Origin of the sequence: Pseudomonas sp. IT-P176, assembly GCF_949767245.1 — a bacterium.
In the GTDB taxonomy this organism is placed as follows: Bacteria; Pseudomonadota; Gammaproteobacteria; order Pseudomonadales; family Pseudomonadaceae; genus Aquipseudomonas.
Genome location: NZ_CATKPN010000043.1, coordinates 1 through 57015, shown reverse-complemented (window position 1 = coordinate 57015; position 57015 = coordinate 1). Strand labels below are relative to the sequence as shown.

At 63.1% G+C, this 57015-nt stretch carries 50 protein-coding genes and 1 tRNA gene (1 of these 51 only partly in view); 19 read left to right on the top strand and 32 right to left on the bottom strand.

From position 1 onward, the window contains the following. From ACM6IP_RS11990 to ACM6IP_RS11935, 12 genes are all read right to left on the bottom strand, one after another. On the bottom strand, positions 1-200 hold the 5' portion of the coding sequence (locus ACM6IP_RS11990) for a PAS domain-containing protein (RefSeq protein WP_414861553.1). The gene continues 2347 nt to the left of window position 1, outside the view; only the first 200 of its 2547 coding nucleotides appear in the window; it begins with the start codon at positions 198-200; its stop codon lies beyond the left edge, outside the window. A gap of 96 nt (positions 201-296) precedes the next feature. After that, entirely contained in the window at positions 297-2252 is a 1956-nt protein-coding gene (locus ACM6IP_RS11985; protein WP_095170378.1) for an acetoacetate--CoA ligase, read from the bottom strand. 46 nt (positions 2253-2298) lie between these two features. Next, on the bottom strand, positions 2299-3072 hold the full coding sequence (locus ACM6IP_RS11980; protein WP_095170379.1) for a 3-hydroxybutyrate dehydrogenase: 774 nt from the start codon (positions 3070-3072) through the stop codon (positions 2299-2301). Positions 3073-3079: 7 nt separating this feature from the next. Further along, on the bottom strand, positions 3080-4471 hold the full coding sequence (locus tag ACM6IP_RS11975; RefSeq protein ID WP_095170380.1) for a GntP family permease: 1392 nt from the start codon (positions 4469-4471) through the stop codon (positions 3080-3082). A gap of 276 nt (positions 4472-4747) precedes the next feature. Further along, entirely contained in the window at positions 4748-6166 is a 1419-nt protein-coding gene (locus ACM6IP_RS11970) for a sigma-54 interaction domain-containing protein (RefSeq protein WP_414861552.1), read from the bottom strand. 139 nt (positions 6167-6305) lie between these two features. Further along, complete coding sequence (locus ACM6IP_RS11965) at positions 6306-7886, bottom strand: ABC transporter ATP-binding protein (protein ID WP_414861551.1); 1581 nt, start codon at positions 7884-7886, stop codon at positions 6306-6308. Between the two features lie 53 nt (positions 7887-7939). After that, a complete protein-coding gene (locus tag ACM6IP_RS11960) occupies positions 7940-8962 on the bottom strand; it encodes an ABC transporter permease (RefSeq protein WP_095170382.1) in 1023 nt (340 codons plus the stop codon). Continuing rightward, on the bottom strand, positions 8962-10023 hold the full coding sequence (locus ACM6IP_RS11955) for a microcin C ABC transporter permease YejB (RefSeq protein WP_320334280.1): 1062 nt from the start codon (positions 10021-10023) through the stop codon (positions 8962-8964). The genes ACM6IP_RS11960 and ACM6IP_RS11955 overlap by 1 nt, the downstream gene beginning before the upstream one ends. After that, positions 10023-11891 (bottom strand): extracellular solute-binding protein, encoded by a 1869-nt coding sequence (locus ACM6IP_RS11950; protein WP_320334281.1) that lies wholly within the window; start codon positions 11889-11891, stop codon positions 10023-10025. Before ACM6IP_RS11950 ends, ACM6IP_RS11955 begins: the two co-directional genes overlap by 1 nt. Positions 11892-12026: 135 nt before the next feature. After that, positions 12027-12308, bottom strand: coding sequence for a peptidylprolyl isomerase (locus ACM6IP_RS11945; protein ID WP_008369704.1), 282 nt, complete (start codon positions 12306-12308; stop codon positions 12027-12029). 129 nt (positions 12309-12437) lie between these two features. Beyond that, on the bottom strand, positions 12438-13319 hold the full coding sequence (locus ACM6IP_RS11940) for an esterase/lipase family protein (protein WP_159995222.1): 882 nt from the start codon (positions 13317-13319) through the stop codon (positions 12438-12440). Positions 13320-13515: 196 nt separating this feature from the next. Beyond that, the gene (locus ACM6IP_RS11935) at positions 13516-14583 is read right to left on the bottom strand and encodes a 3-deoxy-7-phosphoheptulonate synthase (protein ID WP_414861550.1); all 1068 of its coding nucleotides are present in this window, start codon (positions 14581-14583) and stop codon (positions 13516-13518) included. A gap of 629 nt (positions 14584-15212) precedes the next feature. Between ACM6IP_RS11935 and ACM6IP_RS11930 the strand changes: the two genes are divergently transcribed. The 6 genes from ACM6IP_RS11930 to ACM6IP_RS11905 all read left to right on the top strand — a co-directional run bounded on the left by ACM6IP_RS11930 (position 15213) and on the right by ACM6IP_RS11905 (position 19731). Then, the gene (locus ACM6IP_RS11930; RefSeq protein ID WP_414861549.1) at positions 15213-15971 is read left to right on the top strand and encodes a carbon-nitrogen hydrolase family protein; all 759 of its coding nucleotides are present in this window, start codon (positions 15213-15215) and stop codon (positions 15969-15971) included. Further along, positions 15964-16395, top strand: coding sequence for a GNAT family N-acetyltransferase (locus tag ACM6IP_RS11925; RefSeq protein ID WP_414861548.1), 432 nt, complete (start codon positions 15964-15966; stop codon positions 16393-16395). The genes ACM6IP_RS11930 and ACM6IP_RS11925 overlap by 8 nt, the downstream gene beginning before the upstream one ends. 136 nt (positions 16396-16531) lie before the next feature. After that, on the top strand, positions 16532-17173 hold the full coding sequence (gene uvrY, locus ACM6IP_RS11920) for a UvrY/SirA/GacA family response regulator transcription factor (protein WP_071555134.1): 642 nt from the start codon (positions 16532-16534) through the stop codon (positions 17171-17173). Between the two features lie 2 nt (positions 17174-17175). Beyond that, entirely contained in the window at positions 17176-18999 is a 1824-nt protein-coding gene (uvrC, locus tag ACM6IP_RS11915) for an excinuclease ABC subunit UvrC (protein ID WP_095170423.1), read from the top strand. A gap of 32 nt (positions 19000-19031) precedes the next feature. After that, a complete protein-coding gene (gene pgsA, locus ACM6IP_RS11910; RefSeq protein WP_095170389.1) occupies positions 19032-19592 on the top strand; it encodes a CDP-diacylglycerol--glycerol-3-phosphate 3-phosphatidyltransferase in 561 nt (186 codons plus the stop codon). Positions 19593-19655: 63 nt separating this feature from the next. Continuing rightward, positions 19656-19731, top strand: a tRNA-Gly gene (locus tag ACM6IP_RS11905). Between the two features lie 94 nt (positions 19732-19825). Here the strand turns inward: ACM6IP_RS11905 and ACM6IP_RS11900 are convergent. The 3 genes from ACM6IP_RS11900 to ACM6IP_RS11890 form a co-directional block, all read right to left on the bottom strand. Next, positions 19826-20284 (bottom strand): GNAT family N-acetyltransferase, encoded by a 459-nt coding sequence (locus tag ACM6IP_RS11900; protein WP_095170390.1) that lies wholly within the window; start codon positions 20282-20284, stop codon positions 19826-19828. Positions 20285-20432: 148 nt separating this feature from the next. Then, on the bottom strand, positions 20433-22172 hold the full coding sequence (locus ACM6IP_RS11895) for a dipeptidase (protein ID WP_414861547.1): 1740 nt from the start codon (positions 22170-22172) through the stop codon (positions 20433-20435). Positions 22173-22344: 172 nt separating this feature from the next. Continuing rightward, positions 22345-24663: a glycoside hydrolase gene (locus ACM6IP_RS11890; protein ID WP_414861546.1), complete on the bottom strand. Its 2319-nt coding sequence runs from the start codon at positions 24661-24663 to the stop codon at positions 22345-22347. A gap of 214 nt (positions 24664-24877) precedes the next feature. Between ACM6IP_RS11890 and ACM6IP_RS11885 the strand changes: the two genes are divergently transcribed. Both ACM6IP_RS11885 and ACM6IP_RS11880 read left to right on the top strand, forming a co-directional pair. Beyond that, the gene (locus ACM6IP_RS11885; RefSeq protein ID WP_414861545.1) at positions 24878-25348 is read left to right on the top strand and encodes an anti-virulence regulator CigR family protein; all 471 of its coding nucleotides are present in this window, start codon (positions 24878-24880) and stop codon (positions 25346-25348) included. Between the two features lie 99 nt (positions 25349-25447). Beyond that, positions 25448-25951 (top strand): hypothetical protein, encoded by a 504-nt coding sequence (locus ACM6IP_RS11880; protein ID WP_414861544.1) that lies wholly within the window; start codon positions 25448-25450, stop codon positions 25949-25951. A gap of 104 nt (positions 25952-26055) precedes the next feature. Here ACM6IP_RS11880 and ACM6IP_RS11875 read toward each other — a convergent pair whose 3' ends face one another. From ACM6IP_RS11875 to ACM6IP_RS11835, 9 genes are all read right to left on the bottom strand, one after another. After that, on the bottom strand, positions 26056-26283 hold the full coding sequence (locus ACM6IP_RS11875) for a hypothetical protein (protein ID WP_401130436.1): 228 nt from the start codon (positions 26281-26283) through the stop codon (positions 26056-26058). A 126-nt stretch (positions 26284-26409) separates the two neighbouring features. Then, positions 26410-27396, bottom strand: coding sequence for a LysR family transcriptional regulator (locus ACM6IP_RS11870; RefSeq protein ID WP_143501273.1), 987 nt, complete (start codon positions 27394-27396; stop codon positions 26410-26412). Between the two features lie 49 nt (positions 27397-27445). Continuing rightward, positions 27446-28795, bottom strand: coding sequence for an amidohydrolase family protein (locus tag ACM6IP_RS11865; RefSeq protein WP_159995240.1), 1350 nt, complete (start codon positions 28793-28795; stop codon positions 27446-27448). A 164-nt stretch (positions 28796-28959) separates the two neighbouring features. Further along, positions 28960-30360, bottom strand: coding sequence for an NCS2 family permease (locus tag ACM6IP_RS11860; protein WP_095170398.1), 1401 nt, complete (start codon positions 30358-30360; stop codon positions 28960-28962). 78 nt (positions 30361-30438) lie between these two features. Next, entirely contained in the window at positions 30439-31077 is a 639-nt protein-coding gene (locus ACM6IP_RS11855) for a glutathione S-transferase family protein (RefSeq protein WP_401130441.1), read from the bottom strand. 12 nt (positions 31078-31089) lie between these two features. Further along, entirely contained in the window at positions 31090-32802 is a 1713-nt protein-coding gene (locus tag ACM6IP_RS11850) for a Rieske 2Fe-2S domain-containing protein (protein WP_414861543.1), read from the bottom strand. Beyond that, complete coding sequence (locus ACM6IP_RS11845; protein ID WP_414861542.1) at positions 32799-33674, bottom strand: aromatic ring-hydroxylating dioxygenase subunit alpha; 876 nt, start codon at positions 33672-33674, stop codon at positions 32799-32801. Before ACM6IP_RS11845 ends, ACM6IP_RS11850 begins: the two co-directional genes overlap by 4 nt. A gap of 161 nt (positions 33675-33835) precedes the next feature. Next, the gene (locus tag ACM6IP_RS11840; protein WP_095170402.1) at positions 33836-35620 is read right to left on the bottom strand and encodes an IlvD/Edd family dehydratase; all 1785 of its coding nucleotides are present in this window, start codon (positions 35618-35620) and stop codon (positions 33836-33838) included. A gap of 49 nt (positions 35621-35669) precedes the next feature. Next, on the bottom strand, positions 35670-36851 hold the full coding sequence (locus tag ACM6IP_RS11835; protein ID WP_414861541.1) for a fumarylacetoacetate hydrolase family protein: 1182 nt from the start codon (positions 36849-36851) through the stop codon (positions 35670-35672). Positions 36852-36964: 113 nt separating this feature from the next. Here ACM6IP_RS11835 and ACM6IP_RS11830 point away from each other — a divergent pair, with 113 nt between their 5' ends. The 6 genes from ACM6IP_RS11830 (at position 36965) to ACM6IP_RS11805 (ending at position 43409) form a co-directional block, all read left to right on the top strand. Continuing rightward, positions 36965-37945: a LysR family transcriptional regulator gene (locus ACM6IP_RS11830; protein ID WP_095170404.1), complete on the top strand. Its 981-nt coding sequence runs from the start codon at positions 36965-36967 to the stop codon at positions 37943-37945. Between the two features lie 97 nt (positions 37946-38042). Beyond that, positions 38043-39623: an aldehyde dehydrogenase (NADP(+)) gene (locus tag ACM6IP_RS11825; protein ID WP_401130450.1), complete on the top strand. Its 1581-nt coding sequence runs from the start codon at positions 38043-38045 to the stop codon at positions 39621-39623. Between the two features lie 91 nt (positions 39624-39714). Next, entirely contained in the window at positions 39715-41097 is a 1383-nt protein-coding gene (locus ACM6IP_RS11820) for an MFS transporter (RefSeq protein WP_401130452.1), read from the top strand. Further along, positions 41094-41834, top strand: a complete 741-nt coding sequence (locus tag ACM6IP_RS11815) for an SDR family oxidoreductase (protein ID WP_414861540.1) — start codon at positions 41094-41096, stop codon at positions 41832-41834. The genes ACM6IP_RS11820 and ACM6IP_RS11815 overlap by 4 nt, the downstream gene beginning before the upstream one ends. 39 nt (positions 41835-41873) lie before the next feature. Further along, a complete protein-coding gene (locus ACM6IP_RS11810) occupies positions 41874-42722 on the top strand; it encodes an ureidoglycolate lyase (RefSeq protein ID WP_414861539.1) in 849 nt (282 codons plus the stop codon). Positions 42723-42941: 219 nt separating this feature from the next. Continuing rightward, the gene (locus ACM6IP_RS11805; RefSeq protein WP_095170409.1) at positions 42942-43409 is read left to right on the top strand and encodes a GNAT family N-acetyltransferase; all 468 of its coding nucleotides are present in this window, start codon (positions 42942-42944) and stop codon (positions 43407-43409) included. Between the two features lie 9 nt (positions 43410-43418). Here ACM6IP_RS11805 and ACM6IP_RS11800 read toward each other — a convergent pair whose 3' ends face one another. The 6 genes from ACM6IP_RS11800 to ACM6IP_RS11775 form a co-directional block, all read right to left on the bottom strand. Further along, positions 43419-44153 (bottom strand): UTRA domain-containing protein, encoded by a 735-nt coding sequence (locus tag ACM6IP_RS11800; protein WP_159995258.1) that lies wholly within the window; start codon positions 44151-44153, stop codon positions 43419-43421. Between the two features lie 71 nt (positions 44154-44224). Further along, positions 44225-44851 (bottom strand): nicotinamide riboside transporter PnuC, encoded by a 627-nt coding sequence (gene pnuC, locus ACM6IP_RS11795; RefSeq protein WP_095170411.1) that lies wholly within the window; start codon positions 44849-44851, stop codon positions 44225-44227. 35 nt (positions 44852-44886) lie between these two features. Continuing rightward, positions 44887-47076 carry a TonB-dependent siderophore receptor gene (locus tag ACM6IP_RS11790; RefSeq protein ID WP_320334297.1) on the bottom strand — a complete coding sequence of 730 codons (2190 nt, stop codon included), beginning with the start codon at positions 47074-47076 and terminating at the stop codon, positions 44887-44889. A gap of 127 nt (positions 47077-47203) precedes the next feature. Further along, positions 47204-48076, bottom strand: a complete 873-nt coding sequence (locus tag ACM6IP_RS11785; protein ID WP_414861538.1) for a sulfurtransferase — start codon at positions 48074-48076, stop codon at positions 47204-47206. After that, the gene (locus ACM6IP_RS11780; RefSeq protein ID WP_414861537.1) at positions 48073-49236 is read right to left on the bottom strand and encodes a phosphotransferase enzyme family protein; all 1164 of its coding nucleotides are present in this window, start codon (positions 49234-49236) and stop codon (positions 48073-48075) included. Before ACM6IP_RS11780 ends, ACM6IP_RS11785 begins: the two co-directional genes overlap by 4 nt. Then, positions 49236-50135 carry an ABC transporter substrate-binding protein gene (locus ACM6IP_RS11775; protein WP_237234984.1) on the bottom strand — a complete coding sequence of 300 codons (900 nt, stop codon included), beginning with the start codon at positions 50133-50135 and terminating at the stop codon, positions 49236-49238. Before ACM6IP_RS11775 ends, ACM6IP_RS11780 begins: the two co-directional genes overlap by 1 nt. 428 nt (positions 50136-50563) lie before the next feature. Between ACM6IP_RS11775 and ACM6IP_RS11770 the strand changes: the two genes are divergently transcribed. Then, positions 50564-51073 (top strand): hypothetical protein, encoded by a 510-nt coding sequence (locus tag ACM6IP_RS11770; RefSeq protein WP_162530200.1) that lies wholly within the window; start codon positions 50564-50566, stop codon positions 51071-51073. A gap of 184 nt (positions 51074-51257) precedes the next feature. Here the strand turns inward: ACM6IP_RS11770 and ACM6IP_RS11765 are convergent, their stop codons facing one another. Next, on the bottom strand, positions 51258-51848 hold the full coding sequence (locus tag ACM6IP_RS11765) for a helix-turn-helix domain-containing protein (protein ID WP_414861557.1): 591 nt from the start codon (positions 51846-51848) through the stop codon (positions 51258-51260). A 53-nt stretch (positions 51849-51901) separates the two neighbouring features. Then, positions 51902-52063: a hypothetical protein gene (locus ACM6IP_RS11760; protein ID WP_414861536.1), complete on the bottom strand. Its 162-nt coding sequence runs from the start codon at positions 52061-52063 to the stop codon at positions 51902-51904. A 281-nt stretch (positions 52064-52344) separates the two neighbouring features. Here ACM6IP_RS11760 and ACM6IP_RS11755 point away from each other — a divergent pair, with 281 nt between their 5' ends. The 4 genes from ACM6IP_RS11755 to msrA are packed head-to-tail and all read left to right on the top strand — an operon-like array spanning position 52345 to position 56862. Further along, a complete protein-coding gene (locus tag ACM6IP_RS11755) occupies positions 52345-54417 on the top strand; it encodes an ATP-binding cassette domain-containing protein (protein ID WP_414861535.1) in 2073 nt (690 codons plus the stop codon). Between the two features lie 14 nt (positions 54418-54431). Continuing rightward, positions 54432-55481, top strand: coding sequence for a glycine betaine ABC transporter substrate-binding protein (locus ACM6IP_RS11750; RefSeq protein WP_401130464.1), 1050 nt, complete (start codon positions 54432-54434; stop codon positions 55479-55481). Continuing rightward, complete coding sequence (locus tag ACM6IP_RS11745) at positions 55478-56398, top strand: homocysteine S-methyltransferase family protein (protein WP_414861534.1); 921 nt, start codon at positions 55478-55480, stop codon at positions 56396-56398. The genes ACM6IP_RS11750 and ACM6IP_RS11745 overlap by 4 nt, the downstream gene beginning before the upstream one ends. After that, the gene (msrA, locus tag ACM6IP_RS11740) at positions 56395-56862 is read left to right on the top strand and encodes a peptide-methionine (S)-S-oxide reductase MsrA (protein WP_320334302.1); all 468 of its coding nucleotides are present in this window, start codon (positions 56395-56397) and stop codon (positions 56860-56862) included. Before ACM6IP_RS11745 ends, msrA begins: the two co-directional genes overlap by 4 nt. Positions 56863-57015 lie beyond the last annotated feature (153 nt).

Sequence of the window (57015 nt, the reverse complement as noted above, 5' to 3'; positions counted from 1 at the left end):
AGCAGGGCGAAGCCGTCGTTGTAGATCTGCGCCAGTTGCGGGCCCCAGAGCAGGAGCATGGGCATTGGCGAGTGAATCACGATGTCCACCGCGGTGCGCAGGCTCTGTGGCCACTGGCTGGCAGCCCCCAGCGGGCTTTGTGTCCAGTCGAGGCGGGCAATCAGGGCCTGGGCGTCGCCGCCGTTGGGGGAGTGATTCATCGCGGATTCCTGCGTCCTGTCATCGGGCATGTCGAGGATGTAGACGCCTGGCGGCCGGAAAAGTCTCGCCGCTGCCCGATTTCATTGCGACCAGCGCTACTCCTGCAGTTCCGGGCGTTGGCGAAATTGCTCCAGGGCCTCTGGATTGGCCAGGGCGTCGGTGTTTTTCACCGGCCGGCCGTGCACCACATTGCGCACCGCCAGCTCGACCACCTTACCGCTGATGGTGCGCGGGATGTCGCTGACCGCGAGGATTTTTGCCGGCACATGACGCGGTGTGGTGTTGGCACGGATCACCTGGCGAATCTGCTGCTCCAGGGCCTCGTCCAGTACCACGCCGTCGGCCAGGCGCACGAACAGCACCACGCGCACGTCGTCCTGCCACTGTTGGCCGATGGCGACGCAATCCTGCACCTGCGGGACCTTTTCCACCTGGCGGTAGATTTCCGCGGTACCGATGCGCACGCCGCCCGGGTTGAGCACGGCGTCGGAGCGGCCATGGATCATCCAGCTGCCATGGGGCAGTTCTTCGGCGTAGTCGCCCTGGGCCCAGACGCCGGGGAACTGGCTGAAGTAGGAGTCGTGGAGTTTTTCCTGCTGTGGGTCATTCCACAGGCCAATGGGCATGGCCGGAAAGTGTCGGGTGCAGACCAGTTCGCCTTTCTCGCCAATCACCCGCTGGCCAGCGTCGTTCCACACTTCGATGGCCATGCCCAGGCCCTTGCCCTGCATTTCGCTGCGGCGCACCGGCAGCCACGGGTTGCCGGCAACAAAGCAGGAGATGATGTCGGTGCCGCCGGACATCGAGGCCAGGCACAGGTCAGGCTTGATCTGCCGGTAAACGTAGTCGTAGCTGTGGGGCGACAGCGCCGAGCCGGTCGAGAGCAGGGTTTTGAGGCTGCTCAGGTCGTGACTCAAGCGCGGCTGCAGGCCGTGGCTTTCCAGGGTGGCCAGGTATTTGGGGCTGGTGCCGAAGACGGTGATGCGCTCGTGCTCGATCAGGTCGAGCAAACGTTGCGGTCCAGGGTGGAAGGGCGAGCCGTCGTACAACACGATGCTGCTGCCCACGGCGAGTGCCGAGACCAGCCAGTTCCACATCATCCAGCCGCAGGTGGTGTAGTAGAACAACCGGTCGGCGGCCCCGAGGTCGACATGCAGGCCGTGTTCCTTGACGTGTTGCAGGAGCACGCCCCCGGTGCTGTGGATGATGCATTTGGGCACGCCGGTGGTGCCACTGGAATAGAGGATGTACAGCGGATGGGCGAAGGGCACGGCGACAAATTCAGGCTCGCCGCCGGGCCGATAAAAGTCCTGCCACAGGCTGACGCTGGCCTGGCTCAGATAGTCCTCGGTACGCGCCTGGGGACGGGCGTACGGCACGATGATCAGGTGTTCCAGGGACGGCAGGCGCTGGAGTATTTCGTTGAGCTTGGGGGTTTGGTCGATGGTCTTGCCAGAATAGTGATAACCGGCACAGGTAATCAGCACCTTGGGTTCGATCTGGCCGAACCGGTCGATCACCCCCTGGGTGCCGAAGTCCGGCGAAGAACAGGACCAGACCGCCCCCAGGCTGGTGGTGGCAAGCATGCCGACCAGGGTTTGCCAGGTGTTGGGCATGCACGCCGCGACCCGGTCGCCAAGGCCGACGCCGGCCGCTTGCAGGCTCTTCTGCAGGCCGGCCACGTGGCTGGCCAGCTCGGCAAAACTCAGTTGTTCGCGCTGGCCATCTTCGCCGATGGCGATCACCGCCACAGCGTCGTCGCGCCGGCGCAACAGGTGTTCGGCAAAATTCAGGGTGGCCCCGGGAAACCACTCGGCGCTGGGCATCTGCCGGCCTTCACGCAACACCGTTTCAGGGAGCTGGTGGAAGGTGATGCCGAAGTAGTCGACGATGGCCTGCCAGAAGTCTTCGCGCTGGTCGATGCTCCACTGGTGCAGGGCCGGGTAGTCGGCGATTGCCAGGGTGTGGCGCTGGTTGCACAGACGTCGGAAGGCTTCCATGCGGGTCTGGGCGATGCGTTCGGGGCTGGGTTGCCAGAGGATTTCGGACATGACTTGCCTCTTGTTTTTAGGGGGGGCAGGTGGCGCTGTGCGTGGGTTACTGCGCCAGCCACCCGCCATCGATATTCCACGCCGCGCCACGCACCTGGCTGCCGGCGTCGCTGCAGAGGAACAGCACCAGTTCGCCCAGTTGCGGCGGGGTGACAAATTCCAGCGACGGTTGTTTCTCGGCCAGCAGGTCATGCTGCGCTTGCTGCGGCTCGACACCGGCGGCGGCGCGGTCATCGATCTGCTTCTGCACCAGCGGTGTCAGCACCCAGCCGGGGCAAATGGCGTTGCAGGTGATGTTGCTGGTGGCGGTTTCCAGGCCGACCACCTTGGTCAGGCCGATCACCCCATGCTTGGCGGCGACGTACGCGGCCTTGCCCACTGACCCGACCTGGCCATGCACCGAGGCAATATTGATGATCCGTCCCCAGCCCTTGGCGCGCATGCCCGGCAGGCTCAGGCGGGTGCTGTGGAACACCGAGGACAGGTTGATCGCGATGATCGAGTCCCAGCGCTCCACGGGGAAGTCCTCCACGGCGGACACATGCTGGATCCCGGCGTTGTTGACCAGGATGTCGATGCCACCGAACTCGCGCTCGGCGTAGGCGAGCATCTCGGCGATTTGCGCCGGATCGCTGACGTCGGCCGGGTGATGGCCGACCTTGCCGCCGAATTGCCCGACGTCGGCGATGACCTGGGAGGCGTCGCCAAAACCATTGAGGACCAGGTTGGCGCCGGCCTTGGCCAGGCTCAGCGCGATGCCCAGGCCGATGCCGCTGGTGGAGCCGGTGACCAGTGCGGTCTTGCCCGATAGAGATGTCATGAATGCCTCACACAATGCCGGTGGCGTAGAAGGTAGCGATAACGACGAAGACCGCCAGGGTCTTGATCAGCGTAATACAGAAAATGTCTTTGTAGGCTTCGCGGTGGGTCAGGCCCGTGACCGCCAGCAGGGTAATCACCGCGCCGTTGTGGGGCAGGGTGTCCATGCCGCCACTGGCCATGGCCGCCACCCGGTGCAGCACTTCCAGGGGGATGTTGGCGGCGTGGGCGGCAGCGATGAAGTCGTTGGCCATGGCGGCCAGCGCGATGCTCATGCCGCCCGAGGCGGAACCGGTGATGCCGGCCAGCAGGGTCACGGTAATTGCTTCATTGACCAGCGGGTTGGGGATGCTTTTGAGCCAGTCGGCCAGCACCAGGAAGCCCGGCAGGGAGGCGATGACCGCACCGAAGCCGTATTCCGAGGCGGTGTTCATGGCCGCCAGCAGGGCGCCGCTGACCGCACTCTTGCTGCCTTCGGCGAGCTTGCTGCGAATCGCCTGGAAGCCGAACACCAGCACCATCAGGATGCCTACCAGCAAGGCCGCCTGCACGGCCCAGATGGCGGTGAGCTTGGCGATTTCGGTGGTCACTGGCGCGGTCATGCCGGGCAGGCTGAGGCTGTGGGTCTTGCCGTACCACTGGGGAATCCAGTGGGTGAACAGCAGGTTCATGATGCCCACCGCCAGCAGCGGCGACAGGGCCAGCCAGGGGTTGGGCAGCTTGATATCCTCGGCGGTTTCCGGTTCGTTGCGCAGCACGCTGCCATAACCTTCACCGCTGCGCTGGGCCTTGTTGCGCTGGCGCTGGAGAAACAGCATGCCGGCGCAGAACACGAAAATCGTGCCAATTACTCCCAGCCACGGCGCAGCCCAGGCGGTGGTGTTGAAGAAGGTACTGGGGATGATGTTCTGGATTTGCGGGGTGCCCGGCAGGGCATCCATGGTGAACGAGAAAGCGCCGAGGGCGATGGTGGCCGGGATCAGCCGCTTGGGAATGTTGCTCTGCTTGAACATCTCGGCCGCGAAGGGGTACACCGCGAACACCACGACGAACAGCGAGACGCCGCCGTAGGTGAGCAAGGCGCAGACCAGCACGATCACCAGCATCGCCTGGCGGGTGCCCAACAGGCGGATGGCGGCGGCCACGATCGAGCGCGAGAAACCCGACAGCTCGATCAGCTTGCCGAACACTGCACCGAGCAGGAAGACCGGGAAATACAGTTTGATGAAGCCGACCATTTTCTCCATGAACACCCCGGTAAAGGCGGGCGCAACGGCGGAGGGGTCGGTCAGCAGGACGGCGCCAAGGGCGGCAATCGGGGCAAAGAGGATAACGCTATAGCCACGGTAGGCTGCGAGCATCAGCAGCGCGAGGGCTGCCAAGGCAATGATCACACTCATGGTGTGTCTCCTTCGATTGTTATTTTTTTAGGGGGTAAAGCAGGTGTGGGAGGGGCTATAGCGGGTTTTGTGCCAGGTCTTTAAGTTGTTGATTTATAAGGTTTATTTTCTTTTCTGGTAATATTTTTTAATAATTTGTCTCAGTATTGAGATATTTGTCGACGGGGATAACGTCATCGCCGGCAAGCCTCGCTCCTACAGGGGAGGGTAAACGCCTGTAGGGGCAGGGCTTGCTCGCGATAGCGCAATACTTGTCTCTCTATAAAGACTCAAGTCTCAATAGTGAGACTCGACAATTCCCAGCGCCACCATCTTCTTGTACAAGGTCGACCGCCCCAGCCCCAGCCGAACCGCAGCTTGCGGCACCTTGCCCGCGCATTGGGCCAGGGTGTTCTGGATCAACTGCCGGTCGAAACGTTCGCGGGCGGCGCTGAAGGTTTCGTTCAGTTGGGGCTCGATCAGCACGGCTGCCGCGCGTTGCACGGGCACCAGGCTGCCGATTGCCGCGCGAATTTCGCTGGCGTCGAGGATCAAGTCGTCGCTGAGCAGTGCCGCGCGCTCCAGCACGTTGCGCAGTTCGCGGATGTTGCCCGGCCAGGCGTGTTGGCCCAGCAATTCCAGGGCCGGTTGGTCGAGTTCGTGCTGGCTGCGCAGTTCTTCGAGAATCGCTTCGCTCAAGGCGGGCAGGTCGTCGAGGCGCTCGCGCAGGGGCGGCACCTGGATCGGCAGGACGTTGAGGCGGTAGTACAGGTCGGCGCGAAACTCGCCGCGTTTGATCGCCGCTTCAAGGTCGGTGGAGGTCGCGGCGATCACTCGCACGTCACTCTGGATCATTTCATTGGAGCCCACCGGCTCGAATTCCTTCTCCTGCAGCACCCGCAGCAATTTGCTTTGCAGGGGCAGGGGCATGTCGCCGATCTCATCGAGAAACAGCGTGCCGCCCTGGGCAATTTGCAGCTTGCCGGCGCGTCCCTTGCGATCGGCGCCGGTGAAGGCGCCGGGGGCCGTGCCGAAAAACTCGGCTTCCAGCAGCGCTTCGGGAATCGCCGCGCTGTTGATGCTGACAAAAGCTTTATGTGCCCGGGGCGAGGCGCTGTGAATTGCCTGGGCCAGCAGTTCCTTGCCGGTACCGGTTTCCCCCAGCAGCAACACCGGCGAGTCGGTGCTGGCGCTGCGTCGGGCGCGGCGCTTGACCTCCAGGCTGGCGGCGCTGGTGCCGATGAAATGGGCAAAGGTGTACTTGGCCTGGCGGGCCCGCAACAAGGAGCGGGTGGAGGCCAATTCTTCCTGCATGCTCAGGTAGCGCTTGAGCATCGGCGACAGGCTGCGCAGCTCATCGAACAGGGCAAAGCCGATGGCACCGATCACGGTCCCGGCATCGTCGTGGATCGGCAGGCGCATCACCACCAGTGGTTCCTTGGAGGTGTCCTGCATGTCCAGCAGGATCGGCCGGCCGCTGCGCACCACCTCACGCAGCAAACTGCCGGGGATCACGCTTTCGCAGGCCTTGCCGATGGCCACGGCGGCCGATTCCAGGCCAAAGCGCCGGGCATAGCGCTCGTTCATCCAGACGATGTTGGCGTCGCGGTCGACTATCACCGTGCCTTCGCTGGATTGCTCGATGATCTCGAACAGTGAGCGGATCGCCAGCGAGCGTACGCGTTGGTAGTCCTTGAGGTTTTCGCCGGTGTTCATCGGTTCATTTCCGAGAGGTGTGTGGGGTGTGGTGGCCTCATCGCGAGCAAGCTCGCTCCCACATTGTTCAACCACATGTTCCATGTGGGAGCGAGCTTGCTCGCGATGGGGGCAATACGGTCCGCCCGCAGACGCGCAATCATGGCCACCCCGGATGCGCTGCAGCCAACAGCTCCCTGGTATAGGGATGCTGCGGCGCATCGAACACATCATGACTGGCGCCGCGTTCAACCACCTTGCCGTCCTTGATCACGATCATGTCGTGGGCCAGGGCGCGGACCACCGACAGGTCGTGGCTGATGAACAGGTAGGTCAGGCCATGTTTTTCCTGGAGTTGGCGGAGCAGGGCGACCACCTGTTTTTGCACGGTGCGGTCCAGCGCCGAGGTCGGTTCGTCGAGCAGGATCAGCGCCGGCTTGAGCACCAGGGCGCGAGCGATGGCGATGCGTTGGCGCTGGCCACCGGAAAACTCATGGGGGTAACGATGGCGGCTCTGTGGGTCCAGGCCGACTTCCTTGAGCACCTGGATCACCTGGGCTTCACACTCTTGGGCGGTGCATTGGCTGTGGACCTCCAGGCCTTCGCTGATGATCTGCGCCACCGACATCCGCGGGCTGAGGCTGCCGAAGGGGTCCTGGAACACCACCTGCATCTGTTTGCGCCAGGGCCGCAGTTGCTTCTGGTTGAGGCCGTCCAGTGCCTCGCCCTGGAAGCGGATGCTGCCCTCGGAGTCGAGCAGGCGCAGGATCGCCTGGCCGAGAGTCGACTTGCCTGAGCCGGATTCGCCGACGATGCCCAGGGTCTTGCCCCGTTGAATGCTCAGGCTGATACCGTCCACGGCATGCAGCCAGGTTTTGCGCTGGAACAGCCCGCCGCCGAGGGGGAAACGCACGTTCAGGTCGGCGACTTCCAGCACCGCCTCGCGTTCATCCCGGGGCAGCGCTTCACCTTCCGGCTCGGCGTTGAGCAGCACGCAACTGTAAGGGTGCTGGGGTGCGGTGAACAGGGTTTCACAGGCGGCCTGTTCGACGATCTCGCCGCCGCGCATCACGCAGACGCGCTGGGCGATGCTGCGCACCAGGTTGAGGTCATGGCTGATCAGCAGCAGCGACATGCCCAGGCGCTGCTGCAGCGACTTGAGCAACAGCAGGATCTTGCGCTGCACCGTTACGTCCAGCGCGGTGGTGGGCTCGTCGGCGATCAGCAATTCCGGCTCGCAGGCCAGCGCCATGGCGATCATCACCCGTTGCCGCTGGCCGCCGGAGAGCTGGTGCGGGTAGGCCTTGAGGCGTTCCTTGGGTTTGGCGATGCCCACCAGGTCGAGTAATTCGAGGATCCGCCGTTGCGCCGCCTTGCCGCCCAGGCCCTTGTGCACCAGCAGGGTTTCGCCGATCTGCTTCTCGATGCTGTGCAGGGGATTGAGGGAGGTCATCGGCTCCTGGAAGATCATCGCGATCCGATTGCCGCGCAGGCTGCGCAAGGTGCCGGCCTCGGCGCCGAGCAATTGTTGGCCGCGGTAGCGAATGCTGCCCGAGGACTGGGTGCCACACTCGGGCAGCAGTTGCAGGATCGAGTGGGCGGTCACTGACTTGCCCGAACCGGATTCACCGACCAGCGCCAGGCACTCGCCGGCACGGATGTCCAGGCACAGGTCGCGCACTGCTACCTGGCCGTTGAAGGCCACGTTGAGGTCACGGATTTCGATCAGGTTGTCACTCATGGCAATAGTCCGTTTCAGCATCGTGGATCAAGATCGTGGATCAAGATCGTGGATCAAGATCGTGGATCAAACGCGTCGCGCAAGGCTTCGCCGATAAATACCAGCAGAGACAGAATCAGTGCCAGGGTGAAAAACGCCGTCAGCCCGAGCCACGGCGCTTGCAGGTTCTGTTTGCCCTGGCCGATCAGTTCACCCAGCGATGCACTCCCGGCCGGCATGCCAAAACCGAGGAAGTCCAGGGCGGTCAGGGTCGAGATGGCTCCGGTAAGAATGAACGGCAGGTAACTCAGGGTCGCGTTCATGGCGTTGGGCAGGATGTGCCGCACGATCACCTTGCGGTCGTTCAGGCCCAGGGCACGGGCGGCCTTGACGTACTCCAGGTTGCGCCCGCGCAGGAACTCGGCGCGCACCACGTCCACCAGGGCCAGCCAGGAAAACAGCGCCATGATCCCCAGCAGCCACCAGAAATTCGGTTCGACGAAACCAGATAGGATGATCAGCAGGTACAGCACCGGCAGCCCCGACCAGACTTCCAGCAAGCGCTGCCCCAGCAGGTCGACCCAGCCACCGTAGTAACCCTGCAGCGCCCCGGCGGCGATGCCGATCAGCGCGCTGATGACGGTCAGCGCCAGGGCGAACAGGATCGACACCCGGGCGCCGAAGATCACCCGCGCCAGCACATCCCGCGCCTGGTCATCGGTGCCCAGCCAGTTGACCTTGGATGGCGGGCTCGGAGCGGGCTGGTTGAGGTCGTAGTTGGGCGTGTCGTCGCTGAACGGGATCGGCGGGAACAGCATCCAGCCGCCGCCCTGGTGGATCAGTTTCTGCACGTAGTCGCTGCGGTAGTCGGCCTGGAACGGCAGTTGACCGCCGAACTCCTGCTCGGTGTAGCGCTTGAATGCCGGGAAGTACAGGCTGTCCTGGTAGCTGAGGACCAGCGGTTTGTCGTTGGCGATCAGCTCGCCGCCCAGGGTCAGCAGGAACAGGCCGATGAACAGCCACAGCGACCACCAGCCACGACGGTTTTTCTTGAAACGCTCGAAGCGTCGGCGCGCCAGGGGCGACAGATTGAGCATCAGGCGTTCCTCGCGGCAAAATCGATGCGCGGGTCGACCAGGGTGTAGCACAGGTCTCCGAGCAGTTTTATCAGCAGGCCGAACAGGGTGAAGATGAACAACGAGCCGAACACCACCGGGTAGTCCCGGGATACCGCAGCTTCATAGCTCATGCGCCCCAGGCCATCGAGGGAGAAGATCACCTCGATCAGCAGCGAGCCGGCGAAGAACACACTGATGAACGCCTGGGGAATCCCCGACACCACCAGCAGCATGGCGTTGCGGAACACGTGGCCGTACAGCACCCGGCGCTCGCTCAGGCCCTTGGCGCGGGCGGTGACCACGTACTGGCGGGTGATTTCGTTGAGGAAGGAGTTTTTGGTGAGGATGGTCAGGGTCGCGAAACCGCCGACCACCAGCGCCGTCACAGGCAGCACCAGGTGCCAGAAGTAGTCGGCGATTTTACCCAGGGTCGACAACTGCTCGAAGTTTTCCGAGACCAGTCCCCGCACCGGGAACCAGTTGAGCGAGGTGCCGCCGGCAAAAATCACGATCAGGAACATGGCAAACAGAAAGGCCGGCATGGCGTAGCCGATGATGATCGCGGTGCTGCTCCAGATGTCGAACTGGCTGCCGTGATGCACGGCCTTGCGGATGCCCAGCGGAATCGACACCAGGTAGGTGATCAGGGTCGCCCAGAGCCCGAGGGAAATGGTCACCGGCATTTTTTCCAGGATCAGTTCGGTGACCGTGGCCCCGCGAAAGAAGCTCTTGCCGAAGTCCAGTTGGGCGTAGCTCTTGAGCATCAGCCACAGGCGCTCATGGGCCGGCTTGTCGAAACCGTACTGTTTCTCGATGTCCTTGATCAGCTGTGGATCGAGGCCGCGACTGGCCCGCGAGCCATGGCTCAAGGCATCGCCAGACGCACCGAGGCTGCCACCTGCGCCAATCCCCTGCAGATGCGCGATGGCCTGTTCCACCGGGCCGCCGGGCGCGGCCTGGACGATGACGAAATTGACTAGCAGGATGATCACCAGGGTCGGGATGATCAGCAGCAAGCGGCGCAATACATAGGCCAGCATCAGCGCGGTCCTCCGGGCTGGCCACGCTTGATGCGTTCGGCGGCCATTTGTTCATTGGTCAGCGGCGTGGTGCTCACTTGCCACCAACTCTCGATGGCTTCGTCATTGCTGGCCGGTACCGCCGGCATGCCAAAGCGATTCCACCACACCGTGGAGCTGCCCGGCGGGTAGTAGTTGGGAATCCAGTAGTAGTTCCATTGCAGCACCCGGTCCAGGGCGTGGGCATGGCGCAGCATGTCGGCCTGGGTGGTGGCCTTGACCAGGCCATCGAGCAGGCGGTCGACGGCGGGGTTCTGCAAGGCCATGTAGTTGTTGGCGCCGGGGTCGTTGGCCGCGGCCGAGCCGAAATAGTTGAACAGCTCACCACCCGGCGAGGTGCTGACCGGGTAGCCGGTGACGATCATGTCGTAGTCGCGGCTCATCAGGCGATTGACGTACTGCGAGGAGTCGATCAGGCGGATATTGAGGTGAATGCCGATCTGCGCCAGAGTGCGTTTGTAGGGCAACAACAGGCGATCCATGCCGTTCTGGCTGATCAGGAAGGTGAACGCCAGCGGCTCGCCCTGGGCATTCACCAGCCGATCGCCGTCGGGTTTCCAGCCGGCCTGTTCCAGCAGGTCCAGGGCTTGCAGTTGCTTGTCGCGAATCAGCCCGCTGCCATCGGTTTTCGGCGCTTCGAAGACCTGCGTGAAGACCTCGTCGGGAATCTGCCCGCGCAGTGGTTCGAGAATCGCCAGTTCGTCGGCATCCGGCAGTTGGCGCGCGGCCAACTCGGTGTTGGAGAAGAAGCTCTGCTGGCGAATGTACAGGTCCCGCATCATCTGCCGGTTGCTCCACTCGAAATCCCAGAGCATGGCCAGTGCCTGGCGCACGCGGCGGTCCTTGAACATCGGGTTTTGCAGGTTGAACACATAACCCTGGGACGGTTGTGGGCCCTGCTTGGCCAGGTGGGCCTTCTGCAGGCGGCCGTCGTTCAGGGCTGGACCGTCGTAGCCGATGGAATAACCGGTGGCGGAGAACTCGCGGTTATAGTCGTAGGCGCCGCCGCGCAAGACCTGGCGCGCCACGTCGGTGTCGCCAAAGTACTCGATGCTGAAGCGGTCGAAATTGTACAGGCCGCGGCTGACGGGCAGGTCCTTGGCCCACCAGTCGGGGTTGCGCTCGAAGGTGATGCTGCGCCCGGAGTCGATCTTGCTGACGCGGTACGGGCCGCTGCCCAGGGGCGCTTCGTAGCCGCCACCATTGGCGAAGTCGCGGCTTTTCCACCAGTGTTCGGGGAACACCGGCAAGGTCGCGATATCCAGTGCCAGGGTGCGATTCTGGTTGTTCTTGAAGTCGAAGCGAATGGTCCGTGGCGACTCGACCTCGACGCCTTTGACGTCGGCAAACTGCGTGCGATAGCGCAGGCTACCCTGGGTCATCAGCAGGTCGAAGGTGTAGCGCACGTCCTCGGCGGTGATGGCGCGACCGTCGGCAAAACGGGCTTTGGGGTTGAGGTAGAAGCGCAGCCACATACCGTCCTCGGCGCGTTCCATTTTTTCCGCAACCAACCCGTAGACGGTGTAGGGCTCGTCCAGCGAGCGTTGGGCCAGGGGCGAATACACCATGCCATCGAGCTGGCTGACGCCGATGCCTTTGTCGATGTAGGGCGAGACGTGGTCAAAGCGCCCGATCTCAATGGCCGAACGGCGCATGCTGCCGCCCTTGGGGGCTTGTGGATTGGCATAGGCAAAATGGCTGAAACCGGCAGGGTACTTGGCCGGTTCGCCGTAGACGGTGAGGGCGTGCTGGGGAGCTGCGTTCACGGTGGTCGCGCTCAGCAGCAAGGCCAGGACCGTGGAGATCAATGAGGAGAAAGCCAGTCGCATTGTCAGCCTTAAGAGCCGGGTGATCGATGGTTCGATTTGTACGCTAGCGGCGCAGGCCTGGCCAGCCAAAAACGTTCGGCACAAACACAACGGCCCACCAGAAGGCGGGCCGTTGTTCAAGCAGTCGGCTGTGGATCAGTCCTGACGGCTGGTCACTTCCAGCAGGTGGTAACCGAACTGGGTCTTGACTGGGCCTTGTACGGTGTTGACCGGGGCGCTGAAGACCACGGTGTCGAATTCCTTGACCATCTGGCCAGGACCGAACGAGCCCAGGTCGCCGCCTTGACGGCTGGACGGGCAGGTGGAGTTGGCTTTGGCAACTTCGGCGAAATCAGCGCCGCCTTCGATCTGGGCTTTCAGTTCGTTGCACTTGGCTTCGCTGGCAACCAGGATGTGACGGGCAGTGGCTTTGGCCATGGGAAGAATCTCCATTCAATGTTCAATAAAGTGCTGAGCCTACCGGATTCAGAGGGCTATTTCTCGTCAATCTGCTGCCTGATCCTGAGCCAAGGGGCCGCCGGTCGAAAATATTGCACCGCCCATGATTCAGACGCCGGCCTGCTTCAGGCGCTCGGCGTGCTCCAGGTACAGGGCCACGGGATTGATGCCCAGGCGCACCAGGCCAGTGGTCTGGTTGATGCTGTCCATGTGATCCAGCGGGTAGTCTGAGCGCAGGACCGTGCCCAGGTGCGAGCTGAAGCGCCCGACCATGCCGTCGTTCTGCTCGGCCTCGCGGATGAAAAAGCGCGAAAAGTTGCGGCAGAACAGGTGCAGTGGATCGAGGGCGTTAGGGCCCTCATCCCGCAGGCGCCCCTGCACAGTGCCACTCCAGGAGTAATAGCGAACGCCGTTGACCTGCTCTTCGCCGTTGCCGCCCCAGGTGTCGGGCAAGCCTTGTGGGTATTTGCCATTGAAGGCGGTGACGCCCTCGGTGGTCAGGGCGTTGAGGGCGGCGATGGCGTTCTGCGGGATTTTCGGACTGCCGCTGATAAATCTGAGGAACTCGACAAACAGCGTCGAGACCGCCGCCGCGACCTGCTCGGGCAGATGCCCGGGGGTCAGCGCCTGGCGCAGGCGGTCGGCCAGTTCCGAGCCATGGTTCGGCCCGCTGACCGAAGTAATCGAGGCCACATGCCCGGGTGCCAGCGCCGCCGCATAACGCGCCGCGAGGGCGCCTTGGCTATGGCCGATCAGGTTGACCTTGGCGGCACCGGTTCCGGCCCGCACCAGCTCGATCTGTGTCAGTAATTGCTGGCCGCGCAGTTCGTTGCTGTGGGTGGCGGAGAGATAGGGGATGAACACGTGGGCGCCGGCGTTGCGCAAGGCCTGTTTGACGCCGTGGAAGAGATCGAGATTGCCGATACTGTCGAACCCGAAGAGGCCGTGAACCAGCATGATCGGGTATTGGGTGCTTGCATTCCGTTGCATAAGCGTGCCTGTATTCCGTGGGGTCGGGAATTGTTTCGCGTTCTCACTCTAATCCAGGCCACACCGGGGCGATGTGCGAAAAAGCCGCTGTCGGTTGCTGAAGGCGGAATAGAAGTGGCAGGAGGAGTCGGTGGTGAACCTTGCCGTTGCGCGCCAAATCGGCGCAACGGCGTATTCACTCAAAAGCCTGTGGGCTTCAGGTATTGCGCAGCTTGCGGCTGGCCTCGTGCAGGAGCTGCTCGGTCGCCTCCCAACCCAGGCAACCGTCCGTCACCGACACCCCGTAGCGCAGGGACGGCCCCAGCGCCTGGCACCCTTCGAACAGGTGGCTCTCTAGCATCATGCCGATCAGTGCGCGATTGCCGTTCAGGCGTTGCTCCAGCACGTCGTTGAACACCGCCGGCTGGCGCAGGGGATCCTTGCCGCTGTTGGCATGGCTGCAATCGACCATGATCCGCGACGCGATGTTCAGCCGCTGCAGGTCGTCCTCGATCCGGGCCACGTGGTGCTGGTCGTAGTTGGGGCCGCGATGGCCGCCGCGCAACACCAGGTGGGTGTCCGGGTTGCCCTGGGTCTGGATGATCGCCGGATGGCCCTGGCTGTCGACGCCGAAGTGGCGGTGCGGGTGGGCGGCCGAGCGCATGGCATCGGTGGCGACGCCCACGCCGCCGTCGGTGCCGTTCTTGAAGCCGACCGGCATGCCCAGGCCGCTGGCCATTTCCCGGTGGATCTGCGATTCGGTGGTACGTGCACCGATAGCCACCCAACTGAGCAGGTCATCGAAGTAGCTGGCGGCCATCGGTTGCAGCAACTCGGTGGCAACCGGCAGGCCGAGGCGCAGCATCTCGCGCATCAATTTCCGGGACAGGTTCAGGCCGCCGACCATGTCGTCACTGCCGTCCAGGTGCGGGTCGTAGGCCAGGCCTTTCCAACCCACCGTGGTGCGCGGTTTTTCGACATAGGCGCGCATCACCAAGAGCATCTCGTGACTGACTTCGTGGGCGAGTCGGGCGAGTTTGCCGGCGTATTCAAGGGCCGATTGCGGATCGTGGATCGAGCAGGGGCCGACGACAACCAGCAGACGCGAGTCTTCACCTTCAAGGATGGCGCGGATGGCTTGGCGATGGGCGGCGACCTGTTGGCTCAGGGCGAGGCTCAGGGGCAGTTGTTGCTTGAGCTGCAATGAGCTGGGCAGACGCTGGGTCAGTGCTTCATTGGCAGGGTTGTGGGTGGACAGCGGCAGAGCGGATACGCGGGAGTTCATATTCAGGCTTCCTGGGCTGGCGGCGGGTTCGTGCCCGCGCGCTCGGCCCTACTGGGGTGTTCGACAATTGGCCGTGTTGGCTGGGTGTGTGCGCTTGCCACCTGTGGGTGACCGATCGGAGGCGGCAGGCTGTCCCGAGCGGAGGCTGGTAAATCGCCAGGCGGTAAAACTGTCGTGACGGTAATAAGTGGTGTAGTTCATGGGGTAATTCCTTGAAGTCAGTGATGTTGCTAAAAAGTTAGGGCCTTGAAAAAACAAAACCCCCGGTCGGGGAGCCGACCGGGGGTTGAGAATTCTCTGGCAGGCGACCCCTTGAGTAGTGGCCGCCGTGTAGGTATCAGGCGCGCCAGTGGCTAAACCAATACCCAAAATAAAAGTTTGCTGGAGCACCGGTGGCATTCGCCCGTGCAGCCGCAGCCGAGCGCAGGGCGCTAGGGGTGCAAAGCTGGGAAGGGGTATGCGACATGCAGGTACGTCTCCGTTGAATGCCCCGAGCTTACTAGAGGCCGGGACGCAGTTTCAATCAGAAAATGCTATCGGGGTGAAGGTTGCTCGCTATGGCTTAAGTCGTGACGCGCTTTATGCCAGACTCGGCGATTGCCTCCGAACCCTCATCAAGGAAAGCTGGGATGACCACACTGACTGTTGCAGCGGCTCAATCGATCTCGATTGCCGGCGATGTCCACGCCAATATTGCCCATCACCAGCGTTTCATCATGGCCGCGGCGGAGCAGGGTGTGCAGGTGCTGGTGTTTCCCGAGCTATCCCTGAGCGGTTATGAGCGTGGCCTGGCGGCGCAATTGGCGATCGCCCCGGATGCGGCGTTGTTGCAACCCTTGCGGGACCTGGCGCGAGAAGTAGGCGTGACGGCTGTCGTCGGTATGCCGATTCGCCTGTCTGACGATTCCCCGGTGTTGATCGGCGCGCTGGTGCTGGCGGCCGACGGCTCGTTGGCCGTGTACAGCAAGCAGCACCTGCACCCCGGCGAAGAAGTGGCGTTCGCACCGGGGGCGGGCGGCGCACCCTTGATCGTGGGTGATGACACCATTGCGTTGGCGGTCTGTGCCGACTTTTCCCACGCCAGCCATGCGGCAGCAGCCGCTGAAGTGGGGGCGAACATCTATGGTGCCGGGGTGTTGATCACCGAAGGCGGATACGCCGCCGACAGCGCCTTGCTGCAAGGTTATGCGCGCGAACACGGGATGCTGGTACTGATGGCCAACCATGGTGGCGCGACCGGCGGCTGGGAGTCGGCGGGGCGCAGTGCTATCTGGGCAGCGGACGGCAGGTTGCTCGCCGCCGTTGCCGGGACGGGCGATGCGCTGGTGATCGCCCGTCGCCAGGCGGCGTTATGGCGCGGTGAAGTGGTGCCGGTGCAGCATGCCTGAGCCCGGATTGGCGCTGCGTCTGGCCACCACCGAGGATTTGCCGTTCGCCCGGGCACTGGCCCGGCGCGGCATGCTCAGTTATTACGTGCGCCATGACCTGTTGTGGCTCGACGAGGCCTGGGCCGGGCGGCAGAACTGGTTGATTTGCCAGGACGCGGCGGTGCTCGGCTTTACCAGCCTGAGTCGCGACGCTAATGCCCTGTACATTCGTGAGTTGCACGTGGTCGAGGCCGCGCGGGGGCGGGGTATCGGCAGTTGGACGATCGATCAGGTTTTTGCCCTGGCCTGCCAGGAGCGGCGTCCGGCCCTGCGTCTGACGGTGTTCACCGACAACCCGGCGCAAGCCCTTTACCTGCGCATGGGATTGCAGATTGTCGGGCAGGATGATTGCTTCTTGCGAATGCAACGCCAGTGTCCGCGTTGAAAGGTCTGTAAGGCGCGTAGTACAAGCGCTGCAAGATCTATTGAAACCATTTTAAATCTTGGGTTCTGCTAGGTCTGCCGGATGCTTTTTGCTAAGGTGGCGGGCAACCAACAAGACCATATCGCGGGGTGTCTGCTTGATTAGGGTGCTAGTAGTCGATGACCATGATCTCGTTCGTACAGGTATTACACGAATGCTGGCTGACATCGATGGCCTGCAAGTAGTCGGCCAGGCCGAGTCGGGAGAGGAATCCCTGCTCAAGGCGCGCGAACTGAAACCCGATGTGGTGCTGATGGACGTCAAGATGCCCGGCATCGGCGGCCTGGAAGCTACGCGCAAGTTGTTGCGCAGTCATCCGGACATCAAGGTCGTGGCGGTCACCGTGTGCGAGGAAGACCCGTTCCCGACGCGGCTACTGCAAGCGGGCGCGGCAGGCTACCTGACCAAGGGCGCCGGCCTCAACGAAATGGTCCAGGCGATTCGCCTGGTGTTTGCCGGCCAGCGCTACATCAGCCCGCAAATTGCCCAGCAATTGGCAATCAAGTCATTCCAGCCGAGCAACGATTCGCCGTTCGATGCCCTTTCGGAACGCGAGATCCAGATCGCCCTGATGATTGTCGGCTGCCAGAAGGTGCAGATCATCTCCGACAAGCTCTGCCTGTCACCCAAGACCGTGAACACCTATCGCTATCGGATTTTCGAGAAGCTTTCGATCAGCAGTGACGTCGAGTTGACCCTGTTGGCGGTGCGTCACGGCATGGTCGATGCCAGCCTCTGACAATGACTCAAGCCTTTGATCCAAGCGCCTTTCTCGCCACCTGCAGTGGGCGTCCCGGGGTGTATCGCATGTTTGACAGCGATGCGCGCCTGCTCTACGTGGGCAAAGCCAAGAACCTGAAAAAACGCCTGGCCAGCTACTTTCGCAAGACCGGCCTGGCGCCCAAGACGGCGGCGCTGGTGGGCCGTATCGCGCAGGTCGAGACCACCATCACCGCCAACGAGACCGAAGCGCTGCTGCTGGAGCAGACGCTGATCAAGGAATGGCGGCCGCCTTACAACATCCTGTTGCGCGACGATAAGTCCTACCCCTATGTGTTTCTTTCCGACGGCCAGTTTCCACGCCTGAGCATTCATCGCGGGGCAAAAAAGGCCAAGGGCAAGTATTTCGGTCCTTATCCCAGTGCCGGGGCGATTCGCGAAAGCCTCAGCCTGCTGCAAAAGACCTTTTTCGTCCGCCAGTGTGAAGACAGCTACTACAAGAACCGCACCCGGCCGTGCCTGCAATATCAGATCAAGCGCTGCAAGGCGCCCTGTGTCGGCCTGGTGGAGCCAGAGGTGTACGCCGAGGATGTGCGGCACTCGGTGATGTTTCTCGAGGGCCGCAGCAATGCCCTGACCGACGAACTGTCGGCAGGCATGGAGCAGGCAGCCAGCACCCTGGATTTCGAGCGCGCCGCCGAGTTGCGCGATCAGATTTCCCTGCTGCGCCGGGTCCAGGACCAACAGAGCATGGAAGGCGGCACGGGCGACGTCGATGTGGTCGCGGCATTCATCAACCCGGGTGGCGCCTGTGTGCACTTGATCAGTGTGCGTGGCGGGCGAGTGCTGGGCAGCAAGAACTTTTTCCCGCAGGTGGGTATTGAAGAGGACGTTGCCGAGGTCATGGCGGCGTTTCTCGGACAATATTTCATCAGCAGTCCTGAGCGCGACCTGCCGAGTGAGCTGATCGTCAATGTGGTCCATGAGGACTTTCCCGCGCTCATCGAAGCCATTCACGAGCTGCGCGGTCGCGAGTTGACCATCAGTCACAGGGTCCGTGGCACCCGGGCGCGCTGGCAACAACTGGCGGTGACCAACGCCGAGCAGGCGCTGGGCGCGCGCCTGGCCAATCGTCAGCACGTTGCCGCGCGTTTTGACGCCCTGGCTGAAGTGCTGAATCTGGATGAACCACCACAGCGCCTGGAGTGTTACGACATCAGCCACTCCAGCGGCGAAGCGACCGTGGCGTCCTGCGTGGTGTTCGGCCCGGAAGGGCCGTTGAAATCCGACTACCGCCGCTACAACATCGAAGGGGTGACCCCGGGGGATGACTACGCGGCGATGCATCAGGCGCTGACCCGGCGCTTCAGCAAACTCAAGGACGGCGAGGGCAAGCTGCCGGACATCCTGCTGGTGGACGGCGGCAAGGGCCAGTTGTCGATGGCGCGTGACGTGCTCAATGAACTGGCGGTGCCCGACCTGATTCTGCTGGGCGTGGCCAAGGGCGCGACCCGCAAGGCCGGCTTCGAAACCCTTTACCTGAATGATGCGGCCCATGAGTTCACCCTGCGCGGCGACTCCCCGGCGTTGCACCTGATCCAGCAGATCCGTGACGAGGCCCACCGTTTTGCGATTACCGGGCACCGCGCGCGACGTGGCAAAACCCGCCGCACCTCAACCCTGGAAGGGGTTGCCGGGGTAGGGCCGACCCGGCGTCGGGACCTGTTGAAACATTTTGGTGGATTGCAGGAGCTGTCTCGTGCAAGCATCGACGAGATCGCCAAAGCACCGGGGATCAGTAAAAAGCTCGCAGAGTTGATTTATGCAAACCTGCACAGCGAGTAGAATGCCCCCTCACCTCGTAGCCAGTTGTGCCGATGAATATCCCTAATCTGATCACCGTACTACGCGTTCTGCTTATCCCGATCTTTATTCTGCTGTTCTACATGCCGTATCACTGGAGCTACATGGCCGCCAGTTCGGTCTTTGCGTTCGCTGCGGCGACGGACTGGCTGGACGGTTACCTGGCCCGCCGGCTGGAGCAGAGCACCCCGTTCGGGGCGTTTCTCGATCCGGTGGCAGACAAGCTGATGGTCGCCGTGGCCCTGGTGCTGTTGGTCCAGGAGCACGCCAACCTGTGGCTGACCTTGCCGGCAGCCGTGATCATTGGCCGCGAGATCGTCATTTCCGCCCTCAGGGAGTGGATGGCCGAACTGGGCGCACGGGCCCAGGTGGCCGTGTCGAACCTGGGCAAATGGAAAACCGCCGCGCAAATGCTCGCGCTGGTGATCCTGCTGGCCAACCCGTCGGACTTCAGCTTCTGGGTACTGGTGGGCTATGCCTTGCTGCTGGTCTCGGCCGGCTTGACCTTGTGGTCCATGGTGCAATACCTGCGCGCCGCCTGGCCGCACCTGAAAACCGACGTGCAGAAAAAATAAAACTTTTTTGAATCAAAGGGTTGACGCGTATTCGAATTGCTATAGAATACGCCACACCAAGACGCGGGAATAGCTCAGTTGGTAGAGCACGACCTTGCCAAGGTCGGGGTCGCGAGTTCGAGTCTCGTTTCCCGCTCCAAAATATAGATCTGTAAAAGTCAATGACTTGTGCAGATCAACAAAAAAGACGCTTCGGCGTCTTTTTTCGTTCCAGTACTATCCGCCGACATCGATTATCCAACAAATTTGACATACACCAGTTCAGGGTCGTGTTCGTCAAGATTATCGATTCGCCCGCTCGGTACAAAACCCGCTTTCTTGAACAGTAACTGCGAAGCCGTGTTGGATGCATTGGTTGAAGCAAACAGCTTGGCTGTCTTGCACGCGGCTTCGGCTGCCGCTAGTAAATCGAGCGCTATGCCTTGCCGTTGCTGTGTCGGTGACACGACCACCAGCTCAACGAAGCCATGGCTGAAAAAATCATCGGTAAGTACCAGGTAACCTGCGCACTGATCGGCAGCGACGGCGACCAGGCATTGCTGGCGAACGACGGCATCATGGATAAAGTCGCGACGACTGGCGTGTTGCGTCGCATAGGTATCCAATGCGATCAGTGCGGGCACGTCCTCGGTCGTCCCGTGGCGGATGAGCCAGTTCAAGCTGATGGGGAACAGGGGGCTGCCGTGGGGCATTGAGAGCATCCTCCAGCCGGTGCTGGTATCGAACGTGTGTTCATCGATTGAGGGTATAGACCTTGTCCGTATTGGCATTCAAGGGCTGTGAGCTGCCGCCGCACACTGCTGCGTGAATCCCTGTGGCAGCAGGTGCGGCGGCGCTAGGTCAAAGCTTCGGCAACTGCCCGATACGCCCCATCATTTCCGTGACGATCTGCAGGTCCAGCATGAACTGTTCGACGGTTTTGAACTCGTTGTCGTTGTGCCCGGTGTACTTGACGTCGGGCATGGCCAGGCCGAATTGCACGCCGTTGGGCAGTTCATGCACCGAGGTGGCACCGGCGGAGGTGCCGAACTGGTGTTTCATGCCCAGGTTTTCGCTGGCCACGGCCAGCAGGGCCTTGACCCATTCACCTTCGGGGTTGCGGAACATCGGTTCGGCGATCGAGTAGTCGAAGGCTGGCGCGATCCCGGTCTTGTTGCTCCAGGCACTGAGTTTGTCGGCGATTTCGCTCTTCAGTACCTCGGGAGACTTGCCCTTCGGCACCCGCAGGTTGACTGCCAGCTTGAAGGTTTTGTCGTCCATGCCGACGTAGGTCAGGGAAGCGGTCAGCGGTCCCATGAAAGCATCGGCAAAGCCAACCCCCAGTTTGCTACCCAGGTAGTCCAGGCCCCAGTTGTCGGCGGCGTAGCGGGCTGCGTCGGTGATCTGGTTGTGCTTGAGCGCGACCTTGCCGTCGAGGCCGTTGATGAAGTCGAGCATCCGGGCCACCGGGTTGACCCCGGACTCAGGCTCGGAGGAGTGGGCGGAAACGCCAGTGACGATCAGTTGCACGTCTTTGCCGACGACCTTGGCGGTCACAGTGAAATTGCCACCGTTGCGCTTGGCGTAGTCGGCGCCGGCTTGTTGCAGGCTGGCGGCCAGTTCGGCGGGTTGCTCGGTGAGCAGGGTGGCGACCGAGGTCGACGGAATCTGGTTGGTCGCCAGCCCGCCGGTCATGGTGCTGATTTCGGCGCCTTTGCCCTCGGCGGCGCGCCGGGTAAAACTGGCCATGACCGTGCCGTAGCCTTTCTCGGCGATCACCACCGGGTAGCCGCCATCCAGGGCCAGGTTGTAGTTGGGCGTCGGATTGCGCTCGAAGTAATAGGGGATGGCATCGCCGCTGGTTTCCTCGGTGGTGTCCACCAACAGCTTGAAATTGCGTGCCAGTGGCAGCTTCTCGTCCTGGATGATCTTCATCGCGTAGAGGGTCACCACGATGCCGTTTTTGTCATCCTCGGTGCCGCGGCCGTACATGCGGTCGCCAATCAGGGTGACCTTGAACGGGTCCAGCCGGGTGCCGTCTTCCAGTACCCAGTTCTCTGGCGTCACGGGCACCACATCGGCGTGGGCGTGGATGCCGACGACTTCATCGCCAGCGCCGTCGAGGGAGATTTCATAGACCCGGTTGTCGATGTTGCGAAATTTCAGGTGAAAGGACTCGGCCAGGCCCTTGATCTTGTCGGCGATCTTGAGGAACTGCGGATTCTCGTGCTGCGGTACGCCTTCGATCTCGAAGGTCGGGATGGCCACTAGTTCGCGCAGGGTCTCGGTGGCAGCGCTGCCATATTTGACTCGCGCGTAGAGGCCCAGCAGGCGATGGATTTCATTCTGCTGCTCGGCGTTCAGGCTCTGGTTGGCGAGGAAGGCATTGATGGCCGGGGCGAGGTCGTCGTTTTTCGCCAGCTCGCTTTTGCTCAGGCGCGTGAGGAACTGCCTGAAGTCCGTGACTGAGCTGTTGTTGAAGGTCTTGAGGATGGCCGCGCTTTGTTGCGGGGTGATATTGGCGTGGGCCGGCGTGGTGAACGACGCCAGGCTGGCCAGCATCAGGGTGGTTGCGGCCAGGTGCTTGAGGGAAAAATCCATGGTGGTGGGCATTCCTTTGCAGGGGTGTAGGGGAGATGAAACAAATCATTTCCAAATTAACACCACAAGGCTGCGAAAGGGCAGCCCCTGAAGTGGGATCTGTCCCACAGAAATGTAAGTGCGCCCCACATGCCCAATCCTGAGCAAGGCGCCTGTACTTGCCAGCGCAGCCTTACTGTCCAGCGGATTGTGGACGTTGATCGACAGGTGGCCAGATTTTTTCCATCTCGAGTACTTCAACCGATCCGCCGGGGGACTGGACCGTTGCCGACAGCGCTGGGAGTATTTTTTTGTCCTGAGTGCGGGGCTGGCGGTCAAAGTTGACGGTTACGCGAGTGCCGTCGGCGAATTGTGAGCGCTGTACCAGGCGGTCGCGGGACAGGGTTTCAAAGTGAGTCATGGCCTGGGTGAACAAGCGCTGATGCAGGGGCGAAAAGACCCGGTCATAGGCTTGAATCAACGGCAGGTCGCGACGCAGCACCGGGTCGCTCAGGTGATACAGCGGTGGCACCATGTACAACAGTTGCAGCAATGCCGTCTGGTCGCGTTCGGTGGTGAACTTCAGCGAGCCATATTCCCAATGATGGGTGCTGACGATGCTGTCGTGCAGGGCGATTTCATACAGTGGCAGGCGAAACTGTGGACGCGTCACATAACGCGCTACCGAATCCGCCAGCGGTACGGGTTGAAAGTACAGCGAGGGTGCTTCCGGCGGCCAGTATCGGCCTCGGTAGTAAGGTGAGCGGGGATCCTGGATGGCGGGGTCCATCCAGGCAAAAGGCGGTGTCAGCACACCGTGGGCAAACGCCACCTGTGCGGCAAACATGGAAAGCACGCCCTCACTTCCGGTGACCAGGCCATGGGTCAGGGCAGGGTACTCCAGGCGCCGACGGTGGGCCTGGGCGTCGTCAGCCTGATTCATTTCCCGCCCAGGCGTGTAGTCCTCCAACATGGGGCCGGCGCCGTCGACGTCGAGAAAATAGCTGTTCAACTGCCCGGCCCCAGCGACGGCACTGATGCGCCGCTGGGCATAGGGCTCGACGACCTGAGGGTTGGCATACACCCCACGACCTGCAAAACCGACCGCAAGTTTACCGTCCTGGTCACGATAACCCGCGCCAGCCAGCGCATTGCCCATTTGCGCGGTTGGCCAGGTATTGGCCAGGTCCTCCCGATGGGCGCTGCCATAGCTGTCATATACCCCCACCAGATACCCTGCGGCTTTGGCAGCGGCCACGGCCTCGGGGCGCCAGAAACTCGATAGCCAGTTATCGGCGCCCAACCAGGCGCGCTGTAGTCCGGCTGTGCGCAAGGCATCGATGGTGCTGGTGGACAGTCCATCGCCCCATTGTGCCGGCGGCTGCAGGGTTTCACCGAAGGTCTCCAGCAGTTGTTCGCGAACCGTGCGCCCCCAGGCTACTTCGGCCATGGGGTCGTGCTTGCCCGGCAGCGGCGCCACTGGCATGCGGGGCACTGTCTGGCGCAGGCCGCTGTTGAGGGCGTGGATCAATGGCTGTCGCCGCCAGGTGCTGAGACTGCCGTTGACCGACTCGTTGAACGCCGCTTCGAATAGGTCCCGGGTCTGCGTGTCAAACAGCTGCCACACGCGAACGGCCAGGCTCCCCGATACCTGTCGGCCCGCCTGCAGGCGCTGGAGAAAGCCAGGCCAGTCGGCGATGTCGGCGGCTTTCAACAACCCGCTGTCCCAGAGATAGATGTGGGCGGCACCGCCGAGTCTGGCGGTGGCAGGCAGGGTCTTGATCTTTTCGTCCAGCGAGACGAACTGGCCGGTTTGTTGCAACCAGTCTCGGTAACGCCGCGCCCCGGCCATGACGTCCGGGCCGGCAATGTGCAGGCGTACGATGTAGGGTGCGTCCGGGGCCAGCCGGGTGAATGCATGGCGCAGTCGCATTTGCGGGCGCCCTCCGGTATCGACAATCGAAAATTCCGTGTTCAGCGGCGTCTCGACCATCCAGGTGAGCGAGTGCTTCTTGCGCAGTTCGGTCCAGAACGGCATCGACAATGCACCGGCGACACTTTCGTTTTGATAGCGGCGCACCAGCCAGTCCAGCCAGCCCGGATCGGTACTGGGTACGTAGTTGCCCTCGCCAAAGGGAAAGGCATAAGCGTCGATCGCAGAAGGTTGGGCCGAGATCGGCCAATCCAGCGTGGCGGGTTGTGCGGCGCGGATGCTGACCTGGAGGTCATTCTGGTCGCGCGTGACGGCGATATCGAAACGCTGTCGCCCCTGCTGGATCTGCCATCTTTCAGCAGTCAGGGGGGTGGTGTTTGCACCGCTGAAAGCGGGAGCCGCGAGGGGCAATGTGGGACCTGTAGGTGGCATGAGTTCGATGGCCAGGGTAGCCCGATCGATTCGCCAGGTACCGGCTGCCGTTGGCACTTCGTGCCAGTCCGTGACTGCGGCGAGGGCACTTACACTCAGGCCGCAGAGCAGCAACAGCAATATCCCACGAAGTACCTGCCAGGCCATGCCTCGACTCCTTGTCGTCGTCAATCACGCTAGCGCATGGGTTCGAGCAGTAAACAGCGGTCTTGCGCCGGTGACTGAGTACCGTACTCATCGCCGTCGCCACTGCCAACGGGTTGTTGCGTGAAATGCATTCAACATGTAAGCGCCGGGATGGAACTAACCTTCACGTCAGCCTCTATATTTCAACGGCCCCCAAAAAAACAAGGAACGCTCCATGTCCAGATCTCGTGCGTTGATTGCAGCTGTTACGTCTCTTGCATTGGTTTGCGGCTCGGCGTTGGCATGGGCCGATCCAGGGAATGGCAAGGGCCAGGGGAACGGCAAGGGAAACCCGCCCAATAGCCAGGCGCATGGCAATCAAGGTGGGCATGGCAACCAGGGCAAAAACCCCGCAGGCGGTGATTGGGGTAACGGTCCGAGCATCAACCGCAACAGTGTGCTGGGAATTGTCGGCGGCTACCGGGACTACTGGAGCCCCGGACCGGCCTTACCGCCTGGGATTCAGAAGAACCTCGCACGGGGCAAGCCCCTGCCGCCCGGCATCGCCAAGAAGCTCGATGGCCGGCTGGTTGGCCACTTGCCCCATTACGATGGCTACGAGTGGCAGCAGGCGGGTACGGACTTGATTTTGGTGGCCTTGGCTACCGGGCTGATTTATGAAGTGCTCACGGGAGCCTTTGATTAACGCACCCGGCTGTGGGCCTCCATCCGTCGTGTGGCTTGAACTGGATGGGGTTTTTCGCGTCTGACCCTATGCGGTATCCACCCTTATCGGAAGCACATCATGCTTTTAAAGAACAAAAGTCTGTTTGCTGTTATGTCCTGCGCCCTGATGCTTGCAGCAGCGCCTTTACTCCCTGCTGACCTGTCCATCATGAACTCCGCCTATGCGAAGGAAGGTGGTGGTGGTGGTGGTGGTGGTGGTGGTGGTGGTGGTGGTGGTGGTGGTGGCGGCGGTCACGGTGGCGGTGGCGCAGGTGCTGGCCATGGTGGCGGCACCGGTGGCGGCCACGCCGGCTCGGGTCACTCGGGCAGTAATGGCCAGGGCAAGGGGTTGAGCAGCGATCACGCCGGTAAGGCCGTTCGCGATCATGGTATCAGCGGCAATCAATACGGCAGTGAGCGTAATGATGATCGTGGGCATGGCACCACGACCTCGGGCATTGCCCAGTCCAAAGATACCCGTGGCGTGACTAAGGCCACTGCAATTTCGACTTCGACACCTGGCGATCACAACACCAAAGGCTTGAGCAAGGCCGGGCCATCGGCAACCAAAAAATCCTATTGATCGACCTTCGCTGCACCCACACGACACCTGTGCGCGTTGCGCGCAAGGGTGTCGTGGCACTTCAGCCGGGTCAGTGCGTCTTTGGCCGGTGAATCAGCAAGTGCTCAGTCGCCGTTGTACTTGGGTGCTGATCGGGTGCCAGGAACCGGACGAGCGCTGTGTCGGCCGAATGGCTCGGAGGCGCTGAGAATCGACAGTTCGATGCGTCCGCAGTGTGGGCACAGGGCCTTGATCTTGGCCTTGGCCGCGCTGTCGGTGTCGGCCATCACTTCGCCGTAGACCGCGTGCTGGGCGTGATCTTTCGGGTAAGCGGTGTAATCGTAGAGCCGCATGGTTCAAACCTGAGGTGGAGAGTCTGCCGCCGAACTCAAAGGTATAGGTCGCCAAGGCCGGTTCGTCCAGTGTCAGGTTTGAAAGGTGACTGGCGGTTCACCTTGCTACATCGGCTTTACGCTCAGTCACCCCGGCAGGGCAGGCTGCGAGTCCTTGAACTGGGCGAGCTCCAGGGTGATTTCCTTGGCCACCTGATTGATTTCGCCGCGCAGCCATCTGTGCGCGGGCGATGCGTGCAGGCGTTCGTGCCAGACCTGGGAGACGGTGAAGCCCGCTACCGCTACTGGCGGTTCGAACAGTTGCAGGGGGACTTCCCTGGCGATGCGCAGGGCCGTCAGCTCGGCGATCATGCCGATCATGTCGGTTTGCGAAATCAGGATGTGCGCCAGCAGGAAGTGCGGCACCGTCAGGGAGGTCTTGCAGCGGATGTCATGTTGTTCGTAGAGGCTGTCGATGGCCTCCTTGACCGCCCCATGGTTGCTGCTGATACGCAGGTGCTTGCCGTTGCGAAATTGCTCCAGGGAAAGGCTGCCGTTGATCTCTGGGTGGCCGACGCGCACCACTGACTTGAGCCGGTCGGAGAACAGTTTGCGCACGTGGAAGTTGGCCGGGGCAGTCTTCTCGTTCCAGATGATCAGGTCGAGCTTGCCGTCCTTGAGCAGCGGCAGATCCTCTTTGGGGCGCAGCGGCTGGATGTTCAGCTCGACCCCGGGCGCGACCTCGGCGAGGCGCACCATCAGGCGCGGCAAGAGGATAAAACCGATGTAGTCGGTGGTGGCGATTTCGAAGCTGCCCTGGAATTGCCCGGGGTCGAAAGCCTTGACCGGCTCGATCAGCTTGTTCAGCGCCGCCAGGCTTTGCTGCAACGGCTCCACCAGCTCCAGGGCGCGGCTGGTCGGCAGCATGCCACGGCCCATGGAGACGAACAGTGGATCGTTGAACAGCACGCGCAGGCGAGCCAGGGTATGGCTCACCGCCGACTGGGTCATGTTCAGTTGCTCGGCGGTGCGGGTGACGTTGCACTCGTTGAGCAGGCAAAAGAACACGTGCAAGGATTTCATATCGACGTTTTGCATGTGCCGGGCGCTGGCCTCGCGGTGAAGGATGGACAATACCGGCCGCCACTTTACCGAGGTTTGCGCCCGAAAGCTGGTCAACGCTTCAGACCATCGGCACCAGCGTATGGGCGAAGTCCTTGCGCCGCTCCATCAGTTGCAGGGTCTGGGCCTGCGCCGCCTGGAGCAAGGCCGTCTCGTCGACCAGGGTACTGCGGCCGTTTTCCAGGATCACCTTGCCGTCCACCAGCACGGTTTTCACGTTCGAGCCACGGGCCGAGTACACCAGGTTCCACAGCACGTTGGTCTGTGTCCCTTCCCAGACGATCGGGCACATGTTCGGCTGAGCCAGGTCGAGCAGCAGCAGGTCGGCACGCTTGCCGACTTCGATCGAGCCGATCTCCCGGTCCATGCCCAGTACCCGGGCACCCTCGATGGTTGCCATGCGCAAGGCGACATTCGCCGGCAGGGCGGCGGCATCCAGGCGGTGGGCCTTTTGCAGCAGTGAGGCGAATTTCATTTCTTCGAACAGGTCGAGGCTGTTGTTGCAGACGTTGCCGTCGGTGCCCAGGCCGACGCGGATGCCGGCGGCGAGCATTTCCGGAACCCGGGCGATCCCGCTGGCCAGCTTGGCGTTGCTGCTGGGGCAGTGGGCGACCGCGGTGCCGGTGTCGGCCAGGCGCTTGATCTCTTCATCGTTGAGCCAGACGCAGTGGGCGATCAGGGTCTTTTCGCCGAGGATGCCCATCTGGTCCAGCATCGGGATCGAGCGTTTGCCGAAGTGCTGGAGCACCGCCTGTTCTTCCTCCTTCTGTTCGCAGGCGTGGGTGTGGATGCCGATCCCGTAGTCGCGCGCGCAGTCGCGGGCATGGGCGTAGGCCTTGGGTGAGCAATAGAACAGGTGCTCCAGCCCCATCCACACTCGCACGCGGCCGTCGTGGGCCATGTGATGGGTTTCGATCAGCTTGCGGTTGGCCTCCGGGCTTTCGAAGAAGTCTTTGCCGGGCAGGTCGGCGGCATAGGGCGCCAGGTGTACTCGAATGCCGATTTCGCCGGCGGCGTCGGCGCAGCGGTGCATGAAGCGGTACATGTCCATGACGCAGGTGGTGCCGCTCTTCAGGGCTTCCAGGTAGCACAGGCGCGCGGCGTGGTAGGCGTCCTCGGCGTTCATGGCGCGGTGTTCGAGCTGGTAGTAGGGCAGCCATTGCATCAGCGGCATGTTTTCGGTGATGCCGCGCATCAGGCTGGAGTGCGAGTGGGCATCGACCAGGCCTGGCAACAGGGCCATCTGGCCTTGGCAATCGATGACTTTGGCGTCGGCGGGCAGGGGCATGTGTTCGCCCTGGCCGATGGCTTCGATGACGCCGTCGCGGATGACCACGTGGCCGTTGGCGAGGACCTGGTCCTGGGGGTTGACGGTGAAGATGATGGCGTTGCGGATCACGGTGTAGGTCATGGGTGGGTCCTTGTTTTTTTATGGTTGGAGGGGGGGCGCACGAGGCGGCCTGCTGGGTTCTTACTGTAGGAGCGAGCGCCCGCTTGCGGCGCCCGCTTGCGGCTTGCTCGCGATGGCGACTTGCGCCACACCATAGATCTCGGCAATGCCCCCAATCCCCCCACCTAATACTGCACCCGCATCACCAGGAACACCGACAACGCCGCCACCCACCACATGATGGGCTTGACCGTGTGTGCCTTGCCGATCAGCAACTTGAGCAGGACGAAGACGATGAAGCCCAGGGCGATGCCCAGGGTGATGGAGTAGGTCAGGGGAATCAGCAGGATCACCAGGAATGCCGGGATCGCTTCTTCATAGGACTTCCAGTCGATTTTGCTGATGGTGTCCATCATGAACACGCCGATCATGATCAGCACCGGCGCCGTGGCGATTGCCGGGACCAGGGACAGCAGGGGGGAGAGGAACAGGAATGGCAGGAACAGCACGGCGGCGACCAGGGCGACCATGCCGGTGCGGCCGCCCTGGGAAATGCCGGCGGCCGATTCGATGTAGGCCGTTGCCGGGCTGGTGCCCAGAGGCGCGGAGGCCAGGGCCGCGAGGGCGTCGACGTGCATTGACTGCTTGATGTTGCGCGGGTTGCCGTCGGCGTCCTTGAGGTCGCCCGCTTCGGAGATGCCGAGAAAGGTCGACAGCGACTCGAAGAAGTTGGTGAACACCAGCACGAAGATGTACGGCAGGTATTCGATGTGCAGCGAGCCCAGCAAGTCGACCTGGCCGAGGAAGCTGAAGTCCGGCGCGGCGAACAGGCCGCTCCAGTTGACCAGCGTGACCGTGCTGGCGCCTTCGGGCCAATAGGCTGTGGCATCGCCCCACAGGCGGCCGATCGGGATCGCCAGCAAGGTGGTGCAGATGATCCCCAGGATCAGCGCCCCCGGCACCTTGCGCGCCACCAGGGCAATGGTGATCACCAGGCCTGCGAGGAAGGTCAGGATGATCGGATTGAACGGTGCCGCGTGCACCACGGTGAACGGGTCGGCGCTGATGAACTTGGCGTTCACCAGGCCGATCAGTGCAATGAACAGCCCCATGCCACAGGAAATAGCATTGCGCAGGCTCGCCGGGATACCGTCGATCACTGCCTGGCGCACGTTGAAGAACGCCAGCACAGTGAAGATCACACTGGCCCAGAGCACGCAGCCCAGGGCGATTTGCAGCGGAATCTTGGCCCCGACCACCATGGTGTAGGCGAACAGGATATTGATCCCCATGCCGGGGGCGATGAGGATTGGGTTGCGCGCGTACAGGGCCATCGCCAGGGTGCCGAGAAAACTCACCAGCACAGTGGCAGTGACCCCGGCGGAGAAGGGGATGCCGGCCGCCGCGTTGATGTCCGGGTTGACCACGATCACGTAGGCCGCCGCGAGGAAGGTGGTGGCCCCGGCGATGATCTCGCGCCGCAGGGTCGAACCTTCACGATGGATGCCGAAGTAGTTTTCCAGCCATAACCTGAGTCTTGCGATTAACCCGATGGGCGCATCGCGCAAACTGACCGGTTGGTTCATGTTGATCTCCTCAAAGCGGCAAGGCTCGGTTGTTTGTTGTTGTTATATTTTTTTGGTTTGATTCGAGTCGAACATGGGTCAGGCGGTTGCAGTGGCGAAAATCCCCGACATCACAGTGAAACCGGGCAAGCGTTTGATCCGGTCGGTCCAGCGCCGGATCGCGGGGTAGTCGATCAGGCTGATGCCAGCCTCGTCGGACAACATCACATAGGGAAAGCAGGCGATGTCGGCCACGGTCGGCAAAGGTCCGCTGCAGACCCATCCCTGGTGTTGCCGCTCGCTGAACCACAGTTGTTCGTCGAGGATGCGGAACAGGGCGTGGGCGCCGTCGCGGGCTTTTTCGGCGTCAAGATCATAGTTGAAAACATCCGCCAGGCGCGCGGCCGAGGCAGTGGCTGTGATGCTGTCGGCAAACGCCAGCCACATGTTGACCTCGCCCAGGCGGCGCGCGTCCTGCACCGGGTACCAGGTGCCGCTGGCATCGTAGCGGGCGGCCAGGTAGGTGAGGATCGCCTGGGCGTCGCGCAGGACATATCCGTCGTCGTCGAGCACCGGCAACTGGCCGAGGGGGTTGATGGCCAGGAAGGCCTCGCCCTTGTGCTCCTTGCCCGGGTAGAACTCCAGGTCCACCGTGCTGAAACTCACGCCCAGCAGGTTCATGAACAGGCGCAGCTTGTAGCAGTTTCCGGACAGCTCGTAGTTGTAGAGTGTGATCACCTGCCTGCTCCCTTAAAGATCGAGCACCAACAGCTCGGATTTGCTGCGCGATACACAAGGCATCAGGCAGTGGTTGGCTTGCCGCTCTTCGCGGGTCAGGTAGACGTCGCGGTGCTCCGGTTCGCCATCCACCACCGCAGTGCGGCAGGTCCCGCACACACCTTGTCCGCACGAGGTGTCGAGCGTTATCCCGCGGGCCTTGAGGCTGTCCGCCAGGCTGACGCCGGCCGCTACGGTAAATTCCTCGCCGCTGCGTTGCAGGCGTACACGGAAGGGTTGGTCGTGGTCGTGGCTGACCTCGTTGGCGAACAGTTCGAAGTGCACCTGGCTGTCGCTCCAGCCGGCTTCGCTGGCCAGGGTGCTGACCAGGTCGATCAGGGCCTTGGGGCCACAGACATACAGGTGGGTGCCGGCGCTTGCCTGTTGCAGCACGATGCGCAGGCGTTCGCGGGTCTGTTGCGGGTCCAGGCCGGTGTGGATGCAGTTGTGCCGCAGTTGGTGCAGGCGCTCGGGGAACGCCACGTGGGATTCGCTGCGCACGAAATAATGCAACTCGTAAGGCCGTTCGGCGGCCTGCAGGGCCGCGCCCATGGCCAGCAGCGGAGTGATGCCGATCCCGCCGGCAATCAGAATCCCGGCGGTGCCTGGGACCAGGCGAAAATTATTCTTCGGCGCCGAGATGCGCAGGCGCTCACCGGCTTTGAGGTCGTGGTGCATCGAACGAGAACCACCACGCGACTGCGCCTCCAGCTTGACCCCGATCACCAGGTGCTCACGCTCGTCGGGGGCGTTGACCAGCGAGTACTGGCGCACCAGCCCGCCGGGTGTATGCACATCGATGTGGGCACCTGCTTCGAAGCTGAAGCCGCCATCGGCGGGCAGGGCCAGCTTGAGGGCGACGATCTCGCTGGCGGTGGTCCAGTGCTGCAACACCTCGACTTCCAGGGTCTGCGCCGGACGGCGTACCACTGTGGCGGGCGCGATGCGCAGGCTGTCAGGGGGCCGGCTGCTGGCGATCAGTCCGGCCTGGTTTTCCAGGCGCTGGCGCAGCACGTTGAGGATCCGGTTATGCCAGCGCAGTGGGTCGATGCCGGGGCGCCCGACGAGGGTGCTGCTGTGCACGATGGTGCGCTCGGCACTCGCCGGCTGTAGCCAGAATTGCACCTGGCAGGGCTGCTCGGCGCTGCGCCAGGACAGTTGCAATGTGTTGTCGGTCTGTTGCAGTTGCACCGAGTCGAGCTGGCAGTCCGGATCCAGTTGGGCGTAACCGGCCAAGGCCTGGCGCACGTCGACGAGGGCGGCCTGGAAGGGCAGGCTGCGCAGGTGCAAAGCCAGGGGTGGCAAAGCCGCTGCTGGCAGTTCTTGAGCCTGTTGCGCCTGCAGGTTGACCCAAATCATCCCGTGCGCTTCGCTCACCGCAAAGGTCCGCGCGCACACGCTGGCCGGCGGGGTGCTTTGCGAGGCCGCCGGAATCAGCGTGCAGCGGCCATCACCGCCCTGGTACTGCCAGCCGTGGTATTGGCAGCGCAGCCGGGAGCCGAGGTTGACGCCCAGGGTGAAACGCACGCTGCGGTGCGGGCAGCGGTTTTCCCAGGCGTTGACCCGCTGCTCGTCATCGCGCCAGAGCGCCAGTTCCACCCCGAGCAACTGACCGTGAAACACATGGTGCGGGGCCAGGTCGCTGCTCTGCGCCACCGGGTGCCAACGATTATCGGTCTGCTTCATGGCTGGCCTCCTGCAGCCTGTGTCGGCTGGTAAGTGCCGTAGCGAATGCCCTTGTCGCGCAACCAGCGGCGATAGGCACTGGACATCGCGTCGGCCCGGGTCGGGATCTCGAATTTCGGGTCCAGGGGCAGGGTCCGGGGCAGGTGGTTGGAGAGGATCATCAGGTCCTGGCTGAAAATGGTCTGCTGGAACAGGCGCAGATCGCGGTCGCTGCTGGTGGCGTCGACATAGGCCAGGACCACGTGGGCGATGCACCACTCTTCATCCAGCGGCTGGACAAACAGGCAGATGGCGTCGCGTCGCTCTGGCTGCTCGGGGCTGGTCTTGTACAGAATGGCGACGAAGGGGCGGGTCACGCGGTACACGTAGTGCGCCTCGATCGCTTGTTTCGACCCGGCGGCTGCCATGGGCTGGAATATGCGGCAGTCGGTGGCCAGGATCTCGTCCCGCTCCTGGTCGACCTCTACCTTATAAGTGCTGATATCGGTGTAGGGTTCGGCCCCGAGAAAGCCGGTATGGACGTAGGGGAAGTGCGCCATGTCGAGAAAGTTTTCCACCACGCGCAGGCCCGAGGCATGCACCTTCATTGAACCGGCCCCCAGCACCCGGCGGTCTGGTTCATCGAACTCCGCTATCTGGAAAAATCCCGCGTCGGGTTCGCCCAGGCAGACCCAATGGGTGTGATACAGGGTCGTGGTGCGACAAGGCGCGCCGCTGTCGTCGGCACGGATGGCGCTGAAGTGGCCCGCGCCGTCGCGACCAAAGCGGATCTCGTGGCCCAACAGCTGCGTACGGTAAATCCTGCCATCGACCAGGTCTTCCACGACGGCCAGTGGATACCACTGGTTCCAGATGCTCGATTCGATGCTCATAGGTTCCTCACCGGCGGATTTTTGTTTTTCCCCGACAGTAGAGAAATCCACGGCATGAAACTAACGAGTAATGCTAATGGCTGGTATGAAAAAAAATACTACCTGGAAAAATGACCGGGTAGGCACCGCCAACATCGCCGATGGGGCCCGCCCAGTTCCCCTCAGTGAGAGTGCCGTGGCTCGCCGCTGCGGGCGATGATGCGCAGGTGCAGGGTGGCCGGTTCCAGGCAGCCGCCGGTGGACAGTTGCCCGACCAGTTGCCGGTAGAGTTCCTGCCACGGGGTTTGCGAGGCCGGGATGTTTGGCTCCCAGGCTGCTCGGCGACGGGCCATTTCGGCTTCGTCGACCAGCAGGTTGACCGTTCGCGCATTGAGGTCGACGCTCAGCCGGTCATTGGTTTTCAGCAGGGCCAGGCCACCGCCCACGGCGGCTTCCGGGGACATGTTGAGGATCGACGGGCTGGCCGAAGTACCGCTCTGGCGGCCGTCGCCCAGGCACGGCAGGGAGTCGATGCCTTGCTTGATCAGCGCCGCGGGTGGGGCCATGTTCACCACCTCGGCACTGCCGGGGTAACCCACGGTGCCGACGCCACGGATCACCAGGATGCAGCGCTCGTCGATTTCCAACGCTGGGTCGTTGATCCGCGCGTGGTAGTCCTCCGGCCCCTCGAACACGATGGCCCGGGCTTCGAAGCTGTTCTCCGCGCCGGGTTCCGACAGGTAGGTCTTGCGGAACGCTTCGCCCACCACCGACATCTTCATGATCGCGCTGTCGAAGAAGTTGCCGCTGAGCACGATGAAGCCGGCGCGGTGCTTGAGCGGGGTGTCGAAGGGGTGGATCACGTCGGTGTTGCTGGTCAGGGTGCTGCGCACGATCTCGCCGATGGTCTGGCCGCTGACGGAGGCGCAGTCCTCGTGCAGGCGACCGGCCTTTTGCAGTTCGTGCATCACCGCCGGTACGCCGCCGGCGCGGTGGAAACCTTCGCCCAGATACTTGCCGGCCGGCATGCAGTTGACCAGCAGCGGCACGTCTTCGCCAATCCGTTGCCAGTCATCCAGGCTCAGCTCGACGCCCATGTGCCGGGCGATGGCGATCAGGTGCGGTGGGCAATTGCTCGAGGCGCCCAGGGCCGAGGCCACGGCAATGGCGTTCTCGAAGGCTTCGCGGGTCATGATCTGCGACGGTCGCACATCCTGGCGCACCAGCTCGCAGATGCGCTTGCCGGTGGCATAGGCCATCTGGCCGCGCTCGCGATAGGGCGCCGGAATGCTCGCGCAGCCGGGCAGGGACATACCCAGTGCCTCGGCCAGGGCGTTCATCGACAAGGCCGTGCCCATGGTGTTGCAGTGACCCACCGAAGGCGACGCCGCGGTGGTCATTTCCATGAAGCCTTCGTAGTCGATATCGCCGGCGGCGAGCAGGTTGCGCGCATGCCAGAGCACGGTGCCGGAGCCGATCAGTTCACCCTTGTGGTGACCGTCGAGCATCGGCCCGCCCGACAGCACAATCGCCGGCAGGTCGGTGGTCGCGGCCGCCATCAGGCAGGCCGGCGTGGTCTTGTCGCACCCGGTGGTCAGTACTACGCCATCGAGTGGATAGCCGTGGAGGATTTCCACCAGCCCCAGGTAGGCCAGGTTGCGGTCCAGCGCGGCGGTGGGACGGCGAGTCTGCTCGGCAATCGGGTGCACCGGGAATTCCATGGGAATGCCGCCGGCATCACGGATCCCGGCCTTGACCCGTTGCGCCAGCTCCAGGTGGTGCCGGTTGCAGGGCGTCAGGTCGCTGCCGGTCTGGGCGATGCCGATGATCGGGCGACCCGATTGCAGCTCTTCACGGGTCATGCCGTAGTTCATGTAGCGCTCGACATACAGCGCCGTCATGTCGGCGTGGGCCGGGTCGTTGAACCATTGCTCGCTACGCAGCGGGCGTTTCGGGGTGTCACTCATGATTCATAGCTCTCTTATAATTGGATGAATCGACAACCGGCGTCGGGCTTTAGCGGGCGAGCAGGCCTCGGGACGCCAGGTTGCGCAACAAGGCGCCGACGCCAAAGGTCCAGGGCGTGGCGGCAGAACTGTGGGTCACGCGGTTGTGCAGGCTGCCGAGCAACGGGCTGCTGATGCGTACCTGGTCGCCCAGTTTGTGGGTGAAGCCGCTGCCGACGTGATCACGGTCCTCGGTCGGGGCGAACAGGGTACCGAGAAACAGCAGGAAACCGTCGGGATATTGGTGATTGGTGTTGAGGGTCTGCCCGGCCAAGTCCTCGGGATCACGGCTGATCTGGCTCATGGAGCTGGAACCGTGCATCCGGTAGCCGTCCGTGCCCTCGACCTGCAAGTCGACCACACAGGCGCGCACATCGTCCAGGCTGAACTGCTCGTCGAACAGGCGAATGAACGGGCCGATGGCGCAAGACGCGTTGTTGTCCTTGGCCTTGCTCAGCAACAGCGCGCTGCGACCCTCGAAATCCCGCAGGTTGACGTCGTTGCCCAGGGTCGCGCCGTGGATCTGCCCGCGGCTGTTGACCGCCAGCACCACTTCCGGCTCCGGGTTGTTCCAGATCGAGCCGGGATGAATGCCGATCTGGCTGCCGCTGCCGACGGCGGCGAGCACCGGCGCCTTGGTGAAGATTTCCGCGTCCGGGCCGATGCCCACTTCCAGGTACTGCGACCACATGCCTTGTTCGATCAACAGTGCTTTCAACTGCGCCGCTTGTGCGGAGCCGGGCACGATCGAGCGCAGGTTGTCGCCAATCACCCCATGGACGATAGCCCGCACCTGCTCGGCCTTGCCAGCATCGCCACCGGCCTGCTCTTCGATGACGCGCTCGATCATGCTCGCGGCGAAGGTCACGCCAGCGGCCTTGATCACTTGCAGGTCCAGCGGTGGCAGCAGGTAGGGTTGGCTCGGGTCGGCATCAGGGCCGGTATTGGCCAACAGGTTTTCGACGCTGGTCAGGAAAGTGCCAGGGGTTTGGCGTACTTCGGCCAGGGGCGCGTCCGACTCCAGCAAGTCACTCAGGGTCGCGAAGCGCTGCGACAGATCGAACACGCCATCGGCCCGCAGGACAATCAGCGAAGGGCCGGCAATCGGCCCTGGAACCCAGGCGCGACCAATCAAGGTACCGGCCACGCCATCGACCGGCAGGGTGTTCTCGGGAGTAAGCAGTAACGACATGGCAAATCTTCCTGGTCCGTAAAGGCTTCACGCTATGACTGGCACTCGATAAACTCCAATGAGATATTTTCAGTAATCGATAACTCCTGGTTATTGTTTGACGAGGCACACCCATGTCCGAACTGTCATTCTCCAGCTTCTGCGGCTGGCTCAAATTCCGCCATCTGCTGCTGATCGACACCCTGGGCCGCACCCGCAACATGCACTTGGCGGCGCAGCAGATGAACCTCAGCCAGCCGGCTATCAGCAAGATGCTCAAGGAAATCGAAAGCCTGCTGGGGTTTGCCTTGTTCGAGCGCCAGCCGCGCAGCATGCCGCCCACGGCGCTGGGCGAGCATGTCTTGCGGTATGCGCAGATCGCTCTGAATGACGCACGTTCGTTCGTCGAGCAGATCGGCAGCCTGCGTGAGGGCGGCCATGGTCATCTCAAGGTCGGCGGGATTTTTGCCGCCACCGCCATCGCCCTGCCCGAGGCGATTTTGCAGATCAAGCAGCGCTGGCCGCTGTTGTCGATCGAGGTGGTGGAGCAGACCAGCAACCACCTGATGGAGATGCTCGAAGAGAAAAAACTCGACCTGGCGGTGGCCCGGTTCACCGAGCACAGCCAGGAGCAACGCTACGACTTCCAGCCGCTAGCCCCGGAACCGTTCTGCATCGTGGTCAACAGCCGCCACCCGCTGGCAGACGCCGGGCCGATCTCCTTGCAGCAGTTGGTGGACCTGCCGTGGATTCTGTACCCGGTGGGCACGCCGATTCGTGCGCGCATGGAACTGGCCTTCGCCGAGGCTGGGGTGGCGCTGCCGCGCAATACCGTCGACACCATCTCGATGCAGACCTTTCTCCAGGTCCTGCAGCGCGGGCCGATGATCGGCATGCTGCCGGATGCCATGGTCTATCCACTCCTGGAAAACGGCCAGTTGAAAGCCCTCGACACGCCGCTGCACCTGGCGCCACAGGACTACGGCATCCTCACCCGCAAGGGCGAGCAACTGGTGGGGGCGGCCCTGGAGTTCGCGCAGATCCTCACGGACAACGCCCGCCTGGCCAGGGACCAGGTGGCTGAAAATGCGGCAGTCGCAGGTGAAACTCGATAACGCTTGGTTATCGGTTAATCCAAAAATGCCATTGGGAAAGAATCGATTCGCGGCAGTAGAGTACCGACCAGATTTCACTCTGGGTCAGGAGACTGTCATGCCCGAACTGTCTGGTCACAACTTCATCGCCGGTGGCCGTAGCGCCGCCGGCTCCGTGGTCCTGCACAGCGTTGATGCGACTACCGGGCAGCCGCTGCCCATCGCCTTTATCCAGGCCACGGCCGAGGAAGTGCACGCTGCTGCCACGGCGGCCCATCAGGCCAGCGCGATCTACAGCAATTTGCCGGCCGAGCGCCGGGCCGAATTCCTCGACACCATCGCCAGCGAGCTGGATGCCCTGGACGAGCAATTCGTCGCCCTGGTCTGCAGCGAAACCGCCTTGCCAGCGGCGCGCATCCAAGGCGAACGGGCCCGCACCAGCGGGCAGATGCGCCTGTTCGCCCAGACCTTGCGCCGTGGTGACTTCCTCGGTGCGCGGATCGATTTGCCGCTGCCCCAGCGCCAGCCTCTGCCACGGGTCGATCTGCGTCAGTGCCGCCTGGGCGTCGGCCCGGTCGCGGTGTTTGGTGCCAGCAACTTTCCCCTGGCCTTTTCCACCGCCGGTGGCGACACCGCTGCGGCCCTGGCCGCTGGCTGCCCGGTGGTGTTCAAGGCCCACAGCGGGCACATGGCGACGGCCGAGCAGGTAGCCATGGCAATCATTCGTGCCGCCGAGAAGACCGGCATGCCGGCCGGGGTGTTCAACATGATCTTCGGTGCCGGCGTCGGTGAGGCACTGGTCAAGCATCCGCTGATCCAGGCGGTCGGCTTCACCGGCTCGCTCAAGGGCGGCCGGGCGCTGTGCGACATGGCTGCTGCCCGGGCGCAACCGATCCCGGTGTTCGCCGAGATGAGCAGCATCAATCCGGTGCTGGTGCTGCCGCAGGCGCTGCAGGTGCGCGGCGAGCAGATCGCCCGCGAACTGGCCGCCTCGGTGGTGATGGGCGCCGGGCAGTTCTGTACCAATCCGGGCCTGGTGATCGGCATTCGTTCGCCAGCGTTCAGCGCTTTCCTGCAATCGCTCAGCGTGCTGATCGCCGAACAGCCTGGGCAAACCATGCTCAACGCGGGCGGCCTGCGCAGTTACGTCGAAGGCTGCGCCACCTTGCGCGCCCATCCCCAGGTCACGCACCTGGCCGGGCAGGCGCAGGAGGGCAATCAAGCCCGGGCGCAACTGTTCCTGGCCGACGTCCAATTGCTGCTCAGTGGTGATGAACTGCTGCAGGAAGAAATATTCGGGCCGGCCACCGTGGTGGTGGAAGTGGCTGATCGCGCTGAATTGCTGGCGGCCTTGCAGGGCCTGCGCGGGCAACTGACCGCCACCCTGCTGGGTGAGCCGGACGAGCTGGCACACGCTGCCGACCTGGTGGCGTTGCTGGCGCAGAAAGTCGGCCGGGTGCTGGTCAACGGTTACCCGACCGGCGTCGAGGTGTGTGACGCCATGGTCCACGGCGGCCCTTGGCCGGCAACTTCCGACGCCCGTGGCACCTCGGTGGGCACCCTGGCCATCGACCGTTTCCTGCGTCCGGTGTGCTACCAGAACTTCCCGGATGCCTTGCTTCCCGAAGCGCTGCGCAACAGCAATCCATTGGGGCTGACGCGCCTGGTCAACGGAGAAAAAACCACCCAGGCACTCTAGTCCACGCTGCATCGCCGGGTGAATTGCTCGCCCGGCGTGACCCATTCGATAAAAACAATCAGGCATGTCCACATGCCCAGGGGTTATCTCCATGCAAACGATATCCGAGCATCTGCCCGCGCAGGCGCAAGCCAGCGAACTCGACTTTGAAGACCGCACCTACCGCAAAGTGATCTGGCGCATCCTGCCGGTGCTGCTGCTGTGCTACATGGCCGCCTACCTGGACCGGGTCAACATCGGCTTCGCCAAGCTCGACATGCTCAACGAGCTGCAATTCAGCAACACCGTCTACGCCCTTGGCGCCAGCATGTTTTTCTGGGGCTACTTCCTCTTCGAAGTGCCCAGCAACCTGTTGCTGCATCGCTTCGGCGCGCGCTTCTGGATCGCGCGGATCATGCTCAGCTGGGCGGTGATCTCCATGGCGGTGGCCTATACGGTGCCGCTGGCGGGGTTCTTCGGGCTTGAGTCGAGCACCATGTTCTATGTGCTGCGATTCCTGCTGGGGATCTGTGAAGCGGGCTTCTTTCCCGGGGTGATCCTGTACCTCAACTACTGGTTCCCGACCCATCGCCAGAGCCGGGTGATGTCCGGGTTCCTGATGGCCATGCCGATCAGCCTGACCCTGGGCGGAATCCTCTCCGGCTGGCTGATGAACAGCATGCAAGGGGTGCATGGGCTGTCGGGCTGGCAGTGGATGCTGATCATCGAGGGCATTCCTTCGATCATCATGGCCTTCGTGGTCATCGTTTGCCTGGCCGATAACATTGACAAGGCCAAGTGGCTGTCAGCCGCCGAGAAAGCCATGCTCAAGGCCAACCTGCAGACCGACAACCAGGGCAAGGTGTCGCGCCTGGGCGAGGTGTTCTTCAACCCGCGCGTGTGGTTGCTGGTGCTGATCCTGCTGACCTTCAACACCGGCTTCTATGGCCTGGCGTTCTGGATGCCATCGATCATCAAGAGCACCGGCATCACCAACAGCCTGCACATTGGCCTGCTGACCGCGATTCCCTATGCGGTAGCCACGGTGGCGATGCTGCTCAATGCACGCCACTCCAACCGTACCGGCGAGCGCCGGTTGCATGCGGCGATTCCGGCCTTCATCGGCGGCGCCGGGCTGATCCTCAGTGCCTTTTTTGCCGACAACCTGATGCTCTCCGTGCTGTTCCTCAGCGTCGCCGCCTCGGGGATTCTCAGCCTGATGCCGATTTTCTGGACCCTGCCGGGCACCGTGCTGTCGGGTGTGGCGGCCGCAGCCGGGATCGGCATGATCAACGCCATCGGCAACCTGTCCGGCTTCACCGGCTCGATGATCACCGCCGTGGCCGAGAACCTCACGGGCAACATCAACAACGGTACTTACGTGCTGGCGGTGTGTCTGTTCATCAGCGGCGCGTTGATCCTGGCGATCCCTGCGGCGATGCTCGGCCGGACGGCGAAAACCGCGGCCGGCAGCGCTAACCTGGAGCGAGTATGAAGATGCACAACAAGCGGGTGCTGGTGACGGCGGCCGGGCAGGGCATCGGGCTGGCCAGTGCCATCGCCTTTGCCGAGGCGGGTGCGCAGGTGTTCGCCAGTGATATCGAGGTGCGCGGGCTGCAAGGGATTCCGGGTATCGAAGCCCTGACCCTGGACGTCACTTCGGCTGGCGCCATCAGCGAGGCCTGCCAGCGGATCGGCGGCCTGGATGTGCTGTTCAATTGCGCCGGGTATGTGCACAGCGGCAACATCCTGGAGTGCGATGAAGCGGCCTGGGCCCGGTCCATGGACATCAACGTGACCGCCATGTACCGGATGATCCGCGCGGTGCTGCCGGGCATGCTCGAGCGTGGCGGCGGTTCGATCATCAACATGTCGTCGGTGGTCTCCAGCGTCAAGGGTGTGCCCAAGCGTTTTGCCTATGCCGCGAGCAAGGCAGCGGTGGTGGGCCTGACCAAGGCGGTCGCCGCCGACTTTATCGGCCAGGGCATTCGTTGCAACGCAATATGCCCGGGCACCGTGGAGTCGCCGTCGCTGCGCCAGCGGATCGCCGAGCAGGCGGCGCAGCAGGGCGTCACCGAGGCGCAGGTGTACCAGCAGTTCCTCGACCGCCAGCCCATGGGCCGTATCGGCAGCGCCGCGGAGATCGCCCAGTTGGCCGTGTACCTGGGCAGCGATGCCTCGGCCTATACCACTGGTGGCGTGCATGTCATCGATGGCGGCATGAGTATCTGAGCGCCTCCCGGCACCTTTAATTAGCAGCAGGAGCGACACATGAAATTAGTGCGTTATGGCGACAAGGGTTCGGAAAAACCGGGCCTGCTGGATGCCAATCAACAGCTTCGCGACCTCTCTGGCCACGTTGCCGACATCGCCGGGCAGACCCTGACTCCACAGGGTCTGGCGGCCCTGGCGGCGATCGACCCCGCCAGCCTGCCACGGGTGGCCGGCCAGCCACGGATCGGCGCCTGCGTCGGCCAGGTGGGCAAGTTCATCTGCATCGGCCTGAACTACGCCGACCATGCCGCCGAGTCGAACATGGAAGTGCCCAAGGAGCCGATCATCTTCAGCAAATGGACCAGCGCCATCTGCGGCCCCAACGACAGCATCGAGATCCCCCGTGGTTCGCTCAAGACCGACTGGGAAGTCGAACTGGGGGTGGTCATCGGCAAGGGCGGGCGCTACATCGATGAGGCTAATGCGATGGATCACGTCGCCGGTTACTGCGTGATCAACGACGTCTCCGAGCGCGCCTGGCAGTTGGAGCGCGGCGGCACCTGGGACAAGGGCAAGGGCTTCGACACCTTCGGCCCGATCGGTCCGTGGCTGGTCACCCGCGATGAAATCGCCGACCCCCATGCGCTGGACTTGTGGTTGGAGGTCGACGGTCACCGTTACCAGAAAGGCAACACCCGCACGCTGATCTTCAGCGTGCCGCAACTGATCGCCTACCTGAGCCGTTGCATGAGCCTGCAACCTGGCGACATCATCTCCACCGGCACCCCACCGGGCGTCGGCCTGGGCATCAAGCCCGACCCCGTCTACCTGCGCCCCGGCCAGACCATGCGCCTGGGCATCGCCGGCTTGGGCGAACAGCTGCAGGTGACGGTACAGGCGGATTGAGCCTCACCCCTCACCGCGGGATTGACAGGTGGGGGGCTGGGCCAACAGTATCGAGCCATGACCAGAACCTACCGCCTGAACATGATGTGCTGCTCCATGACCGCCGCTGGCGGGGCATGAGGTCAGGCGCGTTCAGGATATGACGTTATGACCCAAGGCCCCGCCAGCAATGGACGGGGCTTTTTTTGCGCCGTCCGAAGCTGGCCAATGGAGAACCCCATGTTGCAGATTCGCCGCGCCACCCAGGACGACGCCCAGGCCGCTTTCGAGATTCGCCTGCGCGCGATCCGCCACCAATGCATCGGTGCCTATACCGAGCAGCAGATGCTGACCTGGACCGCAGGCTCGGCGGCGGATGGCTACAGTGCGCTGATGGACTCTCACTTCTACATGGGGTGGGTCGATGGCGTGGCCGTGGCCACCGGCATGCTCGATCTGCCACGGCGGGAAATCGGCGCGATCTTCGTCCTGCCCGAGTTCATGCAGCAGGGGATTGGCGTGTTGATCCTGGAATTCCTCGAGCAGTTGGCACACCAGTTGGGCCTGGAGCAGGTGGTGCTCGACGCGACATTGAACGCTGCCGACTTCTACCGGCGCTGCGGTTACCGTGGTGAGCAAACGTCCATCTACCATTCACCCTCGGGCCTGCAACTGGCTTGTGTGCCGATGGTGAAACAGCTGGGCTGAGCCCGGCCGTCAATCCTTGCCGGGATACCGCGTCTCCATCACCACCGACAGCGCGTCGGGGCGCCAGAATTCCTGGTCGAATTCCACCGGCTGGTCTGCCTCGCCGAAGTTCAGGCGCTCCAGGTAGACACTGGTGGAGCCCGGCGACAGTTGCAGCAGTTCGGCCTGTTGCTCGTTGACCGTGCCGATGTGCATCTGCAATTCGCAGCGCGATTGCACCCGCGCAAAATGCTCGCGCAGGACCCGGGTCAGAGAGGTGTCGAGGTCGACGTCGAGCAGGCCCGGGCACCAACTGGCGAGCAGCGCGTTGAATTCCAGCAGCACCGGACGCCGGTCGATCCAGCGCCGGCGCTGGAGAAAAAACACCGGCTCTTGTGCCGACTCCAGCCCCATGCGTCGGGCCAGCCAACTGCCGGCCGGGCGCAATTCGGCCTGCAGGCATTCGGTGCGCGGTGTGCGCCCCTGGGCACTGACGTAGTCCATGAAGCCACTGATGCGCGTCGGGTCGTAGCGGATGCGCTGCGGGCTGACGAACCAGCCGCGACGATTCTCCCGGTACACCCGGCCTTCGGCTTCCAACTGCTGCAAGGCCTGGCGCAGGGTCACCCGGGTGCAGCCGAAACGTTCGATCATGTCCCGTTCGGAAGGGAACTTCTGGTCGGCCTGGGGGATGCCGTTGGCGAGGTCCTGGGCGATCTGCTCGCGGATCCGCTGGTAGTGCGGTGAGACTGGGTCAAAAGGCATGACGTGGGACGCCCGATGGCGGATCGAAGAGGACGATGGCGCCCGGGGACACCATCGACGGGTTACCTACACTAACCAATCGCCCGGCCAGCCGTCGAGGGCTGCGCGCCGCCGTCGGCAATCCCTGGTGCTGGCCGTTCCTGGCGCGCCAGGTCCTGCTGCCAGGCACGTAGGCCGTAGATCGCCAGCAGCACAAAACCGGCGTACAGCGCGGCGGTCAGGCGCAGGTCCTTGAACAGGAACAGGCCGACATACAGGCAGTCGAGGACGATCCACAACCACCAGCTGACCACGTACTTGCGTGCCGCCCAGACGCTGGCGACCAGGCTGAAGGCAGTGAGCGACGCGTCCATCCAGGGCACGGAAGCATCGGTGTAGGTGTGCATCAGGGCACCGAGCAGCCCGGCACCGAGGGCCCCGCAGAGCAAGCCGAGCAGGCCTTCGCCCAGGGGCAGGCGCGCCACCCGTACCTTGCCTTGTTCCAGGTGGCCCTGGCTCCAGCGCCACCAACCGTAGCCTTGCAGCAGGGCGAAGATGCCCTGCAACAGGGTGTCGGAGTAGAGCTTGGCGTCGTAGAAAATCCAGGCATACAGCAGCACCGCCAGCACGCTGACCGGCCAGCACCAGCGGATGCGCCGGGCGGTCAGCCAGACGCCGAGGAGGTTGAGAATGACAGCGATGATTTCAAGATCGGACATAACGGTTTCCTCAAGCGTGGCCTTGGCGGGCCGGATCAGAAGTTGACCGATGCACTCAAGCGGGCGGTCAGTGGTGCACCCTGGAACACGTAGTTGTCGCCCATGTACTCCCCGACATCGCGCCAGTAGCGCTTGTCGAACAGGTTATCGACGGTCAGGCGGAACACCGTGTCGTAGCCGTCGATGCGCGTGCTGTAGCGGCTACCGATGTTGAACACGGCGTAGGCGCTGGCCTCGACCTGGCCTTCCTGGCTGGCGTATTTGCTGGCGCTGTATTGCACCCCGCCGAGCAGCGCCAGGCCGTCGACCCACGGCAGGGCATAGTCGCCATAAAGACTGGCGCGCAGGTTCGGTACGTTGATGGTCTGGTGACCTTCGTAGGCCGGGGTGTCGCTGCCGCTGACTCGCGAGCGGATCGCCGCGACACTGGCGGAGATCTGCAGGCGCTGGCTGGCCCAGCCATTGGCCGAGAGCTCCAGGCCGGTGTTCTTCTGCTCGCCCTGCTCGGTGTAGGTGAAGCTGCCGTCGGCATTGGGCCGGGAATACTGATAGCCCTGGCGGATCTGGAACAGCGCTGCGCCGAGGCTCAGGCGCTGCCAGTCGTACTTGATCCCGGCCTCGATCTGCCGCGACACGGTCGGTGCGAGGATCTCGAAGGCATTGCTGGCAAACCACGGAGCCTCGCCACCCAGGGACAGGCCCTTGCTGTAGCGGCTGTACAACGCCAGGTTCGGCAGCGGTTTGTAGATCAGCGCGGCCTGGGGCAGGAACTCGTAGCGCTGGGTGTGGCGGGTGGTGTCGCCCTCGCTGTCGAAGGTCTCTTCATCGAGGCGCACTTCGCGCCCGCCGAGCACGGTCTGCCATTGTTCGTTGAAGCTGATCCGGTCGTTGAAGAACAGCCCGTACTGGCGGCTGTCCAGGTTTCGATACGAATCATTGAGCGGCCCCGCGTAGCGCGGGAAATCGGCCGGTTCGCTGGCGATGTTGGCGCTGCCGATCCACTCGTTGATCGGCTCGCGCTTGTCGACGATCCGCCGAAATGCGCTGCTGCCGACGGTCAGTTCGTGGCCCAGGCCTGCCGTGTCGAAGGTGCCGCTGAGGGTGGCCTGGGCTTCGTCGTTGCGCCGGGTGTCGTCGGGGCTGCGGAAGTCATAGATGTCGTAGTCACCCTCGGGACTGAAGTAGTTGGGCACCGCCGCGCCGGCACAACTGGCGGCGCCGTAGCAGCCCCAGGCGAACGAGCTGTAGTCATCGATCACCACTCGGCTGCGCGAAGCGCTGAGGTTGCCTTTCCAGGTGTCGCTGAAGCGGTACTCGAAGTTGCCGTTGAGGTTCAGCGCATCGGTGGTCACCGGTTTCGTGCCGCTCTGATGCGCCAGCAACTGCTTGGGCGAGGCGTGGTGCGGCAACTCGGTGCCGCCGAGCAACTGATAGCCCGGTGCCGAACGCTGTTGTTTGGTCTGGTACTCGACATCCAGTTGCAGCAGCGCGGCGTCGCTCAGGGTCCAGTCCAGCGCCAGGGAGGCAAAGTCGCGCTGGCCGTTGGTGTGCTCGACGTAGGAGTGCAGGTCTTCATGGGCCAGGTTGGCGCGCAGGCCGAACTGTTGTTCGCTGCCAAAAAAACCACCGACGTCGGTGGCCAGGTAACCGCTGCCGCGATCGTCGGTGGACACCGTGACCGAGTGCACATCGGTCGGCCGCTTGGTCACATAATTGATCAGCCCGCCGGGCTCGCTGACCCCGCTTTGCAGGCCCGCCAGGCCCTTGAGCAGTTCCACCTGCTGTTTGTTTTCCAGGCCGACGTTCTGCTCGCCGGTGATGGTGCGGCCGTTGATCTTGTAGCTGCTGGCCGCGTTCAGGGAGAAGCCGCGTACCACGAAGTTCTCGTAGTAGCCGACCGGTGCGTAGCTTTCACCCACCGAGGCGTCGTTTTTCAACACTTCACTGAGCAGGCGTGCTTGCTGGTCCTTGATCAGGGCTTCGTTGATCACCGCAATCGAGGCCGGCGTGTCGAGCAAGGGCGCGGGGTCGAACCCACCGACAGCGGCCTCGGACACCTGGTAGCCGGAGTGGTCCTCGGCATTCACGGTCACGGCCGGCAGCAGGGTCTCGGCAGCGTGGACCGAGGGCAGGGCGCTGGCCAGCAACAGCCCGAGGGTCAGTTGATTGAAGGCAAAGCGCGGGGCGCAGCCGTCCTGGGGGGACGTCCGGTAAAGCCTATCCATGTGAAACTCCTTGATGACTGCGAGCCCGGGGCAGGCGAACACCGGGCATAGGGGCCCAGGTGCGCTCCAGGAAAGCGCTGTGCGGTAAAAAACAGGAAATCAGGTTAAATACGTGCCCCCGAGGGCATCAGTCCGGAGTTGCTCCGGTGGTCATCGGCAAGTTTGAATCCGCGGCCCATTCTTGCAGCGAGCCATCATACAAGAGCACGTCGTCGCGGCCGACCAGGGTTAACGCCAGGGCCAGGGCCGCCGCAGAAATTGCGCCGCCACAATACAGCACCAAGGGCCCTGGCACGTCGAGCAGTAGCGCAGCGAGTTGCTGTTGCAACTGGTCGCGTGGCAGGTACCGGCCATCTGCGTCGAGCAATTGCCGCGCTGGCAGGTTGCGACTGCCGGGGATGTGCCCGCGCCGCGCGTAACGGCTCGCGGCACTGCCTTCGAACAATGCCTTGGACAGGGCGCACACCAGCAGCCCCGGTCGCTCACCGGACACCATCGCCTGCACACCGTCACGCTCGATCCACAAGCCTGGCCGGGCTGACAGCGGCATGGCGGCCACCGGCAGCACCGGTTCAATACCTTGTGCCTGGGGCAACCCCGCTGCGCACCAGGCCTTGAAACCACCGTCGAGCACCTGCGCCGCCAGCCCGACGCTGCGCAGCATCCACCACAGGCGTGCGGCCCAGAAACCTTCGCTGCGATCGTAGATCACCATCTGGCGAGCGCCATCCAGGCCCAGCCGGGCCAGGGCGCTCGCCAGTTGTTCGACACCGGGCAGGGCAAAGCTGAACGAGGCGTCGGGCAGGGCCAGGTCATGCAGCAGGTCGGCGTGCAGGGCACCGGGGATGTGGGCCTGATACCAACCGTCGCGCCCGCTGGCGACCTGGTAGTCGCGGTCGAAACGCGGTGCCGGCAGTTCGACGCTGGCGTCGAGGATCAGCAGGTTGGCGTCTTCGGCCATCAGGCTGGCCAGTTGCTGGGGGCTGATCAGTGGGTTCATGAACCTTGACTCCGGGTGGCGGCACGACGCCGTAGATGTTCGAGCAGGCAGTGGCCGGCATCAGTCGAAAACCAGCGGGTGTGACCGATCAGGTAAGCCTTGTATGCGATGTCGGCACTCGCAGCGCAACCGACCACGCCGTTGAAGTAGGCGATCTCCGACAGGGCGAAATCCACATGCACCAGGGGCAGCAGGGCGGCCAGGGTCAGAAGCTCGGCCGCCGACAGCGGCAGGACACTGGCATAACCGGCCAGCAAGGCGTCGATGTCGTCGAGGGCCGCCGGGGCAGACCCGCCGCTGTCCAGTTCCAGCCAGGGAATGGCGTTGCGTTCGATGGCGGTGGCCAGGTCGAACAGGGCGAAGGTGCGGTCCGCCAGGCCAAAGTCCAGCACGCCGCTGACCTGGGCGTCGGCGGTGCTGGAACTCCACAGCAGGTTGGAGCCGTGCCAGTCGTTATGGGTCCATAACCCGGGTTGCCGGGCCAGCAGTGGTTGCAGTGGGCGATGCCAGGGCAGCAGCAGGGGCAGCAACTCGTCGCGCCATGGCTGGCGGTCCATATAGGCCGCCAGTGCCGGGTCGTGCTGGATGAACGTATGCAGGCTGGTGGCCAGGTCCGGACCGCTGCACAGCTTGAAGTTGGCCAGCAGCACCTGGGCCTGGCGCGGCGGGGCCTGGAAGTCCGCGGCGCCACGGTGCAAGCGGGCCAGCGATTGACCGGCCGACCAGGCGTGGCGCTGGCTGAGAAACGGCGTCCAGGACAAGGCGTCGCGATACAGGTCCTGACCTTCGGCCAGGGCATGCACCTCGTAGGTCCACTCGCCCTGAGCGATCGCCGTGTCGCCGTCGCGGTTGGCCAGCACTTCGGTCACCGGCACCCCGCGTTGCCGCAGATGGGCCATGAAACGGTGTTCTTCGCGCAGCCAGGCGGGGTTGCGTACCTGTTGTGGGTGGCGCTTGACGAAGACCCGGGTGTTTTGGGTCTGGACCAGGCTGGCGGCCGAGAACGGCCGCGGGCTGTGCCAGTCCAGTTGCAGCGGCACGCCGAGTTGCGGGTAGCCGCGCAGCAGTTGCGCGACATCGTCCGCCTGCAGCGGCGCCCACTGCGCCGCCACCGGTTCCAGGCCCAGACCGTGGGCGCTGAAGGGTTCGTGTGCGGCCATCACAGCGGCTCCGGCAGGAAGGCGTTGCTGGTGGCCTGGCGCCAGGCCTGCGCATCGGACAGCACGTGGTTGGCGTGCAGCCAGTGGGCGTAGGGTTCGAGCAAGGCATCGCGTTGTTGGCCCCAGGTTCCCTGGTGCAGCCAGGTCGGCGCGATGGCGTGCAGCGATTGCGCCAGCAGCTCGCGGGGGAAGTACGGGGTGGCGCTTTCATAGGCCTGCAGCGCGCTGGCCGGGTCGGCGGCCGCAGCCAGGTAACCACGGGCGGTGGCGGCGAGAAAGGCGCGGGTCAGTTCGGGCTGGTCCAGCAGGGTCTGTTCATGGGCTCCCAGCAGGTAGCTGTGATAGGCCGGAGCGCCAAGCTCGTCGACCGGCCAGACCACGCGCCGCTCGGCGGCGATCGGGCTGTCCATCAGCGCTTCCCAGGCCCAGTAGCCGCCAAAACTGGCATCGGCGAGGCCGGCGGCCAGTTGCTCGGGCCGCAACTCGCGGGTGCCGCTGTCCACCAGGATCAGCGCGTCGGGATCACCGCCATCGACCCGCATCAGATGCCGGACCATGGCCACGCCGCGGGGCGTCGGATTGAGCGCCAGGCGCCGACCCGCCAGGTCCCGTGGGCGCTGGATGCCGGAGTCGCTGAGGGTCTGGATCGATTCCAGGCCAGCATGGTTGATCGCCGCTACCCCCAGCAACGGTTGCCCCAGAGCGCGGCGTACCAGCAGGCGGTTGCTGGGGAACAATCCGAAATGCACGGCCCCGGTCAGCAGATGCTCGAGAGTGTCACCGCGCCAAGGGTCGTGCACTACCAGTTCGACATCCAACCCAGCCTCGGCGTACCAGCCGCGTTCGCGGGCCAAGTACAGGCCTGCCGAATTAGGCCAGGGGTGAAAGTATTCGAGCATTACCCTTACACCAACCATCGATTTGCTACTCCAGTGCAAATGTTTAATGCGCCGATTTATAAGGTCTGAATCTGGTATATACCAATACCTTTTATCACTATGGATATACCCGATAATCCCGGTGAAGCCTGCACCAGAGCGGTTTGCTGAAAATAATCGAGTCCTTGTTAGAACGATTATTTCTTTGGGTTATTTAGATAGTTGTCAGTCGAATATCCATGACCGCTGAACGGGTGCAGAGGTGGTGGTTATATCTGTGATTGCGTCGTTAAGTGGGTTGTAACAGCGGCATTGGCACTCGGTGCCGCACTAATGGAGTTGGCGCAGCGTTTTTCGCTGTTGTGGGGGCGTCTTGTCGTGGGAGAGCCAGTCCTTAGAATCGGCGCCATCGCTTAACCCAACTATTTAATCCTTGCGGGAGCTCCACCATGATGAATGCCATGCAGATGCCAATGTCGATGAACAGCAGCATGCCGATGATGCCGATGATGGGCATGCCGATGATGATGGCGACCATGAGCTGCGAAATGCTCGAAGACGGCATGATGTGCAAGATGATGCCGGCCGCTGGTATGGACATGGCGATGTTCAAGAACAGCGCGCAAATGATGCAGATGATGATGGACTGCGGCATGCCGATGATGATGCATTGCGCCAACATGAGCATGATGTGCATGTCCCAGGCGAGCATGGCCATGCCGATGATGGGCGCCATGATGCCGATGCCGGTAATGGGCATGCCGATGCCGTCGATGAAGTGCGTGATGGAGTGCAGCCTTCAGGCTGACAGCATGATGTGCAAGATCATGCCGATGGCGGGCATGAACATGGACATGATGAAGAACTGCTGTGGGTTGATGATGAAGATGATGAACGATTGCAGCATGCCGATGATGATGAGCTGCAATGGCATGCCGATGATGTGCTGCACTTGCTGATTGGGGGCTTTTGAGGGCGGGGGTGGATCCTCAGCATTGGCCCCTGGGTATCTGCAAATCCTGCGAACACCTGGAGCCTCATTGTGGGAGCGAGCCTGCTCGCGATGGTCGTCAACGATGACGCGTGCTGCCTGGATGCACGCGTCGTACTTGAGGTTTTCGCGAGCAAGCCGCTGTTGGCCGGTCAGTCCATGCGTTCCGGATACGTCACTACCAGATACGCCACTGCTTCGCTGTCCGCTGGGTTGCGATAGCGGTGGGGCTGGTCGGCGTAGAACAGGATCGAGTCGCCGGTGGAGAGCAGGTAGCGTTCTTCGTTTACACTGATTTCCAGCACGCCCTGGGCCACCACCAGGTTTTCCTGCACGCCCGGGCCATGGCCTGCGGATTGGTCTTCCCCCAAGGGGCTCAGGCGCAGTTCGTAGAATTCCGATTGGCGTGCCACGTCGAACGGGAACAGTGCGCGGCTGACGAAGGCGCCATTGGCGCTGACCAGGCGTTTGCTCTGGCTGGCCGACAAGACCGCGACCCCTTCGAACGCGCGGTGTTCGAGAAACGCCGCGACCGAGACTTTCAAGCCCTTGGCAATTTTGCACAGCACCTTGATCGACGGCACGCTGCGGCCGGATTCGATCTGCGCCAGCATCGCCCGACTCACGCCGCACTGGCGGGCCAGTGCGTCCAGGGACAGATGGCGCTTGCCCCGCAGGCGCTGCAGGTTTTGCGCGACCCGCTGACAAATCGGATCTTCTTCCTGGGGCTGCAAGTGGTTCAGATCGAGCACCGGTTCGTCGGCGCTGGCGAGAAAGCGCACGGGACCCTGGGCGTTCACGCGTGGCGGGTCTCGGTGCTGGCCGTCGGCTGGGCCGTGGTGAAGGTCCGCAGGCCGGCCTGCAGCGTGTACATATCCCACATGGCCCGTGCCCGTTGTTGAGCCTGTTTGCGTTTGCGGTAGCTGGCGAAGTCGATGAGGTTGTCAGTCGGATTCATGGGGCACTTCACTGTGGTGATGAATGACGGGATGGGCTGAGCCTACGCGCAAATTGTTATATCGATAAATAATGATTTTCTATTTATTAATTCGTTTTGGTTCTTAAAGGTGTAAGCAAGAGAACGGGAAATAGACGCCTAAGCTAATTCCAAAAAAGTATTTATTTGTACTTTTTAAGATCGATTAGCTTTATGTCACGGCGCCAGGCCCCTGCCGCCTCGTCCCTTTTTCCATCCCGGGTGCGCTGTGTCGCGCTCGGGCCTGCTTGTCGAGAACGCCTGTGACCCTTATCCAATCCTCTCTGGCCAGCGCCCGGATCGAGACCCCAGCCCCGGATGCGCCCGCACTCGAAGCGGACGTGGTGCTTGAGTTGCGCGACGTGACCAAGGCCTACGGGCAGAACGACGCAGCGCCGGCGGTCAGCAACGTCAACCTGAAAGTCCTGCGTGGTGAAGTGTTGTGCCTGATGGGCACTTCCGGCAGTGGCAAGTCGACCTTGCTGCGGCACATCAACCGCTTGATCGAGCCTTCCAGCGGCGAAGTGCTGATTGACGGCCAGGCGATCAGTGGCTTGAGCAACAAGGCCCTGCGTGAGTTGCGTTCGCGGCGCATTGGCATGGTGTTCCAGCATTTTGGCTTGTTGCCACACCGCACGGTGCTGGACAACGTGGCCTTGCCCCTGGAATTGCGTGGCGAGCCCGAGGCGCAGCGGCATGCGGCGGCAGCCGTGCAGTTGCAGGCGGTCGGGCTGCAAGGCTGGGGCGAGCATTATCCCCATGAACTGTCGGGCGGCATGCGCCAGCGCGTCGGGCTGGCCCGGGCGCTGGTGACGGAGCCGGACATTCTGTTGATGGATGAGCCGTTCAGCGCCCTCGACCCGACCATCCGCCGCGACCTGCAGAGCCATTTCCTGGCCCTGGCCCGCGCACGCGGGATCAGCACTTTACTGGTTACCCACGACCCGGCCGAAGCCTTGCGCCTGGCAGACCGCATTGCGGTGTTGCGCCATGGCCGCCTGGTGCAACTGGGCACGCCTGAACAATTGCTGGAGCAGCCGGCCGACGCCGAAGTCGCGGACTTTTTCCGTGACTGCGCGCCGGCCAGCGCCCCTGCAAGAGCGTCGACCAAGGTCGCGGCCCGACTGCCCAGCCAACCACGCGCGCCTTCCTATAGTCCCGGTCTGTCGGCCTGGCAAGCGTTGTTGCTGGGGCCAGCGGCGTTGGCGGCGCGGGGTAGGGGCGGGCTGTTCTGGCTGGCTTTTGCCAGCGAACTGGGCGCCTTGGCAGCCCTCGGCCAAGGATTGCTTAGCTCGGCCTGGCTGACGGTGCTGCTGGCGACGCTGGTGCTAGTCGCCAGTCGCTACAGCGCGCTGACGCTCAGCGCCCGTCCGGTGCGCGGCGGTGGCTCGGATTGGGCGCTGCCGTTGACGCTGTTGTTGGTCTGCCAGGTCCTGGTGATCTGGCGGGTGATCACTGCCGACACCAGCAGCGCGTTGCTGCAGTTCCCGGCCAATCGCCAGTTGCTGCTGGTGACGGCGCAGAGCATTGACCAGTTCATCAGTTGGTCGCAGGTGACTTTCGAAGGCGCCTTTGTCGGGGTGATAGTCGCGGTGCGCACGGTCATCGAAGGCATTGAGAGCCTGCTGGGCTGGCTGCCCTGGCCGGTCTCGGCCCTGGCCCTGGTGTTTCTCTCTTGGCGATCGGCCGGCCTGGCACTCGCGCTGACCAGCAGCGCCGCACTGCTGTACATCGGCCTGTTCGGCTTCTGGGAGCGCACCATTGCCACCCTGGCGCTGGTGGGGTCCTCGGTGCTGATTGCCCTGGTGATCGGCGTGCCCACCGGCATCCTGCTGGCGCGCCGACCATGGGTGCGCCGCGTGGTCACACCGCTGCTGGATGTGATGCAGACCCTACCGACCTTCGTGTACCTGATCCCGGCCGTGGCGTTCTTTTCCGTGGGTAAGACCCCGGCGGTGATTGCCACGGTGATTTTCGCCCTGGCGCCGATGATCCGCCTGACCTCCCTGGGTATCCAGGAGGTGCCCAAGGATGCCGTCGAAGCGGCTGTGGCTCATGGCGCCAGTAGCTGGCAGACCCTGGTCAAGGTGCAACTGCCACTGGCCCGGCGCTCGCTGTTGCTGGGGATCAACCAGACCCTGGTCATGAGCCTGTCGATGGTGGTCGTGGCCGCCCTGATCGGGGCCGGCGGGCTCGGTTACGACGTGATGACGGCGTTGCGCAACATCAAGGGTGGCGAAGGCATGCTCGCCGGTGCGGCGATTGTCCTGTGCGCGCTGATCCCGGATCGAATCATTCAATCGAGCTTGCGCAAGCAAGACCCGACCTACAACTGAACGTGAGGCTTATCGTGAACAAACCCTTATCGCGCACCCTGGGCGCAGTGGCATTGCTGGCCTCGCTGATTGCTCCACCGGCATTGCTGGCCAAGGAAAAAATCGTCATCGGCGAACAGAACTGGACCGGTGCCATTGCCATTCAGCACATCCTCGGCGAAGTCATCAGCAGCCGTCTCGATGGTGATGTCTCGTACCTGGCGGGGGACGTCGCGGTGCTGTTGAGCGCCGCGTCCAAGGGCGATGGATCGGTGGACGTGCTGACCGACATCTGGCTGCCGAACCAATCGGCCGCCTGGGCCAAATACGTCACCGGCGGCACCCGTTCGCTGGTGCCCAATGCCCACCCCTATGCTGGCGAGCAGGGCTTCTACATCCCCGGGTACTTGCAGGACAAGTACGGCGTCAAATCGGTATACGACCTGAAAAAACCGGAAGTGGCGAAGTTCTTCGAGCCCCTGGGCGGTGGCAAGGCGCAGTTGCTGGTGGGGCCGGCCGGTTGGGAGTCCACTTACATCGGCCAGATCAAGGCCAAGGATTACGGGTTTGCCGACAAGTTCGAGGCGGTCTCCACCGAGGCTTCGGTGACCTACGCCAAACTGGCTAGCGCCTACAAGGCCGAACGCGGCGTGGTGTTCTACGCCTACACCCCGGACTGGATTTTCTCCGCCTTCGATCTGCGTCGCCTGGAAGAACCGGCCTTCGATGGCTATGCCCAGGACAACAAAAAAGGCGATCCGCTGTACAAGGCCGATGGTTGCTGGAAATTCATCAGCCCGACCGTCGACCCGGATTGGCTGAACAAGAGCCAGATCACCTGCGCCTTCCCGGACGCCAAGGTCCACGTGCTGGCCTCGGCCGCGTTGCAGCAGCGGGCACCGAAAATTGCCGAGTTCCTGCGCAATGTCGCGATCGAACCGGCGCAGCTCAACGAACTGATCCTGAAGATCGAGAAGGAGCAGCAACCGGCTGACGTAGCGGCCAAGGCCTGGGTCCAAGCCCATGCCAGCACCGTGGACCAGTGGTTGCAGGCTTCGGCACCGACCGTGAGTGCGATCCCATGAGCCGGCCTTCCTTGCGATTGCTCGATGGTGGCATGGGGCGCGAGCTGCAGCGCATTGGCGCGCCGTTCCGGCAGCCGGAATGGTCGGCACTGGCGCTGATCGAGGCACCGCAGTATGTGCTGCGGGCCCACCAGGCGTTCATCGACGCCGGTGCGCGGGTCATCACCAGCAACAGCTATGCGGTGGTGCCTTTTCATATTGGCGAGGCGCGTTTTGCCGAGCATGGCCTGGCGCTTGCCGAGCGGGCCGGTCGCCTGGCGCGGCAGGCGGCGACTGCCAGTGGCGAAGCGGTCACGGTAGCCGGCTCGCTGCCGCCAGCCCTGGGCTCCTATCGACCGGACCTGTTCGACCACTCGCGTTCGGTGGCAATTCATCGCCAGTTGATCGCCGGCTTGCAGGCCCATGTCGACGTCTGGCTGGCGGAAACCCAGAGTTCCATTGCCGAAATCCAGGCGGTAGCCGAAGCCCTGGCCAGCGACAGCAAACCGTTGTGGCTATCGTTCACGCTGCTCGATGAAGTGGGCCAGCCGCCACGCCTGCGTTCCGCCGAACCGGTGGCCGAGGCGGTGCGCGTGGCGGCCGGACTGGGGGCACAAGCGGTACTGTTCAATTGCAGTCAGCCAGAAGTCATGGCCGCGGCATTGAGTGAGGCCGCCGACGTTATCCGCGGCCTGGGCCTGGCCATTGAGCTGGGGGTCTACGCCAATGCCTTCCCGGCGGTGGACGCCGAGGCGAAAGCCAATAGCACCCTGCTGGAGATTCGTTCCGACCTGGGACCCCAGGCGTACCTGCACTGGGCCAAGTCCTGGGTGGCCGCTGGCGCGAACATCGTCGGCGGCTGCTGTGGCATCGGCCCGGAACACATCGCCCAGTTGCACCAGCATTTGATCGAGCAGGAACTGGAGGTAGAAGCATGAGTGAGGTGGAGCAATCCGTGTTGTTGGAACAGGCAACCTTTGGTGCCGGTTGTTTCTGGGGCGCAGAGGCATACTTGCGGGCGCTGCCCGGGGTACTCGATAGCCGGGTCGGCTTCGCACGTTCGGCCGATGGCGAGCCGGCGTTGATTGAAGTGGTGCAGGTCGACTTCGATCCCCGGGTGATTTCCTATACGCACCTGATCGAACATTTCTGGACCCTGCACGACCCGACCTCGGTCGACCGCCAGGGGGCGGATATCGGGGTCAAATACCGCTCGGCGTTGTTTTTCAGCTCGGCGCAACAGGCGACCAGTGCCCAGGCCGCGAAACAGCTACTGGACGCGTCCGGGCGCTTGGGCAAGCCATTGGCAACGGTGATAGTGCCTCTGGGGGAGTTCCAGTTGGCAGATGAAGCTCACCAGCGCTACCTGGAAAAACACGGTGCCAGCAGTTGTTCGATCTGAGGGCGGCCTTGAAAGCATCGTGGGTGTCAGGTGTCATCGATGTTGGTAGTGGCGGCCCCATCGCGGCATAGGTATCTACACAACTGTGGTGTGACGTTGCGCCTGTGGGCCGGCCAGGGTGTTGGATTAGACCGAGTACATATCCATTTCTTT

What these genes read in the sequence shown, in the direction of transcription:
- ACM6IP_RS11925 (WP_414861548.1), top strand. Translation starts at nt 15,964, where the DNA reads ATGCCTGAGCCCGGATTGGCGCTGCGTCTGGCCACCACCGAGGATTTG.
- ACM6IP_RS11785 (WP_414861538.1), bottom strand. Translation starts at nt 48,076, where the DNA reads ATGAACCCACTGATCAGCCCCCAGCAACTGGCCAGCCTGATGGCCGAA.
- ACM6IP_RS11840 (WP_095170402.1), bottom strand. Translation starts at nt 35,620, where the DNA reads ATGAGTGACACCCCGAAACGCCCGCTGCGTAGCGAGCAATGGTTCAAC.
- ACM6IP_RS11885 (WP_414861545.1), top strand. Translation starts at nt 24,878, where the DNA reads ATGTCCAGATCTCGTGCGTTGATTGCAGCTGTTACGTCTCTTGCATTG.
- msrA (WP_320334302.1), top strand. Translation starts at nt 56,395, where the DNA reads ATGAGTGAGGTGGAGCAATCCGTGTTGTTGGAACAGGCAACCTTTGGT.
- ACM6IP_RS11850 (WP_414861543.1), bottom strand. Translation starts at nt 32,802, where the DNA reads ATGAAGCAGACCGATAATCGTTGGCACCCGGTGGCGCAGAGCAGCGAC.
- ACM6IP_RS11960 (WP_095170382.1), bottom strand. Translation starts at nt 8,962, where the DNA reads ATGCTCAATCTGTCGCCCCTGGCGCGCCGACGCTTCGAGCGTTTCAAG.
- ACM6IP_RS11880 (WP_414861544.1), top strand. Translation starts at nt 25,448, where the DNA reads ATGCTTTTAAAGAACAAAAGTCTGTTTGCTGTTATGTCCTGCGCCCTG.
- ACM6IP_RS11815 (WP_414861540.1), top strand. Translation starts at nt 41,094, where the DNA reads ATGAAGATGCACAACAAGCGGGTGCTGGTGACGGCGGCCGGGCAGGGC.
- uvrC (WP_095170423.1), top strand. Translation starts at nt 17,176, where the DNA reads ATGACTCAAGCCTTTGATCCAAGCGCCTTTCTCGCCACCTGCAGTGGG.
- ACM6IP_RS11775 (WP_237234984.1), bottom strand. Translation starts at nt 50,135, where the DNA reads ATGCTCGAATACTTTCACCCCTGGCCTAATTCGGCAGGCCTGTACTTG.
- ACM6IP_RS11900 (WP_095170390.1), bottom strand. Translation starts at nt 20,284, where the DNA reads ATGCCCCACGGCAGCCCCCTGTTCCCCATCAGCTTGAACTGGCTCATC.
- ACM6IP_RS11745 (WP_414861534.1), top strand. Translation starts at nt 55,478, where the DNA reads ATGAGCCGGCCTTCCTTGCGATTGCTCGATGGTGGCATGGGGCGCGAG.
- ACM6IP_RS11800 (WP_159995258.1), bottom strand. Translation starts at nt 44,153, where the DNA reads ATGCCTTTTGACCCAGTCTCACCGCACTACCAGCGGATCCGCGAGCAG.
- ACM6IP_RS11890 (WP_414861546.1), bottom strand. Translation starts at nt 24,663, where the DNA reads ATGGCCTGGCAGGTACTTCGTGGGATATTGCTGTTGCTGCTCTGCGGC.
- ACM6IP_RS11970 (WP_414861552.1), bottom strand. Translation starts at nt 6,166, where the DNA reads ATGAACACCGGCGAAAACCTCAAGGACTACCAACGCGTACGCTCGCTG.
- ACM6IP_RS11830 (WP_095170404.1), top strand. Translation starts at nt 36,965, where the DNA reads ATGTCCGAACTGTCATTCTCCAGCTTCTGCGGCTGGCTCAAATTCCGC.
- ACM6IP_RS11955 (WP_320334280.1), bottom strand. Translation starts at nt 10,023, where the DNA reads ATGCTGGCCTATGTATTGCGCCGCTTGCTGCTGATCATCCCGACCCTG.
- ACM6IP_RS11825 (WP_401130450.1), top strand. Translation starts at nt 38,043, where the DNA reads ATGCCCGAACTGTCTGGTCACAACTTCATCGCCGGTGGCCGTAGCGCC.
- ACM6IP_RS11780 (WP_414861537.1), bottom strand. Translation starts at nt 49,236, where the DNA reads ATGGCCGCACACGAACCCTTCAGCGCCCACGGTCTGGGCCTGGAACCG.
- ACM6IP_RS11930 (WP_414861549.1), top strand. Translation starts at nt 15,213, where the DNA reads ATGACCACACTGACTGTTGCAGCGGCTCAATCGATCTCGATTGCCGGC.
- ACM6IP_RS11845 (WP_414861542.1), bottom strand. Translation starts at nt 33,674, where the DNA reads ATGAGCATCGAATCGAGCATCTGGAACCAGTGGTATCCACTGGCCGTC.
- ACM6IP_RS11935 (WP_414861550.1), bottom strand. Translation starts at nt 14,583, where the DNA reads ATGAACTCCCGCGTATCCGCTCTGCCGCTGTCCACCCACAACCCTGCC.
- ACM6IP_RS11820 (WP_401130452.1), top strand. Translation starts at nt 39,715, where the DNA reads ATGCAAACGATATCCGAGCATCTGCCCGCGCAGGCGCAAGCCAGCGAA.
- ACM6IP_RS11810 (WP_414861539.1), top strand. Translation starts at nt 41,874, where the DNA reads ATGAAATTAGTGCGTTATGGCGACAAGGGTTCGGAAAAACCGGGCCTG.
- ACM6IP_RS11950 (WP_320334281.1), bottom strand. Translation starts at nt 11,891, where the DNA reads ATGCGACTGGCTTTCTCCTCATTGATCTCCACGGTCCTGGCCTTGCTG.
- ACM6IP_RS11860 (WP_095170398.1), bottom strand. Translation starts at nt 30,360, where the DNA reads ATGAACCAACCGGTCAGTTTGCGCGATGCGCCCATCGGGTTAATCGCA.
- ACM6IP_RS11770 (WP_162530200.1), top strand. Translation starts at nt 50,564, where the DNA reads ATGATGAATGCCATGCAGATGCCAATGTCGATGAACAGCAGCATGCCG.
- ACM6IP_RS11985 (WP_095170378.1), bottom strand. Translation starts at nt 2,252, where the DNA reads ATGTCCGAAATCCTCTGGCAACCCAGCCCCGAACGCATCGCCCAGACC.
- pgsA (WP_095170389.1), top strand. Translation starts at nt 19,032, where the DNA reads ATGAATATCCCTAATCTGATCACCGTACTACGCGTTCTGCTTATCCCG.
- ACM6IP_RS11980 (WP_095170379.1), bottom strand. Translation starts at nt 3,072, where the DNA reads ATGACATCTCTATCGGGCAAGACCGCACTGGTCACCGGCTCCACCAGC.
- ACM6IP_RS11835 (WP_414861541.1), bottom strand. Translation starts at nt 36,851, where the DNA reads ATGTCGTTACTGCTTACTCCCGAGAACACCCTGCCGGTCGATGGCGTG.
- ACM6IP_RS11945 (WP_008369704.1), bottom strand. Translation starts at nt 12,308, where the DNA reads ATGGCCAAAGCCACTGCCCGTCACATCCTGGTTGCCAGCGAAGCCAAG.
- ACM6IP_RS11965 (WP_414861551.1), bottom strand. Translation starts at nt 7,886, where the DNA reads ATGAGTGACAACCTGATCGAAATCCGTGACCTCAACGTGGCCTTCAAC.
- pnuC (WP_095170411.1), bottom strand. Translation starts at nt 44,851, where the DNA reads ATGTCCGATCTTGAAATCATCGCTGTCATTCTCAACCTCCTCGGCGTC.
- ACM6IP_RS11790 (WP_320334297.1), bottom strand. Translation starts at nt 47,076, where the DNA reads ATGGATAGGCTTTACCGGACGTCCCCCCAGGACGGCTGCGCCCCGCGC.
- ACM6IP_RS11940 (WP_159995222.1), bottom strand. Translation starts at nt 13,319, where the DNA reads ATGCAACGGAATGCAAGCACCCAATACCCGATCATGCTGGTTCACGGC.
- ACM6IP_RS11805 (WP_095170409.1), top strand. Translation starts at nt 42,942, where the DNA reads ATGTTGCAGATTCGCCGCGCCACCCAGGACGACGCCCAGGCCGCTTTC.
- ACM6IP_RS11760 (WP_414861536.1), bottom strand. Translation starts at nt 52,063, where the DNA reads ATGAATCCGACTGACAACCTCATCGACTTCGCCAGCTACCGCAAACGC.
- ACM6IP_RS11875 (WP_401130436.1), bottom strand. Translation starts at nt 26,283, where the DNA reads ATGCGGCTCTACGATTACACCGCTTACCCGAAAGATCACGCCCAGCAC.
- ACM6IP_RS11975 (WP_095170380.1), bottom strand. Translation starts at nt 4,471, where the DNA reads ATGAGTGTGATCATTGCCTTGGCAGCCCTCGCGCTGCTGATGCTCGCA.
- ACM6IP_RS11865 (WP_159995240.1), bottom strand. Translation starts at nt 28,795, where the DNA reads ATGACCTACACCGTGATCCGCAACGCCATCATCTTCACCGTCAACCCC.
- ACM6IP_RS11895 (WP_414861547.1), bottom strand. Translation starts at nt 22,172, where the DNA reads ATGGATTTTTCCCTCAAGCACCTGGCCGCAACCACCCTGATGCTGGCC.